General features: G+C 66.1%; 50 protein-coding genes and 1 riboswitch (2 of these 51 running past the window's edge). Of the genes, 29 read left to right on the forward strand and 21 right to left on the reverse strand.

Annotation, left to right across the window (positions count from 1 at the left end; translation table 11 throughout):
• From ACT54L_RS05585 to ACT54L_RS05605, 5 genes are all read left to right on the forward strand, one after another.
• On the forward strand, positions 1–182 hold the 3' portion of the coding sequence (locus tag ACT54L_RS05585; RefSeq protein ID WP_476084562.1) for a glycosyltransferase family 2 protein. 1,660 nt of this gene lie to the left of the window's left edge; only the last 182 of its 1,842 coding nucleotides appear in the window; the start codon falls outside the window, past its left edge; it ends in the stop codon at positions 180–182.
• Positions 179–1,249 carry a glycosyltransferase family 4 protein gene (locus ACT54L_RS05590; RefSeq protein ID WP_476084563.1) on the forward strand — a complete coding sequence of 357 codons (1,071 nt, stop codon included), beginning with the start codon at positions 179–181 and terminating at the stop codon, positions 1,247–1,249. Before ACT54L_RS05585 ends, ACT54L_RS05590 begins: the two co-directional genes overlap by 4 nt.
• A 67-nt stretch (positions 1,250–1,316) precedes the next feature.
• Positions 1,317–1,982, forward strand: a complete 666-nt coding sequence (locus ACT54L_RS05595) for a hypothetical protein (RefSeq protein WP_476084564.1) — start codon at positions 1,317–1,319, stop codon at positions 1,980–1,982.
• Positions 1,983–2,708: 726 nt separating this feature from the next.
• Complete coding sequence (locus ACT54L_RS05600; protein WP_476084565.1) at positions 2,709–4,868, forward strand: tetratricopeptide repeat protein; 2,160 nt, start codon at positions 2,709–2,711, stop codon at positions 4,866–4,868.
• Between the two features lie 138 nt (positions 4,869–5,006).
• On the forward strand, positions 5,007–5,681 hold the full coding sequence (locus tag ACT54L_RS05605) for an FkbM family methyltransferase (RefSeq protein ID WP_476084566.1): 675 nt from the start codon (positions 5,007–5,009) through the stop codon (positions 5,679–5,681).
• A gap of 197 nt (positions 5,682–5,878) precedes the next feature.
• Here ACT54L_RS05605 and ACT54L_RS05610 read toward each other — a convergent pair whose 3' ends face one another.
• From ACT54L_RS05610 to ACT54L_RS05625, 4 genes are all read right to left on the reverse strand, one after another.
• Positions 5,879–6,058, reverse strand: a complete 180-nt coding sequence (locus ACT54L_RS05610) for a hypothetical protein (RefSeq protein ID WP_476084567.1) — start codon at positions 6,056–6,058, stop codon at positions 5,879–5,881.
• A 133-nt stretch (positions 6,059–6,191) separates the two neighbouring features.
• The gene (locus ACT54L_RS05615) at positions 6,192–7,631 is read right to left on the reverse strand and encodes a glycosyltransferase (RefSeq protein ID WP_476084568.1); all 1,440 of its coding nucleotides are present in this window, start codon (positions 7,629–7,631) and stop codon (positions 6,192–6,194) included.
• Between the two features lie 130 nt (positions 7,632–7,761).
• Positions 7,762–9,597, reverse strand: coding sequence for a hypothetical protein (locus tag ACT54L_RS05620; RefSeq protein ID WP_476084569.1), 1,836 nt, complete (start codon positions 9,595–9,597; stop codon positions 7,762–7,764).
• Between the two features lie 44 nt (positions 9,598–9,641).
• Positions 9,642–10,625, reverse strand: a complete 984-nt coding sequence (locus ACT54L_RS05625; protein ID WP_476084570.1) for a DUF6492 family protein — start codon at positions 10,623–10,625, stop codon at positions 9,642–9,644.
• Positions 10,626–11,031: 406 nt separating this feature from the next.
• Between ACT54L_RS05625 and cysD the strand changes: the two genes are divergently transcribed.
• Genes cysD through cysQ form a run of 3 tightly spaced genes read left to right on the forward strand, consistent with a single transcriptional unit; the run spans position 11,032 to position 14,659 of the window.
• Positions 11,032–11,964, forward strand: coding sequence for a sulfate adenylyltransferase subunit CysD (gene cysD, locus ACT54L_RS05630; RefSeq protein WP_476084571.1), 933 nt, complete (start codon positions 11,032–11,034; stop codon positions 11,962–11,964).
• Positions 11,964–13,892 carry a sulfate adenylyltransferase subunit CysN gene (cysN, locus tag ACT54L_RS05635; protein ID WP_476084572.1) on the forward strand — a complete coding sequence of 643 codons (1,929 nt, stop codon included), beginning with the start codon at positions 11,964–11,966 and terminating at the stop codon, positions 13,890–13,892. Before cysD ends, cysN begins: the two co-directional genes overlap by 1 nt.
• A complete protein-coding gene (gene cysQ, locus ACT54L_RS05640) occupies positions 13,892–14,659 on the forward strand; it encodes a 3'(2'),5'-bisphosphate nucleotidase CysQ (RefSeq protein ID WP_476084573.1) in 768 nt (255 codons plus the stop codon). The genes cysN and cysQ overlap by 1 nt, the downstream gene beginning before the upstream one ends.
• A gap of 6 nt (positions 14,660–14,665) precedes the next feature.
• Here the strand turns inward: cysQ and ACT54L_RS05645 are convergent, their stop codons facing one another.
• The 4 genes from ACT54L_RS05645 to secG all read right to left on the reverse strand — a co-directional run bounded on the left by ACT54L_RS05645 (position 14,666) and on the right by secG (position 18,683).
• Positions 14,666–15,343: a ribonuclease HII gene (locus tag ACT54L_RS05645; RefSeq protein ID WP_476084574.1), complete on the reverse strand. Its 678-nt coding sequence runs from the start codon at positions 15,341–15,343 to the stop codon at positions 14,666–14,668.
• A 55-nt stretch (positions 15,344–15,398) separates the two neighbouring features.
• Positions 15,399–16,265 carry a VOC family protein gene (locus ACT54L_RS05650; RefSeq protein ID WP_476084575.1) on the reverse strand — a complete coding sequence of 289 codons (867 nt, stop codon included), beginning with the start codon at positions 16,263–16,265 and terminating at the stop codon, positions 15,399–15,401.
• A 199-nt stretch (positions 16,266–16,464) separates the two neighbouring features.
• A complete protein-coding gene (locus tag ACT54L_RS05655) occupies positions 16,465–18,093 on the reverse strand; it encodes a CTP synthase (protein WP_476084576.1) in 1,629 nt (542 codons plus the stop codon).
• Between the two features lie 194 nt (positions 18,094–18,287).
• A complete protein-coding gene (gene secG, locus ACT54L_RS05660) occupies positions 18,288–18,683 on the reverse strand; it encodes a preprotein translocase subunit SecG (RefSeq protein WP_476084577.1) in 396 nt (131 codons plus the stop codon).
• 236 nt (positions 18,684–18,919) lie between these two features.
• Between secG and ACT54L_RS05665 the strand changes: the two genes are divergently transcribed.
• Positions 18,920–20,632: an alpha-L-rhamnosidase-related protein gene (locus ACT54L_RS05665; protein WP_476084578.1), complete on the forward strand. Its 1,713-nt coding sequence runs from the start codon at positions 18,920–18,922 to the stop codon at positions 20,630–20,632.
• A gap of 51 nt (positions 20,633–20,683) precedes the next feature.
• Here the strand turns inward: ACT54L_RS05665 and ACT54L_RS05670 are convergent, their stop codons facing one another.
• Positions 20,684–22,825: a sodium-translocating pyrophosphatase gene (locus ACT54L_RS05670; protein WP_476084579.1), complete on the reverse strand. Its 2,142-nt coding sequence runs from the start codon at positions 22,823–22,825 to the stop codon at positions 20,684–20,686.
• Positions 22,826–23,030: 205 nt separating this feature from the next.
• Here ACT54L_RS05670 and ACT54L_RS05675 point away from each other — a divergent pair, with 205 nt between their 5' ends.
• The 7 genes from ACT54L_RS05675 (at position 23,031) to ACT54L_RS05705 (ending at position 31,979) form a co-directional block, all read left to right on the forward strand.
• Positions 23,031–24,452, forward strand: coding sequence for a mannose-1-phosphate guanylyltransferase/mannose-6-phosphate isomerase (locus ACT54L_RS05675; protein WP_476084580.1), 1,422 nt, complete (start codon positions 23,031–23,033; stop codon positions 24,450–24,452).
• Positions 24,453–24,689: 237 nt separating this feature from the next.
• A complete protein-coding gene (gene rfbC, locus ACT54L_RS05680; protein WP_476084581.1) occupies positions 24,690–25,247 on the forward strand; it encodes a dTDP-4-dehydrorhamnose 3,5-epimerase in 558 nt (185 codons plus the stop codon).
• Between the two features lie 19 nt (positions 25,248–25,266).
• Complete coding sequence (rfbB, locus tag ACT54L_RS05685; protein ID WP_476084582.1) at positions 25,267–26,322, forward strand: dTDP-glucose 4,6-dehydratase; 1,056 nt, start codon at positions 25,267–25,269, stop codon at positions 26,320–26,322.
• Positions 26,319–27,215 (forward strand): dTDP-4-dehydrorhamnose reductase, encoded by an 897-nt coding sequence (gene rfbD, locus ACT54L_RS05690; protein ID WP_476085162.1) that lies wholly within the window; start codon positions 26,319–26,321, stop codon positions 27,213–27,215. The genes rfbB and rfbD overlap by 4 nt, the downstream gene beginning before the upstream one ends.
• Positions 27,212–28,084 carry a glucose-1-phosphate thymidylyltransferase RfbA gene (gene rfbA / locus ACT54L_RS05695; RefSeq protein WP_476084583.1) on the forward strand — a complete coding sequence of 291 codons (873 nt, stop codon included), beginning with the start codon at positions 27,212–27,214 and terminating at the stop codon, positions 28,082–28,084. Before rfbD ends, rfbA begins: the two co-directional genes overlap by 4 nt.
• Before the next feature lie 214 nt (positions 28,085–28,298).
• Positions 28,299–29,072: a ferredoxin--NADP reductase gene (locus tag ACT54L_RS05700; RefSeq protein WP_476084584.1), complete on the forward strand. Its 774-nt coding sequence runs from the start codon at positions 28,299–28,301 to the stop codon at positions 29,070–29,072.
• Positions 29,073–29,405: 333 nt separating this feature from the next.
• Entirely contained in the window at positions 29,406–31,979 is a 2,574-nt protein-coding gene (locus tag ACT54L_RS05705; protein WP_476084585.1) for a PepSY domain-containing protein, read from the forward strand.
• A 15-nt stretch (positions 31,980–31,994) separates the two neighbouring features.
• On the opposite strand, the gene ACT54L_RS05710 is transcribed toward ACT54L_RS05705, so the two are convergent.
• Both ACT54L_RS05710 and thiD read right to left on the reverse strand, forming a co-directional pair.
• On the reverse strand, positions 31,995–32,612 hold the full coding sequence (locus ACT54L_RS05710) for a helix-turn-helix domain-containing protein (RefSeq protein WP_476084586.1): 618 nt from the start codon (positions 32,610–32,612) through the stop codon (positions 31,995–31,997).
• 93 nt (positions 32,613–32,705) lie between these two features.
• Positions 32,706–33,518, reverse strand: a complete 813-nt coding sequence (gene thiD / locus ACT54L_RS05715) for a bifunctional hydroxymethylpyrimidine kinase/phosphomethylpyrimidine kinase (protein WP_476084587.1) — start codon at positions 33,516–33,518, stop codon at positions 32,706–32,708.
• 46 nt (positions 33,519–33,564) lie between these two features.
• Positions 33,565–33,670: riboswitch (TPP riboswitch) on the reverse strand.
• A 104-nt stretch (positions 33,671–33,774) separates the two neighbouring features.
• Here thiD and ACT54L_RS05720 point away from each other — a divergent pair.
• Positions 33,775–34,011, forward strand: a complete 237-nt coding sequence (locus tag ACT54L_RS05720; protein WP_476084588.1) for an Lrp/AsnC ligand binding domain-containing protein — start codon at positions 33,775–33,777, stop codon at positions 34,009–34,011.
• Positions 34,012–34,075: 64 nt separating this feature from the next.
• On the forward strand, positions 34,076–36,124 hold the full coding sequence (locus ACT54L_RS05725) for a hypothetical protein (protein WP_476084589.1): 2,049 nt from the start codon (positions 34,076–34,078) through the stop codon (positions 36,122–36,124).
• 42 nt (positions 36,125–36,166) lie between these two features.
• Here the strand turns inward: ACT54L_RS05725 and ACT54L_RS05730 are convergent, their stop codons facing one another.
• The 4 genes from ACT54L_RS05730 to ACT54L_RS05745 are packed head-to-tail and all read right to left on the reverse strand — an operon-like array spanning position 36,167 to position 40,227.
• The gene (locus tag ACT54L_RS05730; protein WP_476084590.1) at positions 36,167–36,586 is read right to left on the reverse strand and encodes a GtrA family protein; all 420 of its coding nucleotides are present in this window, start codon (positions 36,584–36,586) and stop codon (positions 36,167–36,169) included.
• A gap of 46 nt (positions 36,587–36,632) precedes the next feature.
• On the reverse strand, positions 36,633–37,385 hold the full coding sequence (locus ACT54L_RS05735; protein ID WP_476084591.1) for an SDR family oxidoreductase: 753 nt from the start codon (positions 37,383–37,385) through the stop codon (positions 36,633–36,635).
• Positions 37,385–38,758, reverse strand: a complete 1,374-nt coding sequence (locus tag ACT54L_RS05740; RefSeq protein ID WP_476084592.1) for an FAD-binding oxidoreductase — start codon at positions 38,756–38,758, stop codon at positions 37,385–37,387. The genes ACT54L_RS05735 and ACT54L_RS05740 overlap by 1 nt, the downstream gene beginning before the upstream one ends.
• An 8-nt stretch (positions 38,759–38,766) precedes the next feature.
• Positions 38,767–40,227, reverse strand: coding sequence for a UbiA family prenyltransferase (locus tag ACT54L_RS05745; protein WP_476084593.1), 1,461 nt, complete (start codon positions 40,225–40,227; stop codon positions 38,767–38,769).
• Positions 40,228–40,548: 321 nt separating this feature from the next.
• Here ACT54L_RS05745 and modA point away from each other — a divergent pair, with 321 nt between their 5' ends.
• The 3 genes from modA to modC all read left to right on the forward strand — a co-directional run bounded on the left by modA (position 40,549) and on the right by modC (position 43,293).
• A complete protein-coding gene (modA, locus tag ACT54L_RS05750) occupies positions 40,549–41,343 on the forward strand; it encodes a molybdate ABC transporter substrate-binding protein (RefSeq protein WP_476084594.1) in 795 nt (264 codons plus the stop codon).
• A gap of 157 nt (positions 41,344–41,500) precedes the next feature.
• Positions 41,501–42,190, forward strand: coding sequence for a molybdate ABC transporter permease subunit (gene modB / locus ACT54L_RS05755; protein WP_476084595.1), 690 nt, complete (start codon positions 41,501–41,503; stop codon positions 42,188–42,190).
• Entirely contained in the window at positions 42,187–43,293 is a 1,107-nt protein-coding gene (gene modC, locus ACT54L_RS05760) for a molybdenum ABC transporter ATP-binding protein (RefSeq protein ID WP_476084596.1), read from the forward strand. Before modB ends, modC begins: the two co-directional genes overlap by 4 nt.
• 19 nt (positions 43,294–43,312) lie before the next feature.
• Here modC and ACT54L_RS05765 read toward each other — a convergent pair whose 3' ends face one another.
• From ACT54L_RS05765 to ACT54L_RS05780, 4 genes are all read right to left on the reverse strand, one after another.
• The gene (locus ACT54L_RS05765; RefSeq protein ID WP_476084597.1) at positions 43,313–43,708 is read right to left on the reverse strand and encodes a winged helix-turn-helix domain-containing protein; all 396 of its coding nucleotides are present in this window, start codon (positions 43,706–43,708) and stop codon (positions 43,313–43,315) included.
• Between the two features lie 127 nt (positions 43,709–43,835).
• The gene (gene ilvC, locus ACT54L_RS05770) at positions 43,836–44,855 is read right to left on the reverse strand and encodes a ketol-acid reductoisomerase (protein WP_476085163.1); all 1,020 of its coding nucleotides are present in this window, start codon (positions 44,853–44,855) and stop codon (positions 43,836–43,838) included.
• A 442-nt stretch (positions 44,856–45,297) separates the two neighbouring features.
• Positions 45,298–45,813, reverse strand: coding sequence for an acetolactate synthase small subunit (ilvN, locus tag ACT54L_RS05775; protein WP_274774202.1), 516 nt, complete (start codon positions 45,811–45,813; stop codon positions 45,298–45,300).
• Between the two features lie 134 nt (positions 45,814–45,947).
• Positions 45,948–47,708: an acetolactate synthase 3 large subunit gene (locus ACT54L_RS05780; protein ID WP_476084598.1), complete on the reverse strand. Its 1,761-nt coding sequence runs from the start codon at positions 47,706–47,708 to the stop codon at positions 45,948–45,950.
• A gap of 401 nt (positions 47,709–48,109) precedes the next feature.
• On the opposite strand from ACT54L_RS05780, the gene ACT54L_RS05785 reads away from it, so the two are divergent.
• The 7 genes from ACT54L_RS05785 to lpxK all read left to right on the forward strand — a co-directional run bounded on the left by ACT54L_RS05785 (position 48,110) and on the right by lpxK (position 53,956).
• Entirely contained in the window at positions 48,110–48,598 is a 489-nt protein-coding gene (locus tag ACT54L_RS05785; RefSeq protein WP_476084599.1) for a hypothetical protein, read from the forward strand.
• 14 nt (positions 48,599–48,612) lie between these two features.
• Entirely contained in the window at positions 48,613–49,581 is a 969-nt protein-coding gene (gene ubiA, locus ACT54L_RS05790) for a 4-hydroxybenzoate octaprenyltransferase (protein WP_476084600.1), read from the forward strand.
• A 149-nt stretch (positions 49,582–49,730) separates the two neighbouring features.
• Complete coding sequence (locus tag ACT54L_RS05795) at positions 49,731–50,498, forward strand: 3'(2'),5'-bisphosphate nucleotidase CysQ (protein WP_476084601.1); 768 nt, start codon at positions 49,731–49,733, stop codon at positions 50,496–50,498.
• A gap of 36 nt (positions 50,499–50,534) precedes the next feature.
• Positions 50,535–50,786, forward strand: coding sequence for a DUF4170 domain-containing protein (locus ACT54L_RS05800; protein WP_476084602.1), 252 nt, complete (start codon positions 50,535–50,537; stop codon positions 50,784–50,786).
• A gap of 133 nt (positions 50,787–50,919) precedes the next feature.
• Positions 50,920–51,621, forward strand: a complete 702-nt coding sequence (locus ACT54L_RS05805; RefSeq protein ID WP_476084603.1) for a lysophospholipid acyltransferase family protein — start codon at positions 50,920–50,922, stop codon at positions 51,619–51,621.
• 62 nt (positions 51,622–51,683) lie between these two features.
• A complete protein-coding gene (locus ACT54L_RS05810) occupies positions 51,684–52,922 on the forward strand; it encodes a 3-deoxy-D-manno-octulosonic acid transferase (RefSeq protein WP_476085165.1) in 1,239 nt (412 codons plus the stop codon).
• The gene (lpxK, locus tag ACT54L_RS05815; RefSeq protein ID WP_476084604.1) at positions 52,922–53,956 is read left to right on the forward strand and encodes a tetraacyldisaccharide 4'-kinase; all 1,035 of its coding nucleotides are present in this window, start codon (positions 52,922–52,924) and stop codon (positions 53,954–53,956) included. The genes ACT54L_RS05810 and lpxK overlap by 1 nt, the downstream gene beginning before the upstream one ends.
• A 95-nt stretch (positions 53,957–54,051) precedes the next feature.
• Here the strand turns inward: lpxK and ACT54L_RS05820 are convergent, their stop codons facing one another.
• The gene (locus tag ACT54L_RS05820; protein ID WP_476084605.1) at positions 54,052–54,282 is read right to left on the reverse strand and encodes a DUF2093 domain-containing protein; all 231 of its coding nucleotides are present in this window, start codon (positions 54,280–54,282) and stop codon (positions 54,052–54,054) included.
• A 177-nt stretch (positions 54,283–54,459) separates the two neighbouring features.
• Positions 54,460–56,097, reverse strand: coding sequence for an exodeoxyribonuclease VII large subunit (gene xseA, locus ACT54L_RS05825; RefSeq protein WP_476084606.1), 1,638 nt, complete (start codon positions 56,095–56,097; stop codon positions 54,460–54,462).
• A gap of 131 nt (positions 56,098–56,228) precedes the next feature.
• Between xseA and purD the strand changes: the two genes are divergently transcribed.
• Positions 56,229–57,200 carry the 5' portion of a phosphoribosylamine--glycine ligase gene (gene purD / locus ACT54L_RS05830; RefSeq protein ID WP_476084607.1) on the forward strand. The gene runs 285 nt beyond the window's last position, so the window shows 972 of its 1,257 coding nt (coding positions 1–972); the start codon lies at positions 56,229–56,231; its stop codon lies beyond the right edge, outside the window.

Below are 57,200 nucleotides of genomic sequence, written 5' to 3' on the forward strand. Positions count from 1 at the left end.
ACGAGAAGAGCGTGAGCTTCGGGTCCGCCACACGGTCCAAGCTCACCCGCGCCGGTGGCTTCGAGCTGCGCAACAAGCATCTTGGCGTCACCATTCCTGCCCTTGAACAGCAGATGCAGCGCGAGCCGGCCATGACCCGGCTCCGGGCCAAGCTGTCCCAGCTTGAGACCATGCTGTCATGAGCGGCCCTCGGATCATCTTCATCCTGCCCGTGCGCGGGGGCAGCGGCGGCGCCCATTCGGTGATGCAGGAAGTCACCGCCCTGCGCGACCTGTCGGTGGACGCCTGCATCGCCGTGAACGAGCGCAACGTGGCCTCGTTCCGCGAGGTCTATGAGCGCTTCGAGTGGATCGAGCAGGGGGTTCTGTCCTTCGTCGGCCCCAAGGATCTGTCCAAGATCACGGCGGGGGCGGATCTCGTCATCGCCACCACCAACACCTCGGCCCACACCATCGCGGAATCGCTGGAAGGGGTGCGCTCGCCCTCGTTCCGCGTGGGCTATTATGTGCAGGACTACGAGCCGCTCTTCTATGATGCCGCGAGCATCGAGCACACCATCGCGGTGGGCAGCTTCGCGGTGCTGAAGAACTGCACCTATTTCGCCAAGACGCGCTGGCTGTGCGACATCGTCCAGATGGCGCATGCCCATGACGTGGCGCAGGTGGTGCCCTCCATCGATCACACCATCTATAAGCCCGGTGCGCGGGTGAATGGCGGACGACGGCGCCTGTGCGCCATGGTCCGCCCGGACACGCCCCGGCGCGCCCCGCGCCGGACCATCGATGTGCTGAGCCGGGCCGCCGCGGGCGAGTTCGGCCCCATGGATGTGCTCACCTTCGGCGTGGACGCGGAAGATCTGGCCCATGCGGGCTTCACCCTTCCCGACGGGGTGGAGCTGATCGGCAAGCTGAAGCAGCCGCAGGTGGCCGAGCTGCTGCAGTCCTGCGACTTCTTCCTCGATCTGTCGGACTACCAGGCGTTCGGCCGCACGGCGGCGGAAGCCATGGCGTGCGGCTGTATCTCGCTCGCGCCCGTTCTGGGCGGAGCGCCAGAATTTATAGAAGACGGCGTGTCCTCGTTCCTCGCGGATACGACCAGTCCGGATTCGGTGACCTCCGCGCTGCAGCGCATGGTGTCCATGTCGGATGCCGAGCTGCGGAGCGTGAGGTTTGCAGGATTGGAGGCGGTTTCCGGATTCACTCCGGTGCGGGCGGCTGTCTCCGAACTCAGGGCCTGGGGCTTCGGTTGAATGCCTTTGGCTCTCAACAGGAGGGTCGTCCGCGGATCTCCACGGTATCCAGAAGGGGTTGACTGTTATGAAGTATGAGAACCTGTCATTTATTGACTTCGGGGCGGGCACGGGCAAGTCGTTTGGCTTCGCCACCTCCATGTCTCCTGGCAACGGCCTTGCGATCGACGTACAAGAAGCCGCCGTCGCCGCCTGCCGCGAAAAGAACATCCCGGCTGAAGTCGCCGACGTCCTGACCTTCGACGAGCGCAGTGTCAGCCAGGCGACGTTCGCCATCAGCCTGTTTCAGGAGCTTCCCGGGCGCGCGGCGTTCCGCACCGCTCTCATCAACATGCTCCGGGCCGCCAATTCCTTCACGGTGGTGCAGCACAATTACTACGACGCCGATTCCGAGCTTGCCCGCAAGGGCCTGTTCCTGCCCGGCAATTTCGACAAGCGCACGGTCTTCAAGCCGACGCTGAGCGATTATGTGGAATTCCTGAACACCTACAAGCAGGCCCTCGCCATCAGCGGGCTCGCCGTGTTCGCCCACGGCACTGTGGCTCCCGAACCCTTCGATCTGGACGGTGAATTCCGCAGCGACGCCCCGGTGGAAGAATATCCCCGCTCGTTGCGGGTGGTGTTTGGCCGCAAGCATGTGAACCGCTTCCGGCCCGGCATGGTTCGTGCCCAGAAGGGTGATCTCATCTTCCTTTGGGAGAATGCCGAGAAGGAAGAAAAGCCCGAGGAGTGATTTTCCGCCTCGGTTTCCGGTGCCAGATCCACGAGGCGCATTGGCCTCTTGGAGGGTACTGTTGACTGTGCAATTGTGGCCCTGACGCCTGAGCTTGACCCTGCCGGATCCGATGGCAGGGTCAGCCCATGCCAGTCTGGGCCAACGCAGGGTGGCCCGTGTGCTGTGGCCCGTGACCATGCGCCGGAGGGCATTGCCCTTTGTACTTGAGCATGTCACGGCCCGCATGGCGGTGCCGTTTCTCTCCGCCCCGGTGGAGCGAAGGTCTGCGGCAGTGCGGAACGGGGGACGCAGGGTGAAAAGGGCGGCGGCGTCATGGTGAAGGTGGGTCCCGCGTCAGATCGCCCGGCAGGATCGGGCGGCCCCGTCGAGATCGTGTTCTCCGATTCTCCCCCCTCCCGGCCGGTGGAAAGGCCGGAGGCCCAGTGGCAGCCGGCCCCTCGTCAGCCCCCGCCCCCTCCCGTGCCGCCGTCAGTTCTCCCCGCCTCGCCGATGCCGGCGCGGCCCAGAACGTCCGCGCCGCCCCCGGCTCCACCCGCGGCGGGCGACGTGCGCACCATCGTGTTTTCGCGCGTAGCCCCGGCGCCCCGTGCACCCTCGCCGTCCCAGGAGGCGCCCCCCACAGCGTGGGCCCCGTCACGTCCTTCCCCGACGGAGCCCCTTGCCGATCGCGCGACCGCCCCTTGGGAGGCGCAGGCCCTTGCCCCCCAAGACAGGACTTCGGCAGTGCCGGTGCGGGAGACGCAGGCGCGCCCAGCTCCCCCGCCATCGCCCGCCCCCGCGCCCTCGCCCGCCCCGGATTATGCCCCGGTTTTCGCCGCCGCTCCTGATCCCGCGCCGGCACCGGCCACCCCGCCCCAGCAGTTCAGCGGATGGCTGGACGGGCTGTCGAACGGACGCTGCCAAGGCTGGGTGTTCGACAAGGCCGCGCCGCACCGGCGGGTGGACGTGGAAGCGGTCTGGGGGGGCGCGGTGATCGCAACCGCCACCGCCGACCAATTCCGTTCCCTCCTCGTGACGTCGGGCATCGGCGATGGGCGGCATGCGTTCGCCATTCCGGTGCCGCCGGACCTCGACCGGTCTCCAGAAACCGACCGCAAGCTCGTCATCCGAACCGCTGAAAGCCGGGTGGTCATCGGCACGGTGACCATTCCGCGGCAAATGTCTCTCAATGAGCTGGTGGAAGAGGCGCGCGAGTGCGAGCGCAAGGGCGATCTGAACGCCGCGCTGGCCTATGTGGAAGCCGCGCTGGCGATCGACAGCACGCTGGTGAAGGCCCTGTGGCTGGGCGCGCGCGTCGCCTACAATCTGAAGGATCAGGAGAAGGCCCGGGTTCTGGCCGAGCGCGCCGCCTACCTGGACCCGTCCAATCCGCGCCCCGCCGTCATTCTGGCCCGAATCGCGGATACCGAGGGACGGGCCGAGGATGCCTTGCGCCTCTGGCAGGCCATCCCGGAAGGTGACACGGCGTACAAGGAAAGCCTGGTCAAGTCGGCCCGGCATCTGCTGACCTTCGCGCGTCCGCTGGAAGCCCTGCGGGCCGGCCAGAAGGCACTCAAGTTGGACGGCGCCGACAAGCAGGCGCGGCGCGTGCTCGCCGAGAGCTACACGGCTCTGGGCGCCACGCCTCTCGCCTTGGCGGCGTGGCAGTCCTTTCTCGAGGTGGCGCCCGACGACAAGACCGGCCTTGCCCGCATCAAGGCGCTGGATGCGCTGGTGAGCAGTGGCAGCGGCCCGGCTGCCGATGACCCGGACATCCTGCTGAATTCCAGCCTGCGGGATTGGACACGGGCCAGCAAGGGGCATGTGTCGGCGCGCGAGGAAGTCACCGCGCACGTGTTCCTGGCCCCGTCCACGCCGGGCACCCGCGTGTCCTATCATGTGTGCCGGCCGCAGGAGGTTCGCTTCGACCGCCTGCCCCATTATGGGCTGCGCCTGCACACCGAGGGCGCGGGGTGCCAGCTCTCCTTCGCCCTCTCGCCCAACGCTCCCACTGTCGTCGGGGATGGGGTGCGCTTGTCCTTCGAGGCGCGCACAGAAGGCGAGAACCCGTTCCTGGCCCTGGCGCTTCGTCTGACCGGCACCGCCGGGGACGGCCAGCCCTATGATCGCGCGGTGTGGACAGGCCATGCCGGCCCGCGCGCCCGGCTGCTGCCGTTCGACTTCGTCCTGTCCGCCGCCGAGTGCGACATGATCGCCGCCGGCGCCCTGTCGCTGACCATGGCGACCTCAGCGCCCGGCACCATCGTCCTTCACGCGCCCCGCCGGGTTCAGGCGCTTGTGCCGCCCTCCCCCTTGGACCCGGGCAGCGAAGACGCCGTTGCCGCCCGCAACCTTGCCGCCTTGCTCGGAACGCCCGACCGCGCGAACACGCCGGCCTCCGGGCCACACATCCCGCCAACCCGTGTCGGCTATCCCTTCGTGGATATCGTCGTCTGGGGGGAGGACGGCGGCACCGTCAGCGCTGCGGTGGCCCGCGGGCTGCTGGGCAGCGCGGTCCCATTCCAGGCCGTCATCCTTGACGGCGTCTCCCACCCCGCCCCGGATGCGCCCGAGCCCCTGCAACGGCTGGAACGCGACAGCCGCGTGCGCCGTGCGCCCAGCTGGTCGCCGCACGAGGCCACCGGCGACTGGATCTGCCTGCTCCGCGCGGACGCGGACCTGTCCGGCGTCGACTGGCTTCCGGAACTCCTGGATTTGGCGGTGACCACGGGGAGCCCGGTGGGCCAGGACGGGCCAGGCCAGCCAGCGTGCGTTTTGATGCAGCGCGCGCAAATACGCGCGGCGTGGGAAGCAGGCAGCGTTCAAGGTAAGACCGAAGACGAGACTCAGATCAGGTCCATTCTTGCGAGTGTTCCTGGCCGAATGGACAAGATCCGCGTCTAAGGCGCGGATCTTCTTTCGTTTTCCCCGCGCTGACTGACCGGCAGGGACGTCCATCGGCTAGGAATGATGGGGCGCCCTTGCTGAAAACACAATCATAACATGCAAAAGATAAAATTTTGCAAGCAAGGGAGGCAATAGATGGCTGGAAATACTGAAGGGTCTAGCTCGGCCCAATCTGCTCGACTTCCTCAACCCTTTCGGGAGATTGAGTACCGTCTTCCGGGTTACCAGTTCAGGACAATTCTTGACGTTGGCGCGAATGTCGGCCAGTCATCTGTGTCCTATGCTCAACTTTATCCAGGAGCGAAGATCTGGTTCTTTGAACCAGTGCCCGCGAGCTACGAAAAGGCCAGCGAGGCTCTTTCGGGCTTTCCGAATGTGGTTGGGGTTCAGGCAGCGGTCAGCGCGCGCGATGGCAGTCTGATCATGGAGGCCCGCGGCACCTCCACTGGCAACAAGGTCGTGTCCTCCGCCGGGGGCCGGGAACATATTGAAGTCAGGACGCTCTGCCTTGACTCTTTCGCCACGGCCAACGCGCTGAGCCGTGTGAACTTCCTGAAAATCGATGTCGAGGGACATGAAACCGAGGTGATTGCCGGCGCAAAAAATATGCTTGCGCACACGGATTTTGTTCAGCTGGAACTTGGCATGAACCTGGGAAACAAGCTGCACACCCCGTTCAACAAGGCCGTCGAGATCATGGACGCACTCGGATTCTCCGTCTTCTTGATCTGCAAGCAGATGTACGAGCGCGGCTTTCCTGAACTCAACCGGTCCGACACGGTGTTCATCAACCGCAAGACGACTGTGTGAAGGTGATGGGACGCGTCGTCGCGCTGTCTTTCGGAGCACGGCCGCGCGTCCCTCTTCCTACGACCGTAAAGATCTAAGATTTTTGGGAGGTCTCGCAGCCGTCTAGGCCCTGCCCCCCCCGCGCGCTCCCTCATCGACACCCGCCGCCGCCCAAGCGGAGCTGGATATGCAGCATCGCAACCCGCAAAATGCGGTTTTCAGGCTACCGCTTCCTCGGGCGAGGTGGGCGCCGTGATGAACCGGCTGACGCCTGCCGCTGCTGCACCGAGCTGGCCAAGGCCCTTCCACCAGGACCAAGGTTTCACATTAGGCTCCGCCAGCAGGGGCTGTTTACGGGAAAAATCGATGCCACGCACATCGATAAGCAACGAGCTCATCCCACCGCAAGGGCCACCGACTCATAAGGCGGGATGAGCGACACAACTAGCACCATTCCAAATAAAGAAGACGCACGCCGCAACATATCCCTTTAGGGCGAGCATCCTTTACGGGTGGAATGCAAATCGAGGATCACACCCCCAAGATATTTTGCGTCCTATACAAAATAGACGTGGTCTTGAGGACTGCGCCGCCCGCCGCCAATCCAACCAGCTTCAACTGCTTAAATCCCTTTTCCTTGAGGGATTCAATCGAGTGCGCCACCTTGGGCAACTGGCTGTCATTGACAACAATGATACCGGACGCGGACAGGGATGCGATCGACACGGCCAACGTCTCCAGGAACAGGGCTCCAGGAACCGAGACAACATCGAACTGTCCACCGCTTGCGCGGGCGGTCTTTATCATCTCGGGCACATCAACCACGTGAACGACCGGCGCCTCATCACCAAGGAGCGCCCGAACCTCAGACACGGCCCGAGCCTCCGTGTCCACCGTGAGGGCCAGCTTGGCGTGCGTCGCCCACCATGCCGTGGAAAAGGTCGAGGAGCCCAACTCCAGGACCCGCGCCCCGGCAGGCAAGCGATCCCGCAGGAGGGAAACGGCCGCGACACTGAACGGGGGTACGACCTCGCCCGATTCAACCGCAATCCCCTGCGTCGCGGAAGCGAGCCACCCCTTGTTGGCAAAGCCCTCCTCTTCGCGCAGGAACCGCTCCAGCGCCACTTGCACCGGCTGCCGGTAAAGCCACGGCGAGAGCAGTGTTTTCTGCTTATCCGTCACGAACGTGCGCACGTAGCGCTGCACGTTGATATTGTTCGCCTCCATTTCGGCGATGAAGTCGTCCCGCTCTTCATCCGTGTGCCAGGGATGGCGGTAGATGGGCTCCTGCTTGATGCGGGTGAACAATTCCTCGTTCTTCTGAACATTGTCCCGATCCTTGAAGGTCGGAGCGTCGTCCGCAATCATACCGCCGGAAATGTAGAGGTTGGCCTTGGCTTTGACGCCGTCTTCCAACTCGACGGTCTTGAAGCCTCCGCCCGCACGCTTGATGCGTGTGGTCCACTCCGCATGGCCGACGCCATAGCCCTTGAAGCGACTGTCGAAGAAACCGACGGACCGCATCAGGGAGCCGGAAATGCTGGAGCATTGAGCCGTGGACTTGTTGTTCACGATGGGATCAATGGCCGTTCCCGTGCCGGAGATCGCCCATTGCTGAAGCTTCGGATGCGCATACGACACATGACCGAACAGCGCCGTGGCCACGCGCCAATGAAAATCCCAATTGTCTTCGGTGGGGAGGCAGTCGTCCTCCACCAAGAGGATCGGATCGCAACCCAACGCCTCTAATGCAAACAATGCGCGATTCTTATTCCAGCAGACGCCCCGGTTGCGTCCGGTAATCACGCGCACCTTGGAAGACCTGCAAAAGTCGACGGTATCATCTTGACTGCCATCATCGGCGACGACAACCAAATATTCAGACTTGGTATGAGCCCGGATCTTGGCGAGGCAACGCTCAAGATAGGCGCGCCGATTGTAGGTGACGACGCCGATACCAATTTTGGACATTCCCACCTCTCTCCACCGACCCACGACATGCACCATACAGGCACCACGGACCGATTCAAACATGCGCCCGTCCCTTTTCGGGGGCGGGGCTGGTTCCATTGCGCTCAAATAAACGGCATGCTCTGCGGGATTATTGGAGCTTCAGATCCATCTCTCGATCGTGGAATTTGATCGATGCGCGATCATCTCCAAATCGCTGGCTAAGAAACGGGCTTTCCACCACATAGGACGGGTTGAACTGCATTGGCTTCCCACCCACAAGGGGGGCAAAATCCGCAGCCAGCGTGACCTCAATACCTTCAGCAGGCTGACGCACCGTTACATTTCCCTTGTCGACAACAATCTCGAGAGCCCGCACATGGGCCATGAAGGCGTCGAGAGACGCGAAATTGTCCTTGGACCCCGCCTCGATCACGAGCGCGGCATTCTGGTCTTCGGCTGTCACGAAGTTGCCGGCCCAGGCGTAGCTCCCCCACGCAGGGCGGATCGCCACATAGGCCGCGCCTTCCAGGAACAGCCAGCCATCCGCCTCTGTCCGCGCCAGCGGCTCGCCCACCCACACCCGCATATTGGCGGCGTTGCGGCCGAAAGGTGGGGGGAAGCGCCGCACGATCATCGTGGCCTTGTCCTGCACAGCGGCGATGGCGTTGTAGCTGCTCCTCTTGCCGATGACCTCCGGCATCACCACAACGCGGGCCTTCGGATCGCCGGACATGACAATCCCCGCCCATCTGTTCTGCGAACTGATCGCCGCCAGCTTGGGCGCCGCCTGGACCTCATTCACCGCCGACGACATGATGAACGAGCTCGTCACATAAGAATACCGCAGGATATGCCCGGAATCGTCCGAGAGAAAATAGTAGCCATCGCGGTTCGGCGCGCGGGTAAACCCCACAGCCCGCGTCCTCACCTCATAGGGCCGACGCGTGGAGGCGCTCACCGCCATTTCCCTCACAACATCAGGCGGCTCATAACCACTGGTCACCATGGTCATTTCCGCAAAGGCGATGGGCTCTGTCCCGCCGCTGCCCAGGCCGAAATACAGATAAGCCGACGTCGCCACCGGCGTGCCGCTCTCCACGAGCCCGGGATAGGAGCGCGCGCGGCTACCGCCATGAATACCACCCACCTGCTCCTGAGCCCATGACGCCCACCAGAAATCGATCGCGGTCTTCGCCTGATCTCTGAGTGCTCGATCCTGTGAAAATTCTAATATATTGTAATATACAGCCAAGGTATATTTCGAATATGTCGGCGAAAAGAACTCGACCGGAAGCCCAGCCATCGCGCGCTCGCGGAAATACCTCACAAAAAAGTCATGCCATGCGACCGCCTGCTGGGTCACCGTCGACCCATCGGCATAGATAAGATCCGAGTGGTTCCGCTTTGACTGAAACACCTGCGCGATCGCCCAACAGGCGCCATCTCGTTGCGCGCTGATATTCTCGGACCCCCAGATGTTCCAGACATTCCGCGTAGCATCCGCCAGAGTGCATTTTTCCCGAGCCCAGTCGGAAAACTTGGCGTTCAAGCCGCGCTCCACATCACTGGAAATGTGCAGGGCAGACGTCGATCCGGCGCCGAAAAGCTCCACAATCCGGAACAGCGCGCCAACTTTCCAATGGAACTGGCGCTTCCAATCTCCCATATCAAAGCGCGCAAGGGCCTGCATCAGGTAGGCATTGGCCCGGTCGCCACTCGCAGTATCCCCTGGTAGTGCCGTATAGAGCACGGACAGCGCTGTGTTTATCTGCCCCAGGACGCAGGGATCTTCGACCTCGTCGCTCTTGCAGGCCAGATCCGGCCACGGCTTGTCGTTCTGCCGATTCAAGAACTCCGCCCGGCGGGTCTCAATTCCGGGCGTAAGATCCCTCGCCCGAGCGAGGTCGAGGCAGAGCCAAAAGCTCGCCGCGACGAGAAGTGCGCAAACCAGATGCGGAACGGAGCGCTTAGGGTCGAAAAACACCGCGGACTCCTTCCGAGGTCGGCGTCGAATGGCAGAGTGACTGCTCAGGCCTCCACGACAGCCGCGCTGGCCTCGACCTTTTCGGCGTCCGCATCGACCTTGTAAGACTGAATATAATCGAGAGCTGCCGCCTCGCTCTCAAACAGGCCGCGCTCTGCCCACAGTTTGGAAAATGCGTCAATCTCCGCCTCGCATAGGTTCGGCATACGAACTCTGTGCACGGCGAAGAACTTCGTGGTCGGCAGAAACGCGCGACGTATCAACATATCAATGCCATTCTGGTCTTTTGGAGACGACTTGAAGAATGTGACATTTCCGCCAGACTTGAACTCATAGATATCCTGAATGGATGAATTCAAATAAACTGAATATGCATAATACAACAAGAACTCCGTTGAGCGATGCTTCAGAGCCCCCTCGAGGAAAGTATAAGAAAACTCTTTTCGGTCCAATCTTTCGATAGCCTGGATAAGACCCGCCGCAATGTCTCGATACATCATGTACGGGGTCGTCGTCGGAAGTCCCAGTTCCAAAAGCTCCTGAGAAAGCTCGACACCGAAGTAAGAAAATCCGCCTTCAAGCAGAGCTCGAAACGCGTGCTTGGCCTCGTAATTCACCGGAGAGACGAAAGGCAAGCCGGACTGAGAAAAAAGATCCTCCCGCGAAACGGGATTGATCAGGTGGTTCTTAGCATCCAGAACCAAAACGAGCGGCATCTCGCAAAGCGAGAGCATTTTCAGCTTGATGACCTGCTGAACCTGCCACCCCTTGGCCCGAGACTGCGTCTGGCAAATCTGATGCCTCAGGACGACTTCAACCTTTTGCGAGAGCCATTCAGGCAAAGAAGAGATGACGGTGAGCAAAGGGGCCGGGGCTGCCGCACTATTCCAAACAACCATGAATTTATTAAGTAAAGTCGGATCAAAAAACCTTGCAACCGAACGAGCCTGGAGTGCAAAACTCCCAAGGTCGCCCTCAAAAGTCACGGTCAGAAGGTCGATTTTTTCTGCATTTCGCTGAATCTGCATGACATTCCTTTTATCGGATTTGGGGTTTTTCAGTCAAGAGATCCCCCACCGTAAGAAAGAGCGTATGCGGAGTTTAACAACCTCAAAAGGAAGAAGCCAGACGCCAGCTCCCGCACCTTCCCACGTTGAAAGTGCGTGAATTTGTAAAATACAAATTTCACCACTTGTGTTTGGTGTTTTCTCTGGACTAATGTCCGGCTCATGTCCCGTATCGAAGCCCTCTCCCTCTGTTGCGGCCCCGTCATGGGCGCGCCGATGCCCTCTCGGGGGCCAAGGCGGCGGGCGGCCTTGAGGGTGCGGACGAGGCGGCTGGCGTTTAGGATCAGACGCGCGGCGGCGCGCCCTGCATGCTGAGACACGCTCGATTGAGATCAGACCTTTTCAGACAGGCCCCTCGGAACACCCCATGCTGACCCGCCTTCCCACGCCCCCCCGGATGGTCCCGGACCTTACCCACCTCCAGCGGCTGGAGGCCGAGAGCATCCACATCATGCGGGAGGTGGCGGCCGAGGCGGAAAAGCCGGTCATGCTTTATTCCGTGGGCAAGGACAGCGCGGTGATGCTGCACCTGGCCATGAAGGCGTTTGCGCCGGGCACGCCGCCCTTCCCGCTCCTGCACGTGAACACCACCTGGAAGTTCCGGGAGATGATCTCCTTCCGCGACCAGCGGGCGCGGGACCTGGGTTTCGAGCTGCTCGAATGGATCAACCACGACGGCCTCGCCCGCGGCATCAACCCGTTCGACCATGGCGGCCTCTATACGGATGTGATGAAGACCGAGGCGCTGAAGGCGGCCCTCGATCATTACGGCTTCGACGTCGCCTTCGGCGGGGCGCGGCGGGACGAAGAGAAGAGCCGCGCCAAGGAGCGCATCTTCTCCTTCCGCTCCCCCGGCCATCGCTGGGACCCCAAGCAGCAGCGGCCCGAACTGTGGCATCTTTATAATGCCCGCAAGAACAAGGGCGAGACCATCCGTGTCTTCCCTTTGTCCAATTGGACCGAGCTGGACATCTGGCAATATATCTACAAGGAGAACATCCCCATCGTGCCGCTCTATTTCGCCGCCGAGCGGCCGGTGGTCTCCTATAACGGCCTGACCATCATGGTGGATGACGAGCGCATGCGCATCCCGCAGGGCCAGACCCCGCAGATGAAGTCCATCCGCTTCCGCACGCTCGGCTGCTACCCGCTGTCCGGGGCGGTGGAGAGCACGGCACGCACCTTGCCGGAGGTGATCCAGGAGATGCTGCTGACCACCACCTCCGAGCGGCAGGGACGCGCCATCGACCATGACAGCGCCGCCAGCATGGAGAAGAAGAAGCAGGAAGGGTATTTCTGATGGCCCACGTCGCCTACCAGGACCAGCAGGCGGACCTGCTTGCCACCGATGTGGACGCCTATCTGCGCCAGCATGAGCACAAGAGCCTCCTGCGCTTCATCACCTGCGGCTCGGTGGATGACGGCAAGTCCACCCTCATCGGCCGGCTGCTCTATGACAGCAAGATGATCTTCGAGGATCAGCTGGCGGCGCTGGAGGCCGATTCCCGGCGCATGGGGACGCAAGGCCAGAACATCGACTTCGCCCTCCTGGTGGATGGGCTGGCCGCCGAGCGCGAGCAAGGCATCACCATCGATGTGGCCTATCGCTTCTTCTCCACCGCCAAGCGCAAGTTCATCGTCGCCGACACGCCCGGCCACGAGCAGTACACCCGCAACATGGTCACCGGCGCCTCCACCGCCGACCTCGCCGTCATCCTCATCGATGCCCGGCGAGGGGTGCTCACCCAGACCCGGCGCCATTCCTATCTCGCCTCGCTGGTGGGCATCCGCCATGTGGTGCTGGCCATCAACAAGATGGACCTGGTGAATTACAGCCAGGACGTGTTCAATCAGATCCTCGCCGACTACACGGGCTTTGCCAGCCGCCTGGGCATCGCGGACATCACCGCCATTCCCATCTCCGCCCTGGCGGGGGACAACATCACGCAGAAGAGCGGAAACACCCCCTGGTATGAGGGGCCCACCCTCATGGCCCATCTGGAGGACGTGGAGACGGTCACGGACACCCGCTCGGCCTCCTTCCGCATGCCGGTCCAATGGGTGAACCGGCCGAGCCAGGATTTCCGCGGCTTTTCCGGCCTGATCGCCACCGGCACGGTGGCGCCGGGCGATGTGGTGCGGGTGATGCCGTCCGGCCGCCAGAGCACGGTCACGCGGGTCTATCTGGATGGCGACCTGCCCGTGGGCGTCGCCGGCCAGTCGGTGACCCTCACCCTGGCCGACGAGATCGATTGCAGCCGGGGCGATGTCATCACCGGCGTGGATGATCCGGCGGAGGTGTCCGACCAGTTCGAGACCACCGTCGTGTGGATGAACGAGACCGCCTTGCTGCCCGGCCGATCCTATCTCATGAAGATCGGTGCCAAGACGGTGACGGCCTCGATCACGGCGCTGAAGCACAAGGTGAATGTGAACACGCTGGAGCAGACCGCCGCGCGCCAGCTGGAGATGAACGAAATTGGCCTGTGCAACCTCTCGGTCAGCCAGCCGGTGGTGTTCGATGCCTATCAGGACAACCGCGACACGGGCGGCTTCATCCTCATCGACCGTTTCACCAATGAGACGGTGGCCGCTGGCTTCATCCATTTCGCGCTGCGCCGGGCACAGAACATCCATTGGCAGGCGGTGGACCTGGACCGCACGGCCCGGGCCGCGCAGAAGGACCAGAAGCCATTCGTGCTCTGGTTCACCGGCCTGTCGGGGGCGGGCAAGTCCACCATCGCCAATCTGGTGGAGCGCCGGCTCTTCTCGCTCAACAAGCACACTTACATGCTGGACGGCGACAATGTGCGCCATGGCCTCAACCGCGACCTCGGCTTCACCGAGCGCGACCGGGTGGAAAATATCCGCCGGGTGGGCGAGGTGGCGCGGCTGATGACGGATGCGGGCCTCATCGTGCTCGTCTCCTTCATCTCCCCCTTTCGGGCCGAGCGGCAGATGGCCCGGGATCTCCTGCCGGTGGGGCAGTTCCTGGAAGTGTTCGTGGATGCCCCCCTCTCGGTGGTGGAGGACCGCGATCCCAAGGGGCTCTACAAGAAGGCCCGGCGCGGCGAGATCGCCAATTTCACCGGCATCTCGAGCCCCTATGAAGCGCCGGAGAATCCAGACATTCATATCCTCAGCGCGTCCCTTGCCCCAGAGGCAGCGGCGGAGGAGATCATCGCCGCGCTGGAGGCCCGAGGGCTGCTGCGCGGCGGGGAGAGATGATGGACGGGGCCAGGCTGAAGGCATTGCTCACGGCGCTGCGGCCGGTGGCGGAAGAGGCGGGACGGGCCACGCTGGCCTTCTATGGCGCGGCGGAGGCCCGCACCAAGGACGATGGCAGCCCCGTTACCCAGGCGGACGAGGCCGCCGAGGCGATCATCCTGCCCCATCTGCGCACCCTGACGCCGGACATTCCCGTCATCTCGGAGGAAGAAGCCTCCAAGGGCCTCAGCCCCACCGTGGTGGGCAGCCGCTTCTGGCTGGTGGATCCTCTGGATGGCACCAAGGAGTTCCTGTCCGGCAATGGCGAGTTCACGGTCAACATCGCCCTGATCGACCAGGGCATCCCGGTGTTGGGCATCGTGGCGGCGCCGGCCTTGGGCGAGACCTATTGGGGGGCGGCGGACGCCGCCTTCTTCGCCGACAAGGACGGCACGCGGCCCATCCATGTGCGCCCCGTGCCGCCGGAGGGGCTGGTGGTGGTGGGCTCGCGCTCCCATGGGGATGCCCAGGCCATGGCGGAATTCCTCAACGGCCGGAAGGTGGCGGAGTTCCGGGCCGCCGGGTCCTCGCTGAAGCTGTGCCTGGTGGCGCGGGGCGTGGCCGACCTCTATCCGCGCTTCGGCCCCACCATGGAGTGGGACATCGCCGCCGGCCATGCGGTGCTGAAAGCCGCGGGGGGCAGCGTGAAGACCTTTGCGGGCGAGGACCTCTGCTACGGAAAGCCCACCTGCCGCAATCCCCATTTCGTCGCCTCGGGCGCCGCCTGAGGCGCCTCAGGCGTCCTCGCCGAACAGCGCCAATTGCTGCTCGCGCACGGGGGCGAAGGTGGCGCGGTGGTGGCGGCAGGGGCCGTGGGTGCGCAGGGCGTCCCCATGGGCGCGGGTGCCATAGCCCATGTGCCGCTCGAAGCCATAGGCCGGGAAGGCCGAGCCCAGCCCCGCCATCAGCCGGTCGCGCGTGACCTTGGCCACGATGGAGGCCGCCGCGATGGAAGCGATGAGGCCGTCGCCGCCCACCACCATTTCCAGGGCGCAGGAGACGGGCGGCGGGTCGTTGCCGTCCACGAACACCAGAGCCGGCGCGCGCGGCAGGCTGCGCACGGCGCTCGACAGCGCCCACAGGCACGCCTGGCGGATATTGTCCCGGTCGATCCGCGCCGGCGGCGCCAGGGAGACGGCGACCTCCGCCGTGGCACAGATCTCCGCAAACAGGGCTTCCCGCCGGGCGGCGGTCAGCTTCTTGGAATCGTCGAGGCCGCGCGGCACGCGCTGGGGATCGAGGATCACGGCGGCGGCCACGACCGGTCCTGCAAGCGGCCCCCGCCCGGCCTCATCCGCCCCGGCGATCGGCCTGAATCCGGCCGCATATCGCGCGGCTTCCAGCTCAAAGCCGAGGCCAGCTTGAGGCGCCGCTTTGCGGCGGGTGGCGGGTACTGCGATGGTCGCCTTCACGTGTCCCTCATCTTCCCCGGCCCGGCGCCCCTGCAGGCCCGGTTGCGGTGCGCCGCTATTCCAGTTCCAGCACGATGGCGGCGCCCATGATGGCGCGGGGGGGCGCAACCAGCATGCCCTCCATGGCTTCCTCGATCATCTTGCGGGCCGCAAGGCCCCGCCGCATGCTCGCCGCCCCGACCGATGTGAAGCGGACCGCCGCCAGGCGCAGGTCCTCGCCCTCCGGCGCGGTGGTGCCGAATCGCTCGCAGAAGGTGGCGCGGGTCATGAGGTCGATGTCACCGCGAGGGGTCTTTGCCACATACCAGGCGTCCGTCGCCCGGCGCGGGGTCACCCCGCAGAAGGTGTCAATGAAGCTGACATGATCGATGGGGCGCTCGGCCACCAGCACCACCCCCGCCACCTGCGTGACGCCATTTGTATGGCGCTGCAATTGCGGGTTCCAGAAATTCTCCGGCTTGTGCTGGGTGCAGGTGAAGAAGCCCGTGTTGGGGGCGGCTTCGTCGCGGGCAAAGGCCAGGGAAAAGCCCACTTCCACGTCGCCGCCATCGGGACGGCGGGCGAGGCGGGAGAAGTCGAACAGATCGAATCCGCCCACTCCCGCCGCATCGAACGCAGCCTTCTCGGCCGCCGGGTCCTTGCCCTCGGTCACCAGCATGGACAGGCCCTGCCCGTTGCGCGCCAGGAAATCGCGGTTGAAGGCGCCGAAGGAGAAATGGCCGCTGTCGCCCTCGGTGATCTTGTCGGGCTCGGAAATCTCCAACAGCTCCAGGAAGAAGCCGTCGGTCTGGATGATGCGGTTCTGGGTGCCCCAGGGGTGGCGGTTGCGCGGGCCGACGGTGAAGCCGAGCAGGTCGTACACCTCCCCCGCCGCATCGAGATCGCGCACGACATGGACGACATGGTCGAGGCCGCGTGGCATGGGAACCCCCTGTCTTTCCGGTGCCGACTTGTGGCACGTCCGCCAACGCAAGGGCAACCCGACACGGGCGGAACCAATGACCCCGGCCCCTTTGAGCGGCCGGCAGCTCAAGCTAGGCCGGACCGCCGGGCCCGGCCTCCTGCGAATCGCCGCGGCGCGGGGCCCGAAGGCCCCCAGCGCCCCCCGGGACGTCCCGTCGTCAGACCAGCCGGCTCTGCACCATGGCCGCCCGGATGAAGGAGGCGAACAGCGGGTGCGGCTCGAAGGGACGGGACTTCAACTCAGGATGGAACTGCACGCCGATGAACCAGGGATGGTCGGCATACTCAACGATTTCCGGCAGCAGCCCGTCGGGCGACATGCCGGAGAAGCGCAGGCCGCACTCCTCCAGGCGATCCTTGTAGGCAGTGTTCACTTCGTAGCGGTGGCGGTGGCGCTCGAAGATGTCGGTGGAGCCATAGATGGAGGCCACCCGGCTCTCGTCCGCTAGGCGCGCCTCATAGGCGCCGAGGCGCATGGTGCCGCCAAGGTCGCCTGCGGCGTTGCGGCGCTCCAGCTCGTTGCCCTTCAGCCATTCGGTGAGCAGGCCCACCACCGGCTCGGAGGTCTCGCCGAACTCGGTGGAATTGGCCTTGGTGACGCCGGCAAGATTGCGCGCCGCTTCGATCACCGCCATCTGCATGCCGAAGCAGATACCGAAATAGGGCACGGCCCGCTCGCGGGCGAACTGGGCCGCGCGGATCTTGCCCTCGGCGCCGCGCTGGCCGAAACCGCCGGGCACCAGGATGCCATGCACATGGTCGAGGAAGGGCGCGGGGTCCTCGCGCTCGAAGGTCTCGCTCTCGATCCAGTCGAGGTTCACCTTCACCTTGTTGGCGATGCCGCCATGGGCCAGCGCCTCGATGAGCGACTTATAGGCGTCCTTGAGGCCGGTATATTTGCCCACCACCGCGATGGTGACCTCGCCCTCGGGATTGCGCACCCGGTCCTCGATCACCGACCAGCGCTTGAGGTTCGGCGCGGGGGCCGGCTCGATGCCGAAGGCGGCCAGCACTTCCGTGTCCAGCCCTTCGGCGTGATAGGCGGCGGGCACGGCATAGATGTTGTCCACGTCCCGCGCCTCGATCACCGCGCTCTCCCGCACATTGCAGAACAGCGAGAGCTTGCGGCGCTCCTCGCGGGGCACCGGACGGTCGGTGCGGCACAAGAGGATGTCGGGCTGGATGCCGATGGAGCGCAGCTCCTTCACCGAATGCTGGGTCGGCTTGGTCTTCAACTCGCCAGCGGAGGGGATGAAGGGCAGCAGGGTGAGATGGATGAAAATGGAATGGTTGCGCGGCAGCTCGTTCTTCAGTTGGCGGGTGGCCTCGAAGAAGGGCAGGCCCTCAATGTCGCCCACCGTGCCGCCCACTTCCACCAGCACGAAGTCATAGGCCTCGTTGCCCTCCAGGACGAATTCCTTGATGGCATTGGTGACGTGGGGGATCACCTGGACGGTGGCGCCGAGATAGTCGCCGCGCCGCTCCTTGGTGATGATGTCCTGGTAGATCTTGCCGGTGGTGATGTTGTCCCGCTTGGTGGCGGGGCGGCCGGTGAAGCGCTCGTAATGGCCAAGATCCAGATCGGTCTCGGCGCCATCGTCGGTGACGAACACTTCGCCATGCTGATACGGGCTCATGGTGCCCGGATCGACGTTCAGATAGGGGTCCAGCTTGCGGAGCCGGACAGTGTAGCCGCGCGCCTGGAGAAGCGCGCCCAAAGCTGCGGAGGCGAGGCCCTTGCCCAGGGAGGACACGACGCCGCCGGTGATGAAGATATAGCGCGCCATGGGCTTCTACTCTACTCCGCGCAAACGCGATTCGGCGAGGGCGATGGCCTGCACGCCCTCGCCCCGCCTGGGGAAAACGTGACGCCGCAGCGAACCGCGGCGCGTGAAGAGCGAAACGAAAAACCTGCGACAGGATCGCTGCGATGCGATCGCAGCGACCGGGGTCACTGCGACTTAGATCACTGCGACTTAGATCACTGCGACTTGGGAACCTGCGGACCCGTGGGGGCCGGAGCGGCCGGAGCCGGTGTCGAGGACGCGGGCGCCTGCGGACGGATCTGGTCGAGAATCGAGCCACCGCTCTGCGGGGCAGACGGACCGGTCGGCGCCGTCTGATTGAGGATGGCGGGCGGCGTGCGCCCCCAGCCGGCCAGGATGGTCAGCGAGATGGAGGTGATGAAGAACAGGGCCGCGAGAATCGCCGTGGCCCGCGTGAGCACATTGGCCGTGCCGCGCGCGGTGAAGAAGCCGCCCCCGCCGCCCCCGCCGCCGCCGATGCCGAGCCCGCCCCCTTCGGAGCGCTGAATCAGCACCACGCCGATCAAGGCGAGGACCACCATGAGGTGAATGACGATCAGGACAGTCTGCATGGTTCCATCGTCTTCGCCCCAAGGGGGGCGGATCAAGGCAAGAAGTCGGGCGCTCTCCTACACGATCACGCCACGCAAAGGAAGGGCGAGGCACCGCTTCCGCCACAGGTCAGCCTTGCAACCCGGCCGTGCCAGCCGGTGGTTGCATGACGCTGTGGCGCCACCTATCGTCCCTGCTGCACTGCAAACGGCGCTCGCCGCCTCGGCGTGTCCGGTTCCAGGGGGACATTGGCCCCATGACAAAGTCCAGTCCGCCCGGCGCGGGAGCGGGCCAGATTGGCCTTTTTCGCCAGCCGCCCGTCGCCATGGCACGGCTGCCGGACGGTACGTTCCTCTTGGATTTTGGTCGGGTGGCCTTCGGCAACCTGGAACTCGGGCACCCCGGCAGCCCCGGCCTGACGCTTCATTTCGGAGAAGACCTGAGAGAGGGGCGTATTAACCGCTCACCGTCGGGCTCCGTGCGCTATGCAAGAGTAGACCTGCCCGCCCACTCTCCTGGCCCGGTCCGTGTGGAGCCCGAGCCGATTGGCCGGCACCTGCAGCCGCCCGCCATCCTGACGCCTGCGGATTGGGGGGTGATCCTGCCGTTCCGATGGGTGGAGATCGAGGGATGGCCGGAAGGCGTGCCGTTCGGCGTCCACCAGGCGGTCCGCCTCGCGCGTTTCGCCGCCTCTTGGCTGGACGAGGCCGCCACCTTCCAGTGCGACGATCCCATGCTCAATGCGATCTGGGATTTGTGCCGCTACACCATCAAGGCGACCACCTTCTGCGGCCTTTATGTGGATGGCGACCGGGAGCGGATCCCCTACGAAGCCGATGCCTATATCAACCAGTTGAGCCATTATTGCTGCGACCCTGACCCCACCATCGCCCGGGCGACCATCGACCATCTGATCGACGCTCCCACCTGGCCGACGGAATGGGCGTCCCATCTGGTCTTCATGGTCCATGAGGAATGGATGCGCAGCGCCGACAAGGCATGGCTGGCAGGCCGCTACGAGGCCATGAAGGGCAAGCTGCTCCGCGCGCGCGAACGCGCCGACGGCCTCATCACCACCGACCCGAAGCACTTGAAGGGCGACTTGGTGGACTGGCCGCGCGGCGAGCGGGATGGCTTCGTCTTCACACCAGAGAATTCCGTGGTCAACGCCTTTCACATCCAATCGCTGAAGCTCATGCGACATCTCGCGGGGGCGCTGAAGCGGCGGGAGGAAGTCGCAAGCTATGAGGAGGAGATCCGGCGAAAGATCCGCCTGTTCCGACGGACCTTCGTGGATCCCGGCAGCGGTCTGGTGCGCGATGGGGCGAGCACGCCACATTGTTCCTTCCACGCCACCCTGTTTGCGGTCGCATTCGATCTGATTTCCCCCGAGCGGCGCGTGCCCATGCTCGACTTCCTGGTCGGCAAGGGCATGGCCTGTTCGGTCTATGCCGCCCAGTATCTGCTTGAGGCCCTGTTCAAGAACGGGCGCGAGCGCGAGGGCCTGGCCCTCATCACGGCACCGGGGGACCGCTCCTGGCGTCACATGGTCGAGCGTGGCGCGACCCTGACCTGGGAAGCCTGGGATCACGCCTACAAGCCGAACCAGGACTGGAACCACGCTTGGGGATCCGCTCCCGCCAACATCCTGCCGCGCTTCGTGGGCGGCATCCGCCCTCATCGGCACGGCTGGGGCTCTGCCTTGATTGCCCCGCAGCCCGGTCCCCTGAGGACCTGCACAGTTCGCATGCCCACCCCACAGGGCCTGGTGAACGTGAGCTGGCGCAGGGACGGCAGCGGCTTTCATCTGACCTATGACAGCCCAGCCGCCATGCCGGTCGTCCTTTCCCTCCCCTGCCCGTCCGGCACGGTCCGCATGGACGGCGTGGCCGTGGATGCAACGCCCCAAGGCGACCGCCTCCTGATGACCGGCGCGCCGGCGGGCGCACACTGGGTCAGCGTGGATTGATCCCCTATGGTAAGGCACCGGGGCGCCGATGAAGGCGCCCCGGGGCCTTGGTCAATGCCCCAGCACCGCCAGCAGCAGCAGGGCGACGATGTTGGTGATCTTGATCATGGGATTGACCGCGGGGCCCGCGGTGTCCTTGTAGGGATCGCCCACGGTGTCGCCGGTCACCGAGGCCTTATGGGCGTCCGAGCCCTTGTAGTGGCGCACCCCGTCCTTATCCACGAAGCCGTCCTCGAACGACTTCTTGGCATTGTCCCAGGCACCGCCACCCGAGGTCATGGAGATGGCGACGAACAGGCCGGTGACGATGACGCCGAGCAGCATCGCCCCCACCGCTGAGAAGGCGGCCGATTTGCCGGCCACCCCGCCGCCCGCCACCAGATAGATGACGTAATAGCAGACGATGGGCGAGAGCACCGGCAACAGGGAGGGGATAATCATCTCCTTGATGGCCGCCTTGGTGAGCATGTCCACGGCGCGGGAATAATCGGGCTTCTCGGTGCCGGCCATGATGCCCGGCTTCTCGCGGAACTGGCGCCGGACCTCTTCCACGATCGCGCCGGCCGCCCGACCCACCGCCGTCATGCCCATGGCGGCAAACAGGAAGGGAAGAAGGCCGCCGAACAGCAGCCCCACCACCACATAGGGGTTCTCCAGCGAGAAATTGGGGGTAACGCCGGAGAAATAGGTCCCCTGCCCCGCCTGGGCGATGAAATATTTCAGATCCTGGTTATAGGCCGCGAACAGGACGAGTGCGCCGAGGCCCGCCGAGCCGATGGCATAGCCCTTGGTGACCGCCTTGGTGGTATTGCCCACCGCATCCAGCGCATCGGTGGAATGGCGCACCTCCGCCGGCAGGCCCGCCATCTCGGCGATGCCGCCCGCATTGTCGGTGACCGGCCCGAAGGCGTCGAGCGCCACCACCATGCCCGCCAGGGCCAGCATGGTGGTCGCCGCAATGGCAATGCCGAACAGGCCCGCAAGGCCATAGGCGGCCAGAATGCCCGCAATGATGACCAAGGTCGGCAGGGCAGTGGATTCCAGAGATACCGCCAGGCCCTGGATGATGTTGGTGCCGTGCCCGGTCACCGAGGCCTGGGCGATGGAGACCACCGGGCGATAGCCCGTGCCCGTATAATATTCGGTGATGACGACGATGGCGCCGGTGACCGCCAGGCCCACCACGCCGGACAGGAAGAGCTGTGTGCCGGTGATGGTGGAGCCGGGCAGCAGGCCAAATCCCGGCAGCAGCCAGGTAACGAGGGCCAGCGCGATCACCGACAAGCCGGCGGAGGCCGCAAAGCCCTTATAGAGCGCCCCCATGATGGAGGAGGTGGGCCCCAGCCGCACAAAGAAGGTGCCGGCGATGGAGGTGAGGATGCAGACGCCGCCAATGGCCAGCGGATAGAGCAGCATGGCGTTCAGCGTCGCCGCATTGCCGGCGAAGAAGATCACCGCCAGCACCATGGTGGCGACCACCGTCACCGCATAGGTCTCGAACAGGTCGGCGGCCATGCCGGCGCAATCGCCGACATTGTCGCCCACATTGTCGGCGATGGTGGCGGGATTGCGGGGGTCATCCTCGGGGATGCCCGCCTCCACCTTGCCCACGAGATCGCCGCCCACGTCCGCACCTTTGGTGAAGATGCCGCCGCCGAGACGCGCGAAGATGGAAATGAGGGAGGCCCCGAAGCCGAGTGCGACGAGGGCGTCCACCACCGTGCGGCTGCCGGGCGCAAGGCCGATGCCGTGGGTGAGGATGGCGAAATAGACCGCAACCCCAAGAAGCGCGAGGCCCGCCACCAGGAGGCCGGTCACCGCGCCTGCCTTGAAGGCAATGTCCAGCCCCCCCGCAAGGGAGCGCGTCGCTGCCTGGGCTGTGCGCACATTGGCCCGCACGGACACGTTCATGCCGATGAAGCCAGCCAGGCCCGACAGGACCGCGCCCACCGCAAATCCAATGGCCACCAGCCAGCCGAGGAACAGGCCAACCGCAACGAAAATGACAAGGCCGACAAGGCCGATGGTCAGATATTGCCGCCGCAGATAGGCCTGCGCACCCTCGGCAATGGCCCCGGCGATCTCCTGCATGCGCGGGGACCCGGGATCGGCGGCCATGACCTCACGGCCGGCCCATACACCATAGCCAACGGCGAAGAGGCCGCAGGCGATAATCACCAACAGAGCCAACATGTAACCCACCCCTTCGTTTCCAATCCCAGACCCGGTTTTTCAGGTCTATTTTTTATGCAAGGGGAGTGTGAGCGGTGCTCCGGGCGGGCGCAATCCCTTCTTTTGCAAGGCCGGTCACCCCATGGCCGCGCCCGGGCTTCCCTGGACCCGGGGGGCGAGTTGTGCCACTAGGCCGACAGCGTTGGTGAAGCGGATGGACGTGACGATGGACGCCGGACAGAAGATCATCCCGATGGTTCTCGCCGGCGGCGCGGGCACACGGCTGTGGCCCCTGTCCCGCAACACCTTGCCCAAGCAGTTCCTGGCGCTGGCCGGCGACCACACCATGTATCAGGACACGCTTCTGCGCGTGCCGCCGGGCGTGCGCTTCACCGCGCCGGTGGTCATCACCTCCGATGATTTCCGCTTCTTCGCCCGCCGGCAGGCGAGCGAGATCGGCATTGACGCCACCGTCGTGCTGGAACCTGCCCGCCGCGACAGCGCCCCCGCCCTGATTGCTGCCGCAGCGGTGGTGCGCAAGATGTATGGGCCGGACGCGCTGATCCTGGCGCTTGCCGCCGACCATGTGGTGACCAAGCCCGAGGCCTTCCGGGCTGCTGTGGACGTGGCGGCCGATCTGGCCGCCAGCGGGCGCATCGTCACCTTCGGCATCACGCCCGACAGCCCGCGCACCAGCTATGGCTATATCCGCCCCGGCGCCCCGCTCCCGCAGGGCGGCCAGGACGTGGCCGCCTTTGTGGAGAAGCCGGACCGCGCCACCGCCGAACGCTATCTGGCCGACGGCTATTTGTGGAACTCCGGCAATTTCCTCTTCCCGGCCGGTCTCATGATTGCCGAGGCGGAGGCCTTCGAGCCGGCACTGACCGCCGCCGCTCTGGCCGCCGCCGAGGGCGCGCGGGAGGATCTGGGCTTCGTGCGCCTGGAGCCGGAGGCCTTCATGGGCGCCCCGGCCAAGTCCATCGATTTTGCCGTCCTGGAGCGGACCCGTCACGCCGCGGTGGTGGCCGGTGACTTCGGCTGGTCCGACATCGGCTCCTGGGATGCGCTGCGGGAAATCGGCGACCAGGATGCCGGCGGCAACGTGACGGTTGGCGCCGTCGAGCTCATCGACAGCCACAATTCCTATGTGCGCTCGGAAGGCCCGCTGGTGGCGGGCATCGGGCTCGACCACCTCTCCGTGGTGGCGACCGAGGATGCCGTCCTCATCATGCCGTCCGACCGGAGCCAGGATGTGAAGGCCATGGTCGCCACGCTGAAGGCGGCCAAGCACAATGCCGCCGACGAGCACCTGAAGGTGCATCGGCCCTGGGGCACCTACCAGACCATCTGCCGGGGCGACCGATTCCACGTGAAGAAGATCGTGGTGGAGCCCGGTGCCAAGCTCTCGCTCCAGAAGCACCATCATCGCTCGGAACATTGGGTGGTGGTGCATGGCACCGCCGAGGTGACGGTGGATGACAAGGTCTCCACCGTTCACGAGAACCAATCCACCTATATTCCCCTCGGGGCCGTGCACCGGCTGGCCAATCCCGGCCGCATCCCGCTCGAACTGATCGAGGTGCAGACCGGCTCCTATCTGGGCGAGGACGACATCGTGCGCCTCGAGGACATTTATCACCGGTCCTGACAGCGCCCGGCGCGACGGGGACGGCCGCTGGGGCACAGGGAGGAGCCCGACCCGAGCGGCTGGCTGAACCACACCCACCTTAATACCGCACCACACAAAAACGGAAGCGGCGCGATGGGCGTACCGCACCGCAACACAAATTGGTCTTGCGGCGTTCGTGCAATTGACCTTAAGCCCCCCGAGGGCTAACGTCCGCGCGCTTTTTCAGCGGTCAATCTGGGGGCTTTTGCTGCGCACATGACGGTCTTCACGCGCCTGGACATACCCGAGGTCATCCTCGTTACGCCCCCCCGCTTCAACGATCCTCGGGGTTATTTCAGCGAGACCTACGTCAAGGCGCGGTATGCGGCGAACGGCATCGACTGCGACTTCATCCAGGACAACGAGTCCCTCTCCGAGCCCATCGGCACCATTCGCGGCCTGCACTTCCAGGTGCCGCCCCACGCCCAGGCCAAGCTGGTGCGCGTGGTGCAGGGCGAGGTGTTCGACGTGGCGGTGGACATCCGCAAGGGCTCTCCCACCTATGGCAAATGGGCCGGCGCCAAGCTGACCGCGGAAGGGCGGGAGCAGCTGTTCGTGCCGCGCGGCTTTGCCCATGCCTTCTGCACCTTGGTGCCCAACACCAAGGTCCTCTACAAGGTGGACGGCTCCTATTCGAAGGAATGCGAAGGCGGCATCGTCTGGGATGACCCCGATCTCGCGATCACCTGGCCCGTGGCTGAGGCCATCCTGTCCGACAAGGACCGGGTGCTGCCGCGCCTGAAGGACTTCGACAGCCCATTCGTCTACGCGTGACAGGGAAAACGGGGCACACATGGCACAACGCATCCTCGTCACCGGCGGCGCGGGCTTCATCGGCTCGGCCGTGGTCCGCCACCTCATCGGTCTCGGCGCACACGTCCTGAACTTCGACAAGCTGACCTATGCGGGCAATCTGGCCTCGCTGGGTCCGGTCCAGGACAATCCGCGCTACAGCTTCGTGCGCGGCGATATCTGCGACGCCGAGGCGGTGCGCGGGGCCATCGACGGCTTCAAGCCGGACCTCATCATGCACCTGGCGGCCGAGTCCCATGTGGACCGGTCCATTGACGGTCCGGCAGCCTTCATCGAGACCAACATTGTCGGCACCTATACCATGCTTCAGGAAGCCCTGCGCTACTGGCGCGGGCTGACCGCGGACGCGCAGGCAGCCTTCCGCTTCCACCACATCTCCACCGACGAAGTGTTCGGCACGCTGGGCGCCGAGGGCCTGTTCCGTGAGGACACGCCCTACCAGCCCAATTCGCCCTATTCGGCCTCCAAGGCGGGCTCGGACCATCTGGTGCGTGCGTGGCACCACACCTATGGCCTGCCCACCGTGATGTCGAACTGCTCGAACAATTACGGCCCCTACCATTTCCCCGAAAAGCTGATCCCCCTCGTCATTCTCAACGCGCTGGAAGGCGCGCCCCTGCCGGTCTACGGCACAGGTGAGAATGTGCGCGACTGGCTGTTCGTGGAGGATCACGCCGAGGCGCTCTATCTCATCGCCACCACCGGGCGGCTGGGCGAGAGCTATAATGTGGGCGGCGCCAGCGAGCGGCGGAACATTGACGTGGTGCGCACCATCTGCGCCATCCTGGACGACATCCGCCCCGACGCGAAGATCGGCCCGCGCGAGGGCCTGATCCGCTTTGTCACCGACCGGCCGGGCCACGATGCGCGCTATGCCATCGACTTCACCAAGCTGAACACGGAGCTCGGCTGGAGCCCGCGCGAGACCTTCGAGACCGGCCTGCGCAAGACCATCGAATGGTATCTGGCCAATGAGGCCTGGTGGGCGCCGCTGCGGTCCAATTATGCCGGCCAGCGCCTGGGGCTCGCCTCCTGATGCGCGTCCTCCTGTTTGGCGCCAACGGCCAGGTGGGCCGGGAAACCCAGGCGCTTGCCGCCGAGCGCGGCATTGACCTTGCCGCCCTCGACCGGGCGGCCGTCGACATTGCCGACCCCGCCGCGGTCGCCCGTGCTCTTGAGGCGCGCCGGCCCGACGTGGTCATCAATGCCGCCGCCTATACGGCGGTGGACAAGGCCGAGAAGGAACCGGAGCTGGCCGCCCGCGCCAATGCCATGGCCCCCGGCCTGATCGCGGAGCGCTGCGACCGCTATCGCATTCCGGTGATCCACATCTCCACCGACTATGTGTTCGACGGCACCAAAGTGGGCGCCTATGTGGAGAGCGATCCCATCAAGCCGCTGGGCGTCTATGGACGCACCAAGGCAGCCGGCGAGGCGGCGGTGCGCGCCGCCACCGAGCGCCATCTGATCCTGCGGACCTCCTGGGTCTATGGCATTTATGGCGCCAATTTCCTGAAGACCATGCTGCGCCTCGCCGGCGACCGCGACCGGCTGACCATTGTCGCCGACCAGAAGGGCTGCCCCACCGCCACGCGCGACATCGCCGAAGGCCTGATGGCCGCCGCCGAGGCCGCCGCCGGGGGGACGGCGCGCTGGGGCACCTATAATCTAGCCGGCACCGGTGCCACCACCTGGCACGGTTTTGCCAGCGAGATCATCCGCCAGGCGGCCCGCCACACGGGTCGCACGCCGGAAGTGGCGCCCATCACCACCGCCGACTATCCCACCCCGGCTCAAAGGCCGGCCAATTCCGAACTTGATTCCAGCCTGTTCGAGCGGACCTTCCGCTTCCGCGCGGCTCCGTGGGAAACCCGGGTCGCCGAGGTCGTCGACCGCCTGCTCGCCCCAGCGCCAACGGAGGCACCGTGAAGGGCATTATCCTCGCCGGCGGGTCGGGCACCCGTCTTCATCCCATCACGCTGGTCGTGTCGAAGCAGCTGCTGCCCGTCTACGACAAGCCGATGATCTATTATCCCCTCGCCACTCTCATGATGGCGGGCATCCGGGACATCCTGGTCATCACCACCCCTCACGACAATGCCCTGTTCCAGAAGCTGCTGAAGGACGGGAGCCAGTTCGGCATCTCCATCAGCTATGCCATCCAGGACACGCCCCGCGGCCTCGCGGACGCCTTCATTGTCGGACGGGACTTCATCGGCGACGACCGGGTTGCGCTAGTCCTGGGCGACAACCTCTTCTTCGGCCACGGACTGCCGGAGCTGCTGGAGGAGGCCGCCAGCCGCGAGGTGGGAGCAACGGTGTTCGGATACCCCGTCACTGACCCTGAGCGCTACGGTGTGGCGGAGGTGGACGCCACCGGGACGGTGCTCTCGCTGGAAGAAAAGCCCCTCAACCCCAAGTCGAACCTTGCGGTCACAGGGTTGTATTTCTACGACAATCGCGTCGTTGAAATTGCTGCGGATCTGCAACCTTCACCCCGCGGCGAAATCGAGATCACCGATGTGAACCGGGCTTATCTCGAGCGGGGCGAGCTGAAGGTCAGCATGATGGGCCGCGGCTTCGCCTGGCTGGACACTGGCACGCCGGACAGCCTCGTCGAGGCCGGCCAGTTCGTGCAAATCCTTGAAAAGCGGCAGGGTTTGAAGATTTCGGCGCCGGAGGAAATCGCCTTCCGCTCCGGTTACATCTCTGCCGACCAGCTGCGCGAAATTGCCCGCGCCCAGATCAAGTCCAGCTACGGCAAGTATTTGATGAACCTGGCCGAAGACGGCCTGTGATCTGCATCAAGGAATGCGGGGACTGCCTGGCTTAAGCTAAAGATCAGGTGGTCCACTTCATGGTTGTGCGCCTGGAGCTGCGGGACGCGAGGGGAAGGGAAAGGGAGCTTCCCTTCCCGGCGCATCGCATCTAAAGTGGATTGCAGGAAATCACATCCGACGCGCGGGGTATATAGAGTCTCCGCGCGCCGCTTGGGCAACGCATCGACAGGCCATGAGCAATCTCAACGAGGAAACCGTCAAGAGCGTCCACCATTGGACGGACCGGCTCTTCAGCTTCACCACCACCCGCGATTCCGGCTTCCGGTTCCTGAACGGCCAGTTCGTCATGATCGGCCTGATGGTGGAGAACAAGCCGCTTCTGCGGGCCTATTCCATGGCCAGTGCCAATTATGAGGAGGACCTCCAGTTCTTCTCCATCAAAGTGCAGAATGGCCCTCTCACCTCTCGGCTTCAGCACCTGAAGGTGGGCGACAAAATCCTGGTGGGACGCAAGGCCACGGGCACGCTGATCCAGGATAATCTTCTGCCTGGCAAGCGGCTCTACCTTCTGTCCACCGGTACGGGGCTTGCGCCCTTCCTGTCCGTCATCAAGGACCCGGATGCCTATGAGCGCTACGAGAAGATCATCCTCGTGCACGGCACCCGCACGGTGCCCGAGCTCGCCTATGACGAATACCTGACGCATACTCTCCCCAACGACGAATATATCGGCGAAGAGGTGAAGGCGAAGCTCAGCTATTATCCGACAGTCACCCGCGAGCCCTTCCGTAACCAGGGCCGCATTACTGACCTTATCAATTCCGGGAAACTGTCGGCCGACCTGGGTGTCCCCGATCTCTCCCCGGAGCATGATCGCCTGATGCTGTGCGGCAGCCCGCAGATGCTGAAAGACATGGTCGAGTTGCTGGAGGGGCGCGGGTTCAAGGAGGGCAGCCAGTCTGAGGCGGGCCAGTATGTGATCGAAAAGGCGTTCGTGGAGCGCTGAAGTCAGCGCCGGACAAGTGTCGGCCAAGCGCCGGCAATGTCGCTGTGATCGAAGCCGCCCCGTCCAGATCCGGGGCGGCTTTTTGTTTGCACCGACGCGTGCGCCTGTGGCCCGGTAAGAAACATCTTCTTTGAATTGCAATAATTCTATTCAATTCACGTGCCGTTGCCTTGCGTCATCTGCCTTGTTATGGCCGGATCTTGTTTCATTTTGAGGCGGGCGCGCGAGAGCCCGGCATTGCAGAATGGTCCCGCGACTTATTGGCCCCGGCTTTTACTTGAAGCCTTCCGCGCGCCTCATCCTCATCCCTCCCCGCGCTCTGGGGGACCAGACATGCTGAAAGCCCTATGGTTCCAGACCCACTGGCTGCTCGGCATCACGGCTGGGCTCGTCCTGGCGGTGGTCGGCGTCACCGGCGGCATGCTGTCCTTTGAGGACGAGATCCTGCGCGCCCTCAACCCCGGTGTGATCACCGTCGACGCAAGGCCGGGCGGCCCGCAGCCACCCGCGGCGCTCATCGAGAAGATCCGCGCAGAGGTTCCCGAGCGCACCGTCACGGCGCTGACGGTCTATGCCGATCCCGAGCGGGCCGCACGGGTCACCCTCGCCCCCCTCCCCGGCGGGGCGGGCGGTCCCCGAGGAGAGATGCGCTATGTGGACCCCTATGACGGCCACCTGCTCGGGGCCGTCCAGGGCCAGGACTTCTTTCGCCTGACCATGCAAATTCATCGCTGGCTGGCTGCGGGAGATGTGGGAAAGCAGATCGTCGGCGCCTCTACCATCGCGCTTGTTGTTCTCAGCCTATCTGGTCTTTATCTGCGCTGGCCGCGTCGGCCTCTACAGGCACGCTCCTGGTTCCACCTCAATCTCAAACGCGGTGGCCGGAACCTGTTGTGGGAACTTCATTCGGTCATCGGCACCTGGGTCCTGCCCTTCTATCTTCTTGCCTCGCTGACCGGCCTCTATTGGTCCTATGACTGGTATCGAAACGCCCTGTTCGACATAACGGGCACGCCCCGCCCTGCCCAGCAGGGTCCCCGCCCCGGCCAAGGCCCCGGCGCGCCGGCGCCGACTCCCGGTGCCCCAGGGGGCGCCGGGAGGCCGGTCACTGCCCCGCCGGACCTCGCCCGCATGTGGGACGTCTTCGTGCGCGAAGCCGGCCCCTATTCCATGGCGACCCTCCGCCTGCCCCAGGGAAATCAACCCCTTACCATCACCTACCAGCCGCCGGACCCGGCCCACGAGCGTGCCAACAACACCCTGGTCATCGACCCCTTCGGCGCGGTTCGCCAGCATCGCCGGTTCGAGGATCTCCCCCTCGGCCAACGCCTCATGGCCAGCATCTTCCCGCTTCATGCCGGCAGCTATTTCGGGCTGCCTGGTCTGATCCTGATGATGATTGCCAGCCTGCTCATGCCGCTCTTCGCCGTCACCGGCTGGCTGCTTTATCTGGACCGCCGCAAGAAGAAAGCCGAGGCCCGGCGCGCCGCCGCGCAAGTGCAGGGATGGCAGGCCGCAAGCGGACAATCGGTGCTGGTGGCCTTTGCCAGCCAGACCGGGACAGCGGAGCGCCTGGCGTGGACCACCGCCGCCGCACTGAAGGCGGTTGGCCTTGCCCCCCGTGTCACCCCCTTGGCGACGCTCGACGCCGCCGCCCTGGCCCGGGAGACCCAGGTGCTGTTCATTGTCTCCACCTTCGGGGAAGGGGAAGCCCCCGATGCGGCCCGGGCATTTTCCCGCGCCTTTCCAAGGTCCAAGGTCCGGCTGGACACCATGCGGTTCGCTCTACTGGCCCTTGGGGACCACACCTATGGACACTTCTGCGGGTTTGGCCGAAGCCTGGAGGCTGCCCTTCGGGAGAAGGGCGCCCAGCCCCTCTTCGGAACCGTGGAGATGGACGGCGATGACGCGGCCGCCCTCACCACCTGGCAGGTCCGCCTGTCTCGGCTGACGGGCGAGACGGTCGCCGGCGACTGGAGCACACCGGCGGCGCAGCCCTGGCGCCTGGTGGAGCGCCGGTGCCTCAATCCCGGCGGCGTCGGCCTGCCCACGTTCCATGTGGTGCTGGAGCCGCCGCCTGGCCCCCTGCCGGTGTGGGAGGCGGGTGACATTGCCCAGATCCAGCCGCGAAATGACCCCGGCCGCGTGCGCGCGGCCCTGGCGGCGCTATCTTTGGACCCCGCCGCTTCCGTGGCGGCCGGCGGCGCAGCGCTCGCGCTGGAAGGGGTGGCGCTGCGCGGCGCCCTGCCCGGCCAAGTGCCGGCCGGCATCACGGCTCAAGGGTTTGCTGACCTCATCCGCCCCCTGCCCGATCGGGACTATTCTATCGCGTCCATTCCGCAGGATGGACGCTTGGAACTGCTGGTGCGGCAGACCCGGTCGCCCGATGGCAGCCTGGGTGTCGGCTCGGGCTGGCTCACCGCCCACGCTCCGGTCGGGGGCGAGATCGAGCTGCGCATCAAGCACAATCCGGGGTTTCATGCCCCGCCGGCCGAGCGCCCCCTCATTCTGATCGGCAATGGCACCGGCCTTGCCGGGCTGCGGGCCCATCTCAAGGCGCGCATCCAGGCCGGGCGGGATCGCAACTGGCTGCTCTTCGGCGAGCGCAACCGCGCCCATGACTTCTACTTTAGCGAGGAGATATCGGGATGGGTGGCCTCTGGCGGCATCGCCCGCCTGGATCTGGCCTTCTCGCGGGATCAGGAGAGTCGCATCCATGTGCAGCAGCGTCTGGCAGAAGCGGCTGAAGATCTGAAGGCCTGGGTGGCCGAGGGGGCTGCCATTTTTGTCTGCGGCAGCCTTGCCGGCATGGCGGGCGGCGTGGATGAGACCCTCCGCTCCATCTTGGGGGCGGATGTGGTGGAGCGCCTCGCGGCCGAAGGCCTTTATCGGCGCGATGTCTATTGAGGAGAAAGCGCCGTCCTAGTCGAGAACGGCGGCCTTCAGCAGGCAGACCATGAAGGCATGGGCCGGCTCGGTGCTCACGTTGCGGATTACGTGGCGCCGGTCGCAGCGATAGCGAAGGGTCTCGCCCGCCTTGGCGGTCTCGGTCACGCCGCCCACTTCCACCTCGAGGGTGCCGGAAATCACGCTCAGGCACTCGATGGAGCCGCGCTGGTGCGGATCGGATTCCAGCTCGCCTCCCGGCTCGGCCTGGAAGTCATAATATTGCAGCCACTCAACGGTCTTGATCCAACCGATGATGGTCAAGCGACAGCGGCCGTCTTCCGAGAGCAGGATGGGAGTGTCGGCGCGCGTCAGCTTTTCAACGAAGGGGGCTTCGTCCGATGAGGCGAGCACCCGCTCCACGGACATGTCCAGCGCCTGGGACAGGCGCCAGATGGTGGCGAGGGTCGGATTGGTCTCGTTGCGCTCGATCTGGCTGATGATGGACTTCGCTACGCCGGATTGTTCCGACAGGTCCGACAAGGACAGGTTATAGGCCTTCCTCAGCCGCTGGATGGTCTTTCCCAGCTGCCCGGTGATGACCTGGGCTCCCGTCTCGAGATTGCGGTCGGTACCCTTTTCCCGTTGCGACATGGCGTTCCATCTTTGCGAACCAGTGTTCGTATTAACGTACGAAACGATGAAAGCAAGACGAATAGCCACACCCCCGCGGGAGACGTGGGCGCCTCACGCCCAGACAGCGAAGAAGTGGTGCACCGGCCCGTGGCCGTGGCCAACATTCAGCCCGTCTGCGGCTGCAATTGCGCCGGTGATGTAAGCCTTTGCGGCATCTACGGCCGCCCCTAAGCCTTCGCCGTGGGCAAGCCCCGCAGCAATGGCCGACGACAATGTGCAGCCCGTGCCATGGGTGTTTCGGCTGGCATGGCGGGGCGCCGCAAGCCGCACCACGCCGGTGGCGTCCACCAGCAGATCCACGCTCTCCGGCCCCTCCCCATGGCCCCCCTTCATGAGCACAGCGCGCGCGCCCAGTGCCAGGAGACGCTCCGCCTGGTGCTGCATCTGCGCCTCCGTCTGGGCCACCGGCGCATCAAGCAGGGCTGCCGCCTCTGGCAGGTTGGGCGTGACCACATGGGCACGGGGCAGCAGCAGGCTTTTCAACGTATGGATGGCTTCCGGGTCCAAGAGACGGGCGCCGGAAGCCGCCACCATGACCGGGTCGAGCACCACCGCCTTTGGCGTCCATCGGTCGAGCCCAGCTGCCACCGCCTCGATGGCAGCCGGCCGCGACAACATGCCGATTTTCACCGCGGCCACGTCAAGGTCGGAAAAGACGGCGTCAAACTGAGCGGTGATGAAATCCGGCGGGACGTCATGAATGGCGGTGACACCCTGCGTGTTTTGGGCGGTCAGAGCCGTAAGGATGCTGGCGCCATAGACGCCGAGAGCGGAAAACGTCTTCAGATCGGCCTGAATGCCTGCGCCGCCGCCGGAGTCGGAGCCGGCGACAGTGACGGCGATGGGGGGAACGCGCTTTGCCATAGGGGCCTCCCGCACCGGTGGAAAGCCCGAAAAGCCGTGCGCCCAGCGCCCGACCGCTCTCGCTTCCCTGCGCCGGCATGATCCGGATCAGGTTCGCGGGTTGGCGCCTGCCTCTCAGCCCCACATCATGTGGGACACCCCGACGAGATCCGTGTCATGTAGCCAACCCTCCTTCCGCCTTCAAGGATCGCAGGGGCGCAGACTTGCCAGAGGCCGGCGATTTGTCCACTTTGCCGGCCTGTCCTGGAGGTTCGCCGTGGTTCCCTTCTTCATGCAGATCAAATGCCAGCTGGGCCGCTCCTATGAGGTGGCCAACGCCCTGGCCGACAAGGAAATTGCCTCCGAGATCTATTCCACGGCCGGCGATTTCGATCTCCTTGTCAAATTCTATGTGGGCGACGATGTCGACATCGGGCACTTCGTGAACGAACAGGTTCAGGGCGTTCCCGGCATCCAGGACACCCGCACCATCATCACCTTCAAGGCCTTCTGATGCACCGCCCGCCCTTGGTTGAGCTTAAGGGCTGATGGCACGAGGCAGAGAAGGGGTGGGAAGCTTGCGCGATGGGACGCGATCCGAAGCGGGGCTCACCCCGCGCCTGACCGGGGGAGACGTTCTCCTCCTGATCGTCCTTTTGGGGTTTCGCTTCTATGTGGAGGTGAACAGCCGGCTGCTGCTGATCCCGGCCGCCGGTCACGATGACGGCTATTTCATGCGGATGGCCAGCCACATCGCTGCGGGGCAATGGCTCGGCCCCTTCGACCAGTTCACCTTGATGAAGGGCCCCGGCTATCCGATTTTCGTGGCCCTTTCCGTCTTTCTCGGCAACCCCATCTCCTTCGGCCATGCGTTGTTCCATTTGGGCGCCGCCCTGGTGGGAGCCTGGGCGGTGCTGCGGCTGACGCGGTCTAAAATCGCCTTCTACGGCGCCCTACTCCTCGTCTTGCTGGTGCCGGCGGGCTTCGAGATGGGGGTACATCGCATCCTGCGCGACCAGATCTATTGGGGCCAGACCCTGATGATCTTTGCCTGTGGCACCCTGCTGATGTTCGCGCCGCCAGAGGGATGGAAGGCGCGTCTTCTGCTTGGACTTGGTGGAGGAGCGACCCTGGCGTGGGCCCTGATGACCCGCGAGGAAGGGATCTGGTTCCTTCCCGGGCTTTGCGTCCTTCTGCTGACGGGACTGGTCTTCAACGGCGTCAGCTGGAAGAGCGCGGCACGCCTCGCTCCAGGCCTGGCCGGGGCGGCGGTTGGCTGTGCGGCCCTGCTCCTGACCCTGTTCACCCTCAACTTCATGACCTATGGCGCGTTCATTGGAGTCGATTTCCAGGACCGCGCGTTCAAGGACGCGGTGGGCGCGCTTTCGAGCATCGAAGATGGCGGGCAGATCTCGCAGGTGCCGGTGAGCACCGTCGCCATGGAAAAGGCCGCGGCGGTGAGCCCCAGCTTCGCCCGCCTCGCCGCCGATCTCCGCCCCGACGGCCCGCTGGCGCACTGGTACCTGGCTGGCTGCACGGCCCTGCCCCACACGTGTGGACAGATCGCCGGAGGCTGGTTCGTCTGGGCCTTGCGCGACGCGGCGGCCAATGCCGGTGACTACGCATCGCCCATGCGCGCACGAGCGGCATTTTCCCAGATGGCCGCCGACATCCGCTCCGCCTGCGCTGCTGGTACCCTGACCTGCCGCCCCACCCTCTACGCCCACCTTCCCCATCTTTCCGGCGCGCAGTGGCTTCAGGTACCCGGGCGGTTCTGGGAGGCCCTGACGACGGCGGCTCTGGTCACCCGGGGCAGCTATGATCTGGCCACCACGCGGGACGAGCCGAACGAGTCGCTCTTTAATGTCTACTGGTCGTTTCTGAACTATCCGCGCACCTATGGCCCCACCAGCGATCGGCGCGAGACGCTCGGCTGGGTGCGGCGAGCGCCAGGCGAGGCTTGGCCCTCGCTTGCCATTCGCGATGACCAAGGCATCCAGGTCCGCGCGCATATCCAGCGCATGCCGAGTCCGGATCTGGTTCAAATGCGGGACGATGAAGGCGCCGCCAATGATCGCTTCCGGGCCGACTATGCCTGCCCGGGCACCTGCGTACTGGACGCGATTTTCTCGGACGGGACCCAGCTCTCCCTTCCGCTGAAAGTGGGGGGCGCCGTGGCGCGCTCGGCCGGGGATCGAACACTCCATGTGGATGCGACCGTCGCCGCCCTCAATCCCGCAGGCCTTTGGAATCGCAGTGCCAATGCGGCCGGCCACATCATTCGCGCCCTGCTGCGGGCGGCGCCGTTCGTCTTCCCGCCTCTGGTCGCCCTCGCCCTGTTGGCGTTTGCCTGGGCGGGTGCACGGTGCCTAACAGACCGGCGCCTGGACGCGGCATGGTTGAGCGCAGCGACAGCCTGGACGCTGGTGGGAACACGGCTTGCCCTTGTGGCGCTCGTGGACGTCAGCTCGTTTCCGGCCATCAACGCGCAATATACGCTGCCGGCCACCTATCTGATGGCCCTGGCCATTCCCCTCTCCCTTGCCTCAGGAGCGGCCGCATGGGCGCGGCGAAGCTCCTTGCGTCCAAAGCTGGCGGGATCAGACGGCCCCCCGTCCTCACTATAGAGGCGGGCCGCTGGCCGGGATCGCGCCTCCCTGACGCACATTTCAGCGCGGTCGCGCCTCGCCATCCGCCTTCGCGGGGCGGAAGGAAAAATGCTTGTGGGCGAAGTAGCTGGTCAGGACCGGGCTGCCGAGACCAATGGCGTGGCCGACTGTTTCCGCATGCCAGATGAAGCCGATCATGGGGAGGCCCCATTCCACCAGCCCCACACTCACGACCCAGATTTGCAGGAGGGACAGGATATTGACGAGGGCAAAGCGCACCATCTGCCCGGCGGCGGGGTGCGCCTCGGCTCGAAACACGAAACGGCGGTTGAGCAGGAAGGCCACCGCCATTCCGAGCGGATAGGCGAGCACGATGGCCACCTGGTAGTCGACCACCAGGTTAAAGGCGATGCGGCCCACCAGATTGACCAGCGCAGCCAGTCCGCCGATCATCAGAAAGAAGAAAAAATCGCGGCTCATGCCCGAGCCAGTCGCTTCGCCTGGGGCATGACGGATCGCCTCTCTCTCACAGCTTGGTGCGGTGGAAAACCGGGCGTGGCAGCGTCCGCACAATGGCCAGGATGAGGCGCCAGAAGCCGGGCGTATAGACCACCGCCGTCCGCCGCCGCACCGCCCTATCCATGTCCTGCGCCACACGTTCGGGCGTGGCCCAAAGAGGCCCCCCTTGGGGCAGGTGCGCTGTCATGCGCGTCGCCACAAAGCCGGGGCGGATGTCCACCACCGCCACCCCGGCCTTGAAAAGGCGGTGGCGCAGGCCCTCGAGGAAGACCTGAAGACCGCCCTTGGCGGCACCGTAGACATAGTTACTCTGGCGGCCCCGATCGCCGGCCACCGAGGTGATGACCGCCAAAGTTCCGCGCCGGGCCGCCTCGAAACGGGCGGCGAGAAGGTCGCTCAGCAAGGCCGGGCTGACAAAGTTGATGTGGAGCGCGGCGGCGGCGACGCCCGGATCCGCAATCGCCTCCCCCTGGTCGGGCAGGGAACCATAGGCGATGAGGGCGACATCAATGCCCTCGAACACTGCCCAGCTCTCCTGCGCGACCTCCTCCAGGCCATCGATATGGTTGAAGTCGCCGGGCAGGATGGCGACGGCGTCCGCACCGCGCACCTTCAGGTCGGCGGCGAGGCGCTCCAGCGCTTCGCTGTCCCGGCCGATCAGCACGAGGCTGTCATGAGCCTCCGCGCACAGCCGTCCGAAGGCAACCGCAATCTCCGACGTAGCCCCGAAGATGGCGACCCGACGTCCCTGTTCGCTCATCACGCCTCTCCCCCGCCAGTGAGCCCGACCCGGCGCGAAAACGCCGAGGACAGGGCAGGGTCCATATGCGGACGGAAGGCCGCCACGCCCGGATAGCCCCGCGCAAAACTCTCGGCGGACATGAGCGCATCCTTGGCGGGATACAGCCGCCCGCCAGCCTCCAGGGCGAGGGCCTCCAGCCGCTTCATGAGCCTCACGGTGCCCGCTCCGAAATTCGGAAAGTCCAGCGCCAGCGTGATGCCGGGCATCGGGAAGGAAAGCAAGCCGGGAGACACCACATGGCCGAAACGCTTCAGCACCACGAGCATGGAGCCCTGCCCGGCGGCGGCGATGGCCGAAAGCAGAGCACGCGTTGCGGCCTCGGCCTGCTCCGGGGGCACCACGCACTGGAATTGGAAGAAGCCCGCGGGACCGTAAAACCGATTCCAGCCACCCACGGCATCCAGGGGAAAGAAGGCGCCCTCATAAGGCATCACCCGCCGCACCCGGTTCGAGGTCCCAAGCTTGCGCCAATAGGCGGCATTAAAAGCCCGCACCGACAAGCCATTGACCAGCGAAAGCGGGGGCGTGACCGGCACGGAATGGCGGGGCCCCGCAGCCGGCGGAGGCGCCGCGACGCCGGCGGCGTGGCGCGCCCGCAAATAAAGGCCGCGCCCAAGTTGTTCGCCGCGGGCGAGGCAGTCAATCCAGGCGGCCGTATACTCCCATTGATCCTGGCTCTCGGCATCCAGGGCGAAGAAGTCGGCCAGCTTGCCGAAGCGAATCTCCTCGCTTTCAAGGGCAAGCCCGCTGACGCGGCGCAGGCGCAAAGTTGCCCGCAAAATCAAGCCGGTCAGGCCCAGGCCGCCGAGGGTGGCCGCAAAGAGCTCGGGGTGATGCGTGGGCGAGCACGTGAGCACCTGCCCGTCGCTCCGGGCCAGATCCAGAGACTCCACATGACAGCCGAAGCTCCCGAAAACATGGGCATTTTTCCCATGGACATCATTGGCGATGGCGCCGCCGACGGTGACAAAGCGCGTGCCGGGGGTGACGGGGAGCAGCCAGCCGGAGCCGTCGGCCGCGGGGAGAGAGGTGGCCCGCAGGATGTCAGCCAGCGTCACCCCGGCTTCGCAGGTGACAATGCCGTTCTGTGAATCGAACGCAATGAAGCGGTCGAGCCGTCGGGTGTCGATCAGCAGGCCGCCGGGATTGAGCGCCACGTCGCCATAGGAGCGCCCGAGCCCGTGCGGGATCGCGCTCCGGGCCGGCAGCTCAGCCATTAACGCAGCTGCGGCAAGGGGATAGGCTGGGTCCAGGACGCGATGCTCGGCCCGGATGACGCCGCCCCAGGAGAGATGGGAGGTGGAACGTCGGGCGCGGGAGAGCTCTGCCATGGTCCCTCCTAGAGCGCCAGGGCCACGGCACCGAGCGCGAAGGCGCCAAGCGCGAGGGAAACCTTGTCTTTAAGGGCGAACATGACCGGGTCTTCATTCATGCGGCCATGTACGGTCAGGTGCCACACCCGCAGGATGAAGATGAGGAGAACCGGCATCATGATCCACAGAAGACCCGGATGGCTATACATGCCGTTGGGATACTGCTCGCCGATCAAATAGATCATGAACATGACGATGGCCGCGAAGCTTGATGCAACGCCTGCGGCCAGGAGCAGGGGCAGATCGCGCGCGGTATAGCCGCGGGAGGCAACCCCGCTCCCGCCTTCACGAACCACGCGGTCCAGCTCCGCGTGACGCTTGACCATGGCGAGACCTAGGAAGAAGAACATTGAGAATGTCAGCAGCCAGGGCGAGGGAGAACTGGACAGGAGCAGAGATCCGGCAAGGATACGCAGCGTAAAAAGGCCCGCCAGGACAAAGACGTCGACAATAGGTTGCTGCTTCAGGAAAAAGGAATAGCACAACGTTACCATAAGATACCCCGCCAGCGCCCCCTCTGCGGGGAGGGGAAGCGTGAGCGCCAGCAGAAGCGACACGGCCAGCAGGAGGGCCGCGGCCATGACGCCCTGCTTCGGCGCAATCAGCCCCGACGCAAACGGGCGCAGGCGTTTGCGGGGGTGGCGACGGTCCGCCGGCAGGTCGAGCAGATCGTTCGCTATATAGGTCGCAGACGCCAGAAGCCCCATGGCAAAAAAGAGCAGAAGGGCCTGCCAGAGCACGCCGGGCGGGGCATGGTGAAAGGCCAGGAGGGGGGCAACGAAGACCAGGAGGTTCTTCGACCAATGGGGGAGGCGGAGAGCGCGCGCCCAGGTGCGCAGGCCCGGAACTGGGCTTGGGAAGCGCCGGAGGACCGCCTTGTCCGCAGGGATCTGGGCTTCGAGCCGCTTCACGTCTCCCACCAACACCGCCGCCTGCGCCGCGGCAAAAATGGGGGCATCCACCGGGGCGTCTCCGGCATAAATGAACCGGTCCCCGATGCGGCTGCGGATCAAGGCGAGCTTGCGGGTGCCCGACAGGTTCACCCCCTCCCCGGAGCCATAGGCTGCATCGAAGAGGCCGACGTGCCGCGCGACCGCATCGGCGATGGACTGGTCCGCGGCCGTCACCAGATAGAGCGGCCGGCCGGCGCGGCGCTCCTCCTTCAGCCAGTCGAGCAGGGCCCCATTCAGCGGCAGGCCCTCATGATCCAACACCACTGCCTCGGCAACAGCGCGCTTGAAGGCGGCCTTTCCTGCCTTCAGGTGCGGCAGGACGGCGAAGATCGGAGCCGGTCCCGCAGTGGGCAGCGTCTTCAGCAACGCCAGGCAGGATTCGTGGAGTGTGTCGGACGGGGTCAGGGTGCCGTCCAGGTCCACCACGAGGGGAAGCAGATCGGCGTGCGGGGTTGCGCGCGCACTCATGGACATGGGGGGCTCCGTCACCGCTCGCAGCTTCCATCCGTGTTCGCACGGCGTCCATCTCCCGGACCTGCGAATCCAGGAACGCGGGCGCCGAAGACCTGAGACCGCGGACCCGGGGCCCGAACAACCTGGAGAAAGGGCGGCTGACGCACGTGTCTCGGTTGTGCCGCTTATGGCACGGGTTTCCGCGCTGCGACAAGCCGCGCGCCCGGAAGGGCGCCCGGGACCGACGGAACGGCCGGTCGCACTTTCCCGCAGTTGACGGGCGACCCTGCGGTGCGGCAAGAATTGCTATATACGATTGGATATAACGTCGGGGTTTGCTTCATGTCGTCGTCCATGCCGTTTTCGCGCCTGTCCCGGCGCCTGTTCATTGCCGCCGGCCTTGCTGCCGCCGTCCTGAGTGCGCCCGTGGCCGCTCGCGCCGAGCAGGTGACGGTGTTTGCCGCCGCCAGCCTCACCAATGCGCTTCAGGACATCGCCAAGGCCTATGGCGAGAGTTCCAAGGATACGATCCGCTTCTCCTTTGCCGCCTCCTCCGACCTTGCCAAGCAGATGGAAGCGGGCGCCCCCGCCAACATCTTCGTGTCGGCGGACAACAAATGGGTGGATTATGCCCAGTCCAAGGACCTCATCATTCCCGCCAGCCGCACCCCGCTGCTGAGCAATGCCCTGGTCCTGATCGTGCCCGCCGACAAGGCGCGCACCGTGGTTATCGACGACAAGCTCGATGCAAACACGCTGCTGGGCCCGGACGGCAAGCTCGCCACCGGCATCACGGAAAGCGTGCCCGTGGGCATCTATGCCAAGGCGGCCCTGACCAAGCTCGGCGTCTGGGACCAGTTCCGTCCCCGCATCGTGGGCGCCGAGAGCGTGCGGGCGGCCCTCGCACTGGTTGAGCGCGGCGAGGCGGCCGCCGGCATCGTCTATGCCACCGACGCGGCCGTGGCCAAGAATGTGAAGGTGGCCGGCATCTTCCCGGCCTCCAGCCACCCGGAAATCGTCTATCCCTTCGCCCTGGTGAAGGGGCAGGACACGCCGGCGGCAAAGGCGTTCTTCGCCTATCTGAAGGGGCCGGAGGCGAAGGCCATTTTCGTCAAATACGGCTTCACGGTGCTCTGAACCTTCCCCTGGAGCATTGAAGCGCGGCTGCCCCGGCCTTTGCCCAAGGCCAGGGCAGCCTTGCGCTCAAAAGAGGCCTGACCTGCCGCGCCCTGCCGGTGCAGGATAGCTGCGCCCCCGCCGCCTGCCGGCGCAAATCCCATTGAGGACCCCCCGCATGCTGACCCCGGATGAATGGACGGCGGTCCATCTCAGCCTTGAGGTGGCCTTCTGGGCCACGGTGTGGAGCCTGCCGCCCGCCATCGCCTTTGCCTGGCTGCTGTCGCGCACCCATTTCCCTGGCAAGGGGCTCTTGGACGGCATCCTGCATCTGCCGCTGGTGCTGCCGCGCGTGGTGGTGGGCTATCTGCTGCTGCTGACCTTGGGCTCGAAGGGCTTTCTCGGCCAATATCTCTATGACTGGTTCGGCATCCGGCTCATCTTCTCCACCGCCGGCGCCACGGTGGCCGCCGCGGTGGTGAGCTTTCCCCTGTCCGTCAATGCGATCCGCCTCTCCCTCGATGCGGTGGACAAGGGCCTGGAGACGGCGGCCCGCACGCTCGGCGCCTCGCGGGTGGATGTGTTCTTTTCCGTCACCTTGCCGTTGATGGCGCCGGGCATCCTGTCGGGGGCGCTCATCTGCCTCGCGTCGGCGCTGGGCGAGTTCGGCGCCACCATCACCTTTGTCTCCAACATCGAGGGTCAGACCCGGACCATTCCGCTGGCCATCTACAGCGCCACCCATATGCCCGACGGCGATGCCATCGCGGCGCGCCTGTCCCTGGTGTCGGTGGTGCTGGCGCTCGGCGCGCTCATGCTGGCGGACTTTGCGGACAAGCAGCTCAAGCGGGCATTGGGGCGGGCATGATCCAGATCGACGTGGCGCTCCAGCGCGCGGCGGATTTCCGCCTTGCTGTCCGTTTCACGGCGCCCGAGCGGGGCGTCACCTCCCTGTTCGGCCGCTCCGGCTGTGGCAAGACCACGCTCATCCAGATGGTGGCCGGCGCCGTGCGGCCGGACAGCGGGCGCATTGTGGTGGCCGGCGAGACCTTCTTCGATTCGGCCGGCCGCATCGACCTGCCCATGGAAAGGCGCCGGGTGGGCTATGTCTTCCAGGAGGCTCGCCTCTTCCCGCACATGTCGGTGGAGACGAACCTGCGCTATGGCGAGCGGCGGGCGGCAGGGCAAAAGCCCATCGCCTTTGCCGCCGTGGTGGAGATGCTCGGCATCGGCCATCTCTTGAAGCGCCGGCCTCATACGCTGTCCGGCGGCGAGCGACAAAGGGTCGCCATCGGTCGCGCCCTGCTCTCCCAGCCGCGTTTGCTGCTCATGGACGAGCCCCTCGCCTCGCTGGACGAGCAGCGCAAGGCGGAAATCCTGCCCTATCTGGAACGCCTGCGGGACGAGCTGGCGCTCCCCATTCTCTATGTCAGCCATTCCATCGAGGAGGTGCTGCGCCTCTCCGACACCGTGGTGGCCATGGCCAGCGGCCAGGCGCTCGCCTCCGGCCCGGTGGCGGAGGTGATGTCCCGGCCCGACCTGCTCTCGGTGGTCGGGCGGTTCGACCTCGGCACCATCCTGGATTGCGTCGTGAAGCGGCATGATCCCGACATGTTCCTGTCCACCCTGGCCTTTGCGGACGGGGAATTGCGGGTGCCGCTGGTGGAGCGGCCGGTGGGCGGGGCGGTGCGGGCCCGCATCCGCTCGCGCGACGTGGCGCTCTCCTTGTCGCGGCCCATGGATGTGTCCATCACCAACCGCCTGCCCGGCCGCATCCGCGACATCCGGCGGGAGGAAGGCCCCTATTCGGACATTGGCGTGGATGTGGGCTCGTCCGTCATCCGCGCGCTGGTGACCACCGAGAGCGCGGACCGGCTGGCGGTGGAGCCGGGCATGCCGGTTTGGATCATGATCAAGGCGGTGGCGGTGGACAGCCGCTCGCCGCGCTTCGCCGCCGACAGCGAGGCGTAAGAGGAAGGCGGCGCGCGCCTCAGCCCGCCTCGCTCTCCCGCGCCCCCTCCCCTGCGGCCTGGAAGTCCCGGGCAAGGGCAGCGGCCAGTTCCGCTCCGGCCGCGCGCGTTGCCTTGGCGGCCTGGCGCTCCATGGCCCGGTAAAGGGCGATCAGCCGCTCGCCGAAGGGGGTCAGCTCGGTGCCGCTGCCGCGTCGGCCGGGATAGGTGACCACCACCTTGTCCTCGAACATGCGGTCCAGCTCATCCATCAGCAGCCAGGCGCGGCGATAGCTCATGCCGATGGCCTTGGAGCCGGCGAGGATGGAGCCGTGGTCCCGCACGGCCTCCAGGAGCGCGATCTTGCCCGGGCCGAGCCGGCGGCCATCGGCGAAATCCAGGCGCAGGAACAGATGGGGGGCGGTCTTCTGGGGCACGGCGCTTCCTTTTCGGCAGGCAGGATAGCGCAGGCCGCCCACCGCCGCACGGGCCGCGGGTTTCGACCCGGCAGAAACAAAAAAGGCGGGCCGAAGCCCGCCTTTCCCTGTCGCATCTGCGATCCGCTCAGTTGCGGGACTTGTCCACCAGCGCCTTGGCCTTGATCCAGGGCATCATGTCGCGCAGCTTCTCGCCCACTTCCTCGATGGGATGGGCGTTGACGCGGGCGCGGGTGGCCTTGAAGGAGGCCTGGTTGACCTTGTTCTCCAGCATCCAGTCGCGGGTGAACTTGCCGGTCTGGATGTCGGTGAGCACGCGCTTCATCTCCGCCTTGGTCTCGGGGGTGATGATGCGTGGGCCGGTGACATACTCGCCATACTCGGCGGTGTTGGAGATGGAATAGTTCATGTTGGCGATGCCGCCCTCATAGATGAGGTCGACGATCAGCTTCACTTCGTGGAGGCACTCGAAATAGGCCATCTCGGGGGCGTAGCCGGCTTCCACCAGCGTCTCGAAGCCGGCGCGGATCAGCTCCACGAGGCCGCCGCACAGGACGACCTGCTCGCCGAACAGGTCGGTCTCGCACTCTTCCTTGAAGGTGGTCTCGATGATGCCGGCGCGGCCGCCGCCGATGGCGGAGGCGTAGGAGAGGCCGAGGTCATGGGCATTGCCCGAGGCGTCCTGGGCGATGGCGATGAGGGTCGGCACGCCGCCGCCACGCTGATACTCGGACCGCACGGTGTGGCCGGGGCCCTTGGGGGCCACCATCAGCACGTCCAGGTCCTTGCGGGCCTCGATGAGGTTGAAGTGCACGTTGAGGCCGTGGGCGAAGAGGAGCGCGGCGCCCTGCTTCATGTTGTCGTGCAGGCTCTCGCGATAGATGTCGCCCTGCAGCTCGTCGGGGGTGAGCATCATCACCACGTCGGCCCACTTGGCGGCCTCGGCGGGGGTGAGCACCTTGAAGCCCTCGGCCTCGGCCTTCTTGGCGGTGGCGGAGCCGGGGCGCAGGGCGATCACGACCTCCTTCACGCCGGAATCGCGCATGTTGAGCGCATGGGCGTGGCCCTGGCTGCCATAGCCGACGACGGCGACCTTCTTCCCCTTGATGAGGTTCAGGTCGGCATCGCGATCGTAATAAACGCGCATCATCTTCTCCTGTGGGCGCTGTTCTTGAAAGGGTGTGATTGAGGGCCGGCGGCGAACCCGAAGCGTGCTTTCCGAACGGCCTTGAACGTCCTCCCGCTCCGGCGGCGAAGCTCTAGAGCGCGATCCGACCAGATTTAATCAATCTGGTCGGTGAATCGCCCTCTATCACTTTCGAAAGAGACGGATTCACCGACGAGATGGGATCGCACGTCGATCCCGTCTTGTCGGATCCGGCTCTAAGGGGGACGCCGACGATGCGCGCTGATGCCACCTGCGCGCCTATGGCGCACGAGGGCTTGATGCCCCGCCGTATATCCACGCGGACCCGGCGAGGCAAGCCCAAGGCGGCGCTCCGTTCACCGCCTGTCCATGCGGTGCAGCATGCCTTCCAGGCTACCGCAGTGCATGGTGCATAGCGGCGCGCAACGCCTCCGGCCGAACCTCACATGGGCTCGGGGCCGCGGGCGATGGCGACCACGCCGGTGCGGGCCACTTCGACAAGGCCGAGGGGCTCCATCAGCCAGGCGAACTGGTCGATCTTGTCGCTCTTGCCGGTGATTTCGAACACGAAGCTCTCGCGGGTGGCGTCGATGACCCGGGCGCGGAAGGCCTCCGCCAGGCGCAGCGCCTCGCTGCGGGCCTCGCCGAGGCCGCGCACCTTCACCATGGCCAGTTCCCGCTCCAGCGACACCGCCTCCTTGGTGAGGTCGCGCACCTTGTGCACGGGCACCAGGCGGTCGAGCTGGTTGCGGATCTGCTCGATCACCATGGGGGTGCCGGTGGTGACGATGGTGATGCGCGAGAGATGGGTCTCCTGGCTCACCTCGGAGACGGTCAGGCTGTCGATATTGTAGCCGCGGCCGGAGAACAGCCCGATGACGCGGGCGAGCACGCCGGGCTCGTTGTCCACCAGGACCGAGAGGGTATGGCGCTCGATGGGTTCGGCGGGATGGGACATGGATGTCTCTTGAGGGTGGGCATGCCCTCCCGGAGCGGGAGGGCCGGAGAAAAGGGACGGCGCGGTGTCTTGTAGCGGCCTCCGCCCGGCCGGCCCGTGAGGGGCGGCGGCCGGGCGAAGCCGTCAGGCGTCCGTCACACCAGCATCTTGCCTTCGTCGGTGATGGCCTCGTCGAGATCGACAGCCATGTCGCCGAGAATCATCTCGTTGTGGGCGCGGCCCGACGGGATCATGGGGAAGCAGTTTTCCTGTTGGTCCACGATGCAGTCGAAGATGACCGGGCGCTTGACGGAGATCATCTCGGCGATGGCCGCATCCAGGTCGCCGGGCTTCTCGCAGCGGATGCCGACGCCGCCATAGGCGTCCGCCAGCTTCACGAAGTCAGGCAGCGCCTCCGAATAGGAGTGGGAGTAGCGCCCGCCATGGAGCAGCTCCTGCCACTGGCGCACCATGCCCATGTAGCGGTTGTTCAGGATGAAGATCTTCACCGGCAGGTCGAACTGCACGGCCGTCGACATTTCCTGCATGTTCATGAGGATGGAGGCTTCGCCGGCAATGTCGACCACGAGCGCCTCGGGATGGGCGATCTGCGCGCCGATGGCGGCGGGCAGGCCGTAGCCCATGGTGCCCAGCCCGCCGGAGGTCATCCAGCGATTCGGCTCCTCGAAGCGGAAGAACTGGGCGGCCCACATCTGGTGCTGGCCCACTTCCGTGGTGATGTAGACGTCCTTGTCCTTGGTGGCCGCATAGAGGCGCTCGATGGCGTGCTGCGGCTTGATGATCTCGTCGGACGCCCGATAGGCGAGGCAGTTGCGCGCCCGCCAGCGGTCGATCTGCCGCCACCAGGTCTCCAGCGCGTCCTTCTCCACATGGGCGCCCTTGGCCTTCCACACCGAGACCAGGTCCGCCAGCACCCGGCCGCAATCGCCGATGATGGGCAGGTCCACCTTCACATTCTTGTTGATGGAGGACGGATCGATGTCGATGTGGATCTTCTTCGATCCCGGCGCGAAGGCGTCGAGGCGCCCGGTGATGCGGTCGTCGAAGCGCGCGCCGATGCACACCATGACGTCGCAGCCGTGCATGGCCATGTTGGCCTCGTAGGTGCCGTGCATGCCCAGCATGCCCAGCCACTGATTGCTCGCCGCCGGGAAGGCGCCGAGGCCCATCAGCGTGGAGGTGACGGGAACGCCGGTGAGCTTGGCCAGCTCGCGCAGCAGGCGGCTGGCCTCCGGCCCGGCATTGATGACGCCGCCGCCGGTATAGAAGATGGGCCGCTTGGCGTTGGCGATCATCTCCACCGCCGCCGCGATCTTGTCGGCATCGCCGAAGAGCTTCGGCTTGTAGGTCTTATGCTCGATATTCTCGCGGCCGATATAGGTGCCGGTGGCGAACTGCACGTCCTTGGGGATGTCGACGACGACAGGACCGGGACGCCCGTTCTGCGCCACATAGAAGGCCTCGTGCAGGACGCGCGCCAGGTCGTTCACGTCGCGGACGAGATAATTGTGCTTGGTGCAGGGGCGGGTGATGCCCACCGTGTCGCATTCCTGGAAGGCATCGTTGCCGATCAGGTGGGTGGGCACCTGGCCGGTGATGCAGACCAGGGGAATGGAATCCATCAGCGCGTCGGTGAGGCCGGTGACCGCATTGGTGGCGCCGGGGCCGGAGGTGACGAGCACGACGCCCACCTTGCCGGAGGAGCGGGCATAGCCCTCGGCGGCATGGACGGCCGCCTGCTCGTGCCGCACCAGGATGTGCTGCACCTGGTTCTGGTGGAACATGGCGTCATAGATGGGCAGCACCGCGCCGCCCGGATAGCCGAACAGATGTTCCACACCCTGGTCGGCGAGCGCCTGCATGACCATTTCGGCGCCGGTCATTTGCTTGTTCATCTCAGTTGCTCCCCGGTGCGCGCTAAAGCGCCGCACCTTCCTCACGCGTTCCGTCGATTGAAGTTCCAGAAACGACGAAGGGGCCCGAAGGCCCCTCGTCACGCGCCACCCATCTGCGTTCCGGCAATCAAGCCGGCCCGTTGGTGGCGCCCCAGGGTACGAGAAGTGCAACGATCTTGCGCATGTGCGCACACACCTTCCATAAAGTTGCGCGGAACCTACTGTCCGGCGCAATGTCCGTCAAGCGCCACCGGGCGCATTTTTTGGCGCCGGCAAGACCGCTTTCGGGCGGGAGGAAATCCGCCGTCAGAACTTTAATTGCCGTCTGCCGTGATATTGCCCAATACGTCGGCTCTTTGTAAGGAAAATGTGTGACCTTGTGGGACGCTGCGGAAGGGGACTTGTCCGTGCACGCTAACATCCAGCGCCTATCGGCTGCCGCCCTCGCCTTTTTCCTGATGGGAACCGGCGCCGCGCTTGCCGACTGCCAGACCGACTTCATGGCCCTGCGCCAGGACATGGAGGAAAAGGGCAAGCTGCTCCAGGCCGCCGGCAAGGCGAAAAAGCCGCCGCAGGAATTGTGCCCGCTCTTCCGCACCTTCACGACGGCGGAAGGCAAGGTCGCCAAATATCTGCAGGATAACAAGGATTGGTGCCAGATTCCGCCCGAGGTGGTGAATGCGGCGCTGACCAACAACAAGAAGACCGCCGAGCTGCGGGACAAGATCTGTGACGCCGCGGCCAATGGCGCCGGCGCCGGCGGTCCCAGCCGCCCGCCGCCCCAGGGCTCCATGTCCAGCGCGCTCGGCGTGACCACCGGCTATGTGCCCGGCTCCAGCTCCACCGGCGGCGGCGTGTTCGACACCCTGACCGGCAACGCTCTGAAATAGCCGCGAGGTTCGCTTTGACATCGTGGGGACAGGAAGGCGCCTTCGCGCCCGTTGCCGACGCAGGCGCCGGCAACTGGGTGGACCGCTGGGCTCCGGCGGCGCTGCGCCCCTATCTGCGCCTCGCGCGGGCGGACCGGCCCATCGGCAGCTGGCTTCTGCTGCTGCCCTGCTGGTGGTCCACCGCGCTGGCGGCCATTGCAGCCCATCACCCCTATCCCGACCCGGTGCTCTTGGCCCTGTTCGCGGTGGGGGCGGTGGCCATGCGCGGTGCCGGCTGCACCTGGAACGACATTCTCGACCGCGACATCGACAAGAAGGTGGCCCGCACTCGCTCCCGCCCGCTAGCCAGTGGTCAGGTGGGGCTGAAGGGCGCCTTTGCCTTCCTCGCCTTCCAATTGCTCATCGGCCTTGCTGTGCTGCTCAGCCTGCCGCGCTTTGCGGTGGTGACGGGCATCGCCTCCCTGGGCGTGGTGGCGGTCTATCCGCTCATGAAGCGCATCACCTCCGTGCCCCAGCTGGTGCTGGGCATCGCCTTTTCCTGGGGCGCGCTGATGGGCTGGGCGAGTGTCTTCACCTCCATCGAGGACCCCGCCCTGCTGCTGTTTGCCGGTTCGGTGTGCTGGGTGTTCGGCTATGACACCATCTATGCCCACCAGGATCGGGAGGACGACGCCGTGGTGGGCGTGCGCTCCACGGCCTTGCTGTTCGGGCGGCGCACCGGGCTTGCCCTGACACTGGCGTACGGGGCCACGGTGGTGTTCTTCGCCCTGGCCCTCATCACGGCCAGCGCCGGCATCTTCGCCTGGATCGGCCTTTCTGCCTTCGCCTTCATGCTGCGCCGCCAGGTGGCGCGGCTGGACATCGACAATCCCGATCTGTGCCTTGCCCTGTTCAAGTCGAACCGCAATGCCGGCCTTTACCTGTTCGCCGGCCTCGCGCTGGAGGCGGGGGTGCAGCATCTGGTGATGACCGGCGTCATCTAAGGCCCCGTCCGCGACAAAGGACGGCGGCGGCTTGCGCCACCGCCCCGCTTGCCTTGCCTTCGCCCCCGGCCTATTGGCTTGCCATGCTTCCCTCTGAACCCCTTTCCTCCTCCGGCGCCCGCTCCCTCGCGCCGGATGCGCCGGCGGCCATGGCTCGCCATCTGGCGGCGGTGGCGACCGCGGCAGGCGAGATCGCCTTGTCCATGTTCCGCGCCGACGTGGAGATCTGGACCAAGTCCAACGATTCCCCCGTGACCGCCGCCGACCTTGCGGTGGACGCCTATCTGCGCGAGCAATTGCAGGCGCTGGCGCCCGATTATGGCTGGCTCTCCGAGGAGAGCGCGGATTCCCCCGATCGCCTGTCCCGGCGCCGGGTCTGGGTCGTCGATCCCATTGATGGCACGCGCGGCTTCATGGCCGGCGGCAGCGACTGGAGCATCTCCGCTGCCTTGGTGGAGGATGGCCGCCCCATCGCCGGGGCGCTTTTTGCCCCGGTCACCCAGGAGCTTTTCCTCGCCAGCCTGGGCGGCGGGGCAACCCGCAACGGTGCGCCCATCCACACCTCCCGGCGCACCTCGCTGGAAGGGGCAAGCGTTGCCGGCCCCGCCAGCGCGTTGGAGGCCATGGAGCGCCATGCCCGCATCCAGCGCATGCCGCGCGCCCGCTCGCTGGCCTTGCGCCTCGCCCGGGTGGCCACTGGCGAGCTGGATCTCACGCTGGCCGGGGGCGCCGCCAACGACTGGGACATTGCCGCCGCCGATCTGATCGTGCATGAAGCGTGCGGTGCAGTAACGAGCTATGACGGAGCGGTGCCGCGGTATAATGCTGCGAACCCGCGTCATCGCGCGCTGGTCTGCGCCGGCCTTACGCTCCATGGCCCCGTGCTCTCGCTCCTGAAGGGCGGTCCGGGCGTCTGATCCTTGTCGTGCTCTCGCTTCGGGGAGGTGGTGAACATGCCCAAGTCATCCGACCACAAACAGTTGCTGCACCTGGTGTTCGGCGGTGAGCTGACGGAGCTGGGAGGCGTCGAGTTCAAGGACCTCACCAAGCTCGACATCGTCGGCATCTATCCCGACTATGCCTCCGCCGCCGCCGCCTGGAAGGCCAAGGCCCAGCAGACCGTGGACAATGCGCTGATGCGCTATTTCGTGGTCCATATGCACCGCCTGCTCGACCCGGAGACGGACACCACGCACGGCGCCTGACGCCTTTATCGCACTGCAGCATCGCGCCGATCACGAAGCGAAAGGTGCTGTAACAATCCGATTGCAATGCACCCAGCTCCGTGGGAGACATCCCGCGGGGCGGACATATGTTTGACTGGGACATCATCGAAGCATGTGGCGTCGTCTGCGCACCAACCGGGCCTTTCAGGTGGCCGCCGGAACGGCGTTTGCGTCCTATTTCAAGCTGGTCGCGAAGACATCCCGCTTCGTGGTCGAGCCGCCCGACATTTATGAGCGCATGGACGCCCACCTGCCGCTCATCATGACCTTCTGGCACGGCCAGCACTTCCTGACGCCCTTCATCATGAAGCCGCACCACAAGGCCAAGGTGCTGATCTCCCGCCACGCGGATGCGGAGATCAATGCCATCGCCGCCGAGCGGTTGGGGGTGGGCACCATTCGCGGGTCGGGGGCGACCAATCCCGGCGACTTCCACCGCAAGGGCGGCGTCTCCGCCACCTATGCCATGATTGAGACGCTGCGGGAGGGCATCAACGTGGCCATGACCGCCGACGTGCCCAAGATCTCCCGACGCGCCGGTCTCGGCGTGGTGACCATTGCGCGCCATTCGGGACGGCCTATCCTGCCCATCGCCATGGCCACCAAGAACCGCATTCTCCTGAAAAGCTGGGATCGCGCCAGCCTGCACCTGCCGTTCGGCAAGGGCGCCGCCGTGGTGGGAGAGCCCGTTTTCGTGGCCCGCGACGTGGATGAGGCGGGCCTGGAAGCCGCCCGGGCCCTGGTGCAGGAGCGCCTGGAGCAGGCGACCGCCCGGGCCGAAGCGCTGCTGGGCCGCGGAGACACCGCCAGGTGAAGGCGGCCACGAAGGGGCACGGGCTGCCCGTTCCGCTCCGCGCCTATCGGGGGCTGACCGCGATGGCGGGTCTGCTCACCCCCGCCTGGCTCGGCTATCGCGTGCGCAAGGGCAAGGAAGACCCCTCCCGCCTGCCAGAGCGCCGCGGCTTTGCCAGCGCCGACCGCCCGCGCGGCCCCCTGGTGTGGGTGCACGGGGCCAGCGTCGGCGAGATCATTTCCGTGATGCCGCTGGTGGAGCGGCTGGTGGAGCGCGGCTTTTCCTGCCTGCTGACCTCCGGCACGCTCACCTCGAGCCGCATCGTGGCGCGCCGGGCGCCGCGCGGCGTGATCCACCAGTTCATCCCGCTGGACGCGCCGCGCTTCGTCGCCCGCTTCCTGGACCATTGGAAGCCCGACCTGGCGCTGATCGCCGAATCCGAATTGTGGCCCAACCTCCTGGCCGAGATCGGCCGGCGCGGCACGCCCCTCGTGATGGTCAATGCCCGCCTGTCGGAGCGGTCCGCCCAGCGCTGGGGCCGCCTGCCCCGCAGCGCCGGCGCGCTCCTGTCGCGGGTGGACCTGTGCCTCGCCCAGACTCGCGACGATGCCCTGCGCTTCAAGGGCCTCGGCGCGCCGCGGGTGGAAGTGGCGGGCAATCTGAAATTCGACGTACCGCCCCCGCCGGTGGACCCGGTGGCGCTCGACGCCATGCTGCGGCACCTGCATGACCGTCCCGTTTTCCTGGCCGCCTCCACCCATCCGGGGGAGGAGGAAGCCATCGCGCAGGTTCACCTGGCCTTGCGCGAGGAGATCCCCGGCCTCCTGACCGTCATCGTCCCCCGCCATCCCGAGCGCGGCGAAGCGGTGCGGGTGATCGCCGAACAGGCCGGCTTGCCCGCGCTGACGCGCACCAGCGGGCAGATGCCGGACGAGGGCATCGAAATCTATGTGGCCGACACCATCGGCGAGCTCGGCCTGTTCTATCGCCTCGCGCCCGTGGTGTTCGTGGGCGGCTCCCTGGTGCGCCATGGCGGGCAGAATCCCATCGAGGCCGCCAAGCTCGGCGCGGTGGTGCTGCATGGGCCGCATGTGTGGAATTTCGGCGTGGTCTATGACCGGCTGGACGAGGAAGGCGGCGCCGGCCTCGTCAACTCGGCGGACGACATCATCGAGAGCGTGCTCGACCAATATGCCGACCCCACCCTCCATGCCCGCACCGCCGAGGCCGCGCGGCGGACCACGGCGGCCTTGAGCGGAGCGCTGGACCGGACCTTGTCCGCCATCGAGCCCTATCTCGTCCAGCTGCGGCTGGGACGGTGATGCTCGCCCGGGCACCGGCTTTCTGGGCCGTGCCGGGAAGCCTTCCCGGCGCCCTCCTTTCCCCTATCGGCGCCGTCATCGGCGCGGTCACGGTGCGCCGCATGGGCGAGCCCGGAGAGGCGGTGGGCCTGCCGGTGATCTGCATCGGCAATCCCACCGTGGGGGGCACCGGCAAGACGCCCACCGCCATCGCCCTCATCGCCACGCTCAAGGCCCGGGGTGCCCGCCCGTTCGCGCTGCTGCGCGGCCATGGCGGGCGCGAGCCCGGTCCCCTGCGGGTGGATCTTGCGATCCATGGGCCGGCCGATGTGGGCGACGAAGCACTCCTGCTCGCCCGCCACGCGCCCACCATCGTCTCCCGTCACCGCCCCGCCGGCGCCCGTCTGGCTCTGGCGGAGGGGGCCACCCACGTGGTGATGGATGACGGCTTCCAGAACCCGTCCCTGGTCAAGGATGCGAGCCTTCTCCTCATGGATGCGGCGGCCGGGGTGGGCAATGGCCATGTCCTGCCCGCCGGCCCCCTGCGCGCGCCGTTGAAGCCGCAAATGGCGCGAGCGGACGCGGTGCTGGTGGTGGGCGAGGGATCGGCCGGCTGGGCCGCCGCGCGCGCGGCCGGCGCCCCGGACATCCAGGCCGGACGGCTGGTGCCGGTGGCCGCCGATGCGCAGGCGCTGCGGGGCGCGCGGGTGCTGGCCTTCGCCGGCATCGGACGGCCGGAGAAATTCTTCGCGACCCTGGAAGCGGTGGGCGCCCAAGTGGTCGCCCGCCACGCCTTCCCGGACCATCATCCCTACCGGCCGCAGGAGATCGACGCCCTCCTGGCCACGGCCCGGGCCCAAGAGCTGATCCCCGTCACCACGGAGAAGGATGCGGTGCGGCTGTCCGGGCCGGAGCTTGCGCCGGTCCGGGCGCAGATCAGAACCCTCGGCATCGAAATGGTGACCAAGGCGCCAAACGTCTTGGCCGACCTGGTGGCCCAGGCGGAAGCCCGCTTCGCCGCGCGCACATCAGGACACGCCGCACACGCGCGCTGAACGCGCTCCCTGCCCCGCCGCGACGGCCGGGACCCCGCGGCAGGAGGAGATTGCCCCCTCTACGTGAAAACTGAGCCGATCCTGCCCCGCGCGCCTCAGGAGGCCGGCTTGGCTTCCTGCTGGCGCACCCGCTGCAGCACCGCCTGCGGGTCGGCATAGGCCTCCTGGAGGTCGACGCTCCAATAGCGCAGTTCGTCCAGCGGAATGGTCTCGCCGGTCACCGCGCAGCGCACGAAACTGCCAGGGCGCAGCACGCGAAACTCGCCGTCGAGATACCGGATTTCGGCCTCGCCATTGGGCTCGGGGAAACGTTCAAATCTGTTCATGCCGGCCGATGTCCGCAAATGTTCGTTGCCGTCAACATACGGTTTTCGGCGCCAATCCGCAAAGGGCGGGCGCCGCATGGCCTCTGTGCAAATCGCGCCTTGGGCAGGAACGGTAAGGGTGGGCGGTGCGCACGTGCCCGCCCTGCGCTCCCAACTGGGCCCGACGGCCGGGGCGCATCAGCCGCCGAAGAGCGAGCCCTGGCCTGTGCCTGTTCCCCCGCCCCTCGCCTGTGGCTTGGCCAGCGGCTTGGCCAGTGGCTTGGGCGCGCGGTGCGGCGTGCCGCCCTCCCCCGGCGCGGGCGGCGTGCCGTCGGCGGTGACGGCCACGCGGCCATCGGCGAACTCCAGCTCCAGGCCGGCGCCGGGCCGCACCTGGCCGGCGGTACGCACCGCCTGGCCGGAGGCATCGCGCACCAAGGCGAAGCCCCGGGCGAGGACGCCGTGATAGGACAAAGCCTCCAGCATGGAGGACGCACCGGCCAGTTGGCGCCTCTGGTCCCGCAGCAGCGCCTTGACCGCGCGGCCGAGCCGGCTGTGCAGGTTCGCGAGCCCCTCGCGCCGCCGGGCAATGTGCAGCGCCTGGGTGCGCAGATAGCCGGTCCTGGCCGCATCGAGGCGCGTGGACAGGGTGGCGAGCCGGTCCGCCCGGCGCTCGGCCAGCGCCCGCGTCGCCCGCTCCAGCCGGGCGCCCAGCACCTCCTTGCGCTCGCCGGCGCGCTCCAGGCGCGCCCGCAGCACATGGGGCGAGAGCCGCCCATGGGCGGCCTGGAAGCGCAACCGGTGGGCGCTGGCATTGGTGATGAGGCCCCGGGGTAGCCGGGCGGAAGCCGTGTCCAGCCGCTGGCGGCGGTCGGCCAGGAGCGTCTCGGCGGTGGGCAGCAGGCGGGACAAGGCGCGATAATCCGCCCGCGCCCGCTCCAATTGGCGGCGGGGCGCGGCGCGCAGGCGGGCGGCAAGGCGGTCCAGCCCGTTGAGAAGCTCGGAGCGCACCGGCACCACCATCTCGGCGGCAGCCGTGGGGGTGGGCGCACGCACGTCGGCGGCGAAATCGATGAGGGTCACATCGGTCTCGTGGCCCACGGCGGAGATGAGCGGGATGGCGCTCTCCGCCGCCGCCCGCACCACCGCCTCTTCCGAAAAGCCCAGCAAATCCTCCAGCGAGCCGCCGCCCCGCGCCACGATGAGCACGTCGGGCCGGGGCACGGGGCCACCGGCGGGCAGCGCGTTGAAGCCGCGAATGGCCGCGCTCACCTCGGCGGCGCAGGTGTCGCCCTGCACCCGCACGGGCCAGACGATGACGCGGCGGGGGAAGCGATCCCCCAGCCGATGCAGAATGTCGCGGATGACGGCGCCGGTGGGCGAGGTGACGATGCCGATCACCTGCGGCAAATAAGGCAGAGGCACCTTGCGGCCGGCATCAAACAGGCCTTCCAGCGCGAGCCGCGTCTTGCGCTCCTCCAGCATGGCCATGATGGCGCCGGCGCCGGCGAACTCCAGCGCCTCGATGACGATCTGGTAGCCGGACTTGCCGGGATAGGTGGTCAGCCTTCCGATGGCCACCACTTCCAACCCCTCCTCGGGGCGCAGTTTCAAGCGGGCGAACGTGCCCTTCCACACCACGGCATCCAGCCGCGCGCCTTCATCCTTCAGCGAAAAATAGGCGTGGCCGGAGGAATGGGGGCCGCGATAGCCGGAAATCTCGCCGCGCACCCGCACGTGCCCATAGGCGTCCTCCACCGTGCGGCGCAGCGCCATGGACAGTTCGGTGACGCTCCATTCGGGGGCGTTGGCGGTCGGCGGGGAGAAAGCAACCATGGAATCACGGAACAGTGGACAACGATGACAAGAGCATAACGCTTTCACCTCTCATGCGGAGAGCGCATTGCCTTCCCTCTTGTTTGCAAGGGCCGGAGCCGATAGCGAAACTGAAACGGGAGTGATGCCTTATGAATGTCCTGCTCCTCGGCTCCGGCGGCCGCGAACATGCTCTTGCTTGGAAGCTGGCCCAGAGTCCGAACATGGGGCAGTTCTACGCCCTGCCCGGCAATCCCGGCATTGCCGATTATGCCGAGGTGGTGGAAGGCATTCCCCTCTCCGCCCACGACACCCTGGTGAAATGGTGCCGCGACCATGCCATCGACTTCGTGGTGGTCGGCCCGGAGGCGCCGCTGGTGGCGGGCCTCGTGGACCGGCTGAACGAAGCCGGCATCCTGGCCTTCGGCCCCACGGCCGCCGCCGCGCGCCTGGAAGGCTCCAAGCTCTTCACCAAGGAATTGTGCCGGGCTTATGGCATCCCCACCGCTGGCTTTGCCCGCTTCACCTCGCCCGAGGCCGCCTGGGCCCATGTGAAGGCGGAAGGCGCGCCCATCGTGGTGAAGGCCGACGGCCTCATGGCCGGCAAGGGCGTGGTGGTGGCGCTCACGGTGGAAGAGGCCGTCTCGGCGGTCGACCAGGTGTTCGCCGCCGGCGGCCAGGAAGTGCTGATCGAGGAATTCATGGAGGGCGAGGAGGCCAGCCTCTTCTGCCTGGTGGATGGCGAGACCGTGGTGCCCTTCGGCAGTGCCCAGGACCACAAGCGCGCCTTCGATGGCGACCTCGGCCCCAATACGGGCGGCATGGGCGCCTATTCCCCGGCCCCGGTGCTCACGCCGGAGCTTGAAGCCCGCGCCATCGCCGAGATCGTGGTGCCCACCGCCAAGGCCATGGTGAAGGAAGGCGCGCCCTATCGCGGCATCCTCTATGCCGGCCTCATGCTGACCGCCGCCGGCCCGAAGCTGGTGGAATATAATTGCCGCTTCGGCGACCCGGAATGCCAGGTGCTGATGCCGCGCTTCACCGGCGACCTCCTGGAGGTGCTCGCCGCCACCGCCGCCGGCCGCCTTGCCTCCGTCGACGTGACCTGGTCGGACGAGAACGCC

Source organism: Aquabacter sp. DMC10 (assembly GCF_056314145.1).

Excerpts from the sequence above, each read along its gene's own strand:
- ACT54L_RS05590 (WP_476084563.1), top strand. The coding sequence starts at position 179 with ATGAGCGGCCCTCGGATCATCTTCATCCTGCCCGTGCGCGGGGGCAGC.
- ACT54L_RS05595 (WP_476084564.1), top strand. The coding sequence starts at position 1,317 with ATGAAGTATGAGAACCTGTCATTTATTGACTTCGGGGCGGGCACGGGC.
- ACT54L_RS05605 (WP_476084566.1), top strand. The coding sequence starts at position 5,007 with ATGGCTGGAAATACTGAAGGGTCTAGCTCGGCCCAATCTGCTCGACTT.
- ACT54L_RS05610 (WP_476084567.1), bottom strand. The coding sequence starts at position 6,058 with ATGAGCTCGTTGCTTATCGATGTGCGTGGCATCGATTTTTCCCGTAAA.
- ACT54L_RS05615 (WP_476084568.1), bottom strand. The coding sequence starts at position 7,631 with ATGTCCAAAATTGGTATCGGCGTCGTCACCTACAATCGGCGCGCCTAT.
- ACT54L_RS05625 (WP_476084570.1), bottom strand. The coding sequence starts at position 10,625 with ATGCAGATTCAGCGAAATGCAGAAAAAATCGACCTTCTGACCGTGACT.
- cysD (WP_476084571.1), top strand. The coding sequence starts at position 11,032 with ATGCTGACCCGCCTTCCCACGCCCCCCCGGATGGTCCCGGACCTTACC.
- cysN (WP_476084572.1), top strand. The coding sequence starts at position 11,964 with ATGGCCCACGTCGCCTACCAGGACCAGCAGGCGGACCTGCTTGCCACC.
- cysQ (WP_476084573.1), top strand. The coding sequence starts at position 13,892 with ATGGACGGGGCCAGGCTGAAGGCATTGCTCACGGCGCTGCGGCCGGTG.
- ACT54L_RS05650 (WP_476084575.1), bottom strand. The coding sequence starts at position 16,265 with ATGCCACGCGGCCTCGACCATGTCGTCCATGTCGTGCGCGATCTCGAT.
- ACT54L_RS05655 (WP_476084576.1), bottom strand. The coding sequence starts at position 18,093 with ATGGCGCGCTATATCTTCATCACCGGCGGCGTCGTGTCCTCCCTGGGC.
- secG (WP_476084577.1), bottom strand. The coding sequence starts at position 18,683 with ATGCAGACTGTCCTGATCGTCATTCACCTCATGGTGGTCCTCGCCTTG.
- ACT54L_RS05665 (WP_476084578.1), top strand. The coding sequence starts at position 18,920 with ATGACAAAGTCCAGTCCGCCCGGCGCGGGAGCGGGCCAGATTGGCCTT.
- ACT54L_RS05670 (WP_476084579.1), bottom strand. The coding sequence starts at position 22,825 with ATGTTGGCTCTGTTGGTGATTATCGCCTGCGGCCTCTTCGCCGTTGGC.
- ACT54L_RS05675 (WP_476084580.1), top strand. The coding sequence starts at position 23,031 with ATGGACGCCGGACAGAAGATCATCCCGATGGTTCTCGCCGGCGGCGCG.
- rfbC (WP_476084581.1), top strand. The coding sequence starts at position 24,690 with ATGACGGTCTTCACGCGCCTGGACATACCCGAGGTCATCCTCGTTACG.
- rfbB (WP_476084582.1), top strand. The coding sequence starts at position 25,267 with ATGGCACAACGCATCCTCGTCACCGGCGGCGCGGGCTTCATCGGCTCG.
- ACT54L_RS05700 (WP_476084584.1), top strand. The coding sequence starts at position 28,299 with ATGAGCAATCTCAACGAGGAAACCGTCAAGAGCGTCCACCATTGGACG.
- ACT54L_RS05705 (WP_476084585.1), top strand. The coding sequence starts at position 29,406 with ATGCTGAAAGCCCTATGGTTCCAGACCCACTGGCTGCTCGGCATCACG.
- ACT54L_RS05710 (WP_476084586.1), bottom strand. The coding sequence starts at position 32,612 with ATGTCGCAACGGGAAAAGGGTACCGACCGCAATCTCGAGACGGGAGCC.
- thiD (WP_476084587.1), bottom strand. The coding sequence starts at position 33,518 with ATGGCAAAGCGCGTTCCCCCCATCGCCGTCACTGTCGCCGGCTCCGAC.
- ACT54L_RS05730 (WP_476084590.1), bottom strand. The coding sequence starts at position 36,586 with ATGAGCCGCGATTTTTTCTTCTTTCTGATGATCGGCGGACTGGCTGCG.
- ACT54L_RS05735 (WP_476084591.1), bottom strand. The coding sequence starts at position 37,385 with ATGAGCGAACAGGGACGTCGGGTCGCCATCTTCGGGGCTACGTCGGAG.
- ACT54L_RS05740 (WP_476084592.1), bottom strand. The coding sequence starts at position 38,758 with ATGGCAGAGCTCTCCCGCGCCCGACGTTCCACCTCCCATCTCTCCTGG.
- ACT54L_RS05745 (WP_476084593.1), bottom strand. The coding sequence starts at position 40,227 with ATGTCCATGAGTGCGCGCGCAACCCCGCACGCCGATCTGCTTCCCCTC.
- modA (WP_476084594.1), top strand. The coding sequence starts at position 40,549 with ATGTCGTCGTCCATGCCGTTTTCGCGCCTGTCCCGGCGCCTGTTCATT.
- modB (WP_476084595.1), top strand. The coding sequence starts at position 41,501 with ATGCTGACCCCGGATGAATGGACGGCGGTCCATCTCAGCCTTGAGGTG.
- modC (WP_476084596.1), top strand. The coding sequence starts at position 42,187 with ATGATCCAGATCGACGTGGCGCTCCAGCGCGCGGCGGATTTCCGCCTT.
- ilvC (WP_476085163.1), bottom strand. The coding sequence starts at position 44,855 with ATGCGCGTTTATTACGATCGCGATGCCGACCTGAACCTCATCAAGGGG.
- ilvN (WP_274774202.1), bottom strand. The coding sequence starts at position 45,813 with ATGTCCCATCCCGCCGAACCCATCGAGCGCCATACCCTCTCGGTCCTG.
- ACT54L_RS05780 (WP_476084598.1), bottom strand. The coding sequence starts at position 47,708 with ATGAACAAGCAAATGACCGGCGCCGAAATGGTCATGCAGGCGCTCGCC.
- ACT54L_RS05795 (WP_476084601.1), top strand. The coding sequence starts at position 49,731 with ATGGCTCGCCATCTGGCGGCGGTGGCGACCGCGGCAGGCGAGATCGCC.
- ACT54L_RS05800 (WP_476084602.1), top strand. The coding sequence starts at position 50,535 with ATGCCCAAGTCATCCGACCACAAACAGTTGCTGCACCTGGTGTTCGGC.
- ACT54L_RS05805 (WP_476084603.1), top strand. The coding sequence starts at position 50,920 with ATGTGGCGTCGTCTGCGCACCAACCGGGCCTTTCAGGTGGCCGCCGGA.
- ACT54L_RS05810 (WP_476085165.1), top strand. The coding sequence starts at position 51,684 with ATGGCGGGTCTGCTCACCCCCGCCTGGCTCGGCTATCGCGTGCGCAAG.
- lpxK (WP_476084604.1), top strand. The coding sequence starts at position 52,922 with ATGCTCGCCCGGGCACCGGCTTTCTGGGCCGTGCCGGGAAGCCTTCCC.
- ACT54L_RS05820 (WP_476084605.1), bottom strand. The coding sequence starts at position 54,282 with ATGAACAGATTTGAACGTTTCCCCGAGCCCAATGGCGAGGCCGAAATC.
- xseA (WP_476084606.1), bottom strand. The coding sequence starts at position 56,097 with ATGGTTGCTTTCTCCCCGCCGACCGCCAACGCCCCCGAATGGAGCGTC.